Source organism: Erwinia artemisiae (assembly GCF_051400835.1).
Taxonomy (GTDB): domain Bacteria; phylum Pseudomonadota; class Gammaproteobacteria; order Enterobacterales; family Enterobacteriaceae; genus Erwinia; species Erwinia aeris.
Genome location: NZ_JBLFFM010000007.1, coordinates 148,402 through 204,213 on the forward strand (window position 1 = coordinate 148,402; position 55,812 = coordinate 204,213).

Consider the following 55,812-nt stretch of genomic DNA (forward strand, 5'->3'; position numbering starts at 1 on the left):
ACGAAAACCTTTCCTTTTTCATTTCTCCCTGCCTGTCACTAATCCATGCTGCTACATTAAGGGGTTTATTTCGTAACGAAAACCATTTTCTTTAATATCTTTTGCAGCCGGTTTTTTTTATATCCATGATGCTATATTACTGCGGGGAACTCGTTACGAAGAACTTTTCCTTTTTCATCCCTCCCTCCCTGTCACTAATCCATGCTGCTACATTAAGGGGTTTATTTCGTAACGAAAACCCCTTAGTGCTAATTTTTTTATTTAAGAACTCAGGAAAGTTTGAGGCATAAAAAATGCACTCCTGCCTGCCAATAAGGCAGACAACGGAGTGCATATAGAAGACATTCTCTTTGTGGTTCGCAATCGTTAAAGAACCATGTTGCTACTTTACGCGTATAAAATCGTTACGAAAAGCCCTGATCAATATTATTTTTGCTATGTATGCAAATTGCGTAACAACGTAGACTTGCCTTACGACATCTGGTCATAATTAAATTATTCTTTGCTTTTATATTTTTATATTCGTAACGAAGAAATTTTATATCCAGGCATCCATTTCCAGCTCCGCATCGCTCATAATTATACAGGCATCAATAAAGGTTTCAGCTATCATCAGCTGGTTCCTTACTTTGCCTTCCGAGCATTTCTTTTTCCGGGCAATGGCGGATTTGGAAATATTATAGAGGTAGTGCAGGATAATCAGCTCGACCTCGTCCGTACGCCCGACCTTGTGCAATTTGGCGATAGCCGCATCGACAATCAGCCCGTCGCTGTCGCTACAGGAGAGTCGGCTTCTCCGCTCATCCGGCAGCAGCCCTTTAAAGCCCGCCGCAACCGGCGACCAGTCAAGCTGCGTGCCCTCTGCCACAGCCCAACCGCCCCAACGTTCCAGTACTTTTTGTATATTACGCATCAACCGACCTCCTTTTCTTACCTGACTCTTTTGTGGCCTGCCCGATCGGGCAGGATGACTGTGGCGATGAATTATACTAAACTGCATTATCTGATGAAGCATAATCGCCTTAACAACACCTATTCTAATGCAAAAACGCATAATTGCAACGTTAGCGCGCAATAACAGGAAGATAAAATGATCTTTGATTTGGATGTATTCAACAGTAACATCAAGCACTTGATGGAAAGAGAGGGCATCGGCAGCGTGACGGAGCTTTCTAAAAAGGTCAGGCTACAGCAGTCCACCCTGCACCGGCTGCTGACAGGAGAAGTGAAAGACCCAAAGTACACCACGCTGAAGTCTCTGGCGGATTATTTTCACGTTTCGCCCATCGATCTGATCGAGCGCGACTTACAGGCATCGGCTGCACAACATGCGCCGGGCGTGACAGGCGAGCTTCACTCGCTGGTGCTGCATAAGGTGCCGGTGCTGGGCAATACTCAACTTGGCCACAGCGGCTACTGGAGCGATATGCAATATCCTGTTGGCAATGGTGACGGGTTTCTACGCTGGCCTTCCTGCGATCGCGACGTCTACGCGCTGAAATGCGTGGGGGATTCGATGATGCCAAGGATCAAAGAGGGTGAGTTTGTGATCGTGGAGCCGAATCAGAATTTTCATCCGGGCGATGAGGTGCTGGTGGTCACCAGCAGCGGCGAGGTGATGGTGAAAACCTTCCTGTTTAAACGCGACGGCTTTTACCATCTGCTGCCGGTTAATGAGGATCACGCACCGATCCGCCTGCCGGTTGAAGAGGTTACGCAGATGCAGTATGTCGCCGGCATTGCGAAATCTTCGCTCTGGCATCCCTGAGCAACAACGGCTGGCTAACGACCCGAAGACAGGCCGTGGGAAACGGTCGTTCAGTGTGGTAAATTACGCCCCTTCTTCCGTTAAGGGTATTCGCTGAACATGGCTTTACTGATCACTAAACGCTGCATCAATTGCGATATGTGCGAGCCGGAGTGCCCGAACCAGGCGATTTCCATGGGCGAAAGCATTTACGAGATCGATGTGAACCGCTGTACAGAGTGCGTGGGTCATTACGACACGCCAACCTGTCAGCAGGTTTGCCCTATTGATAATACGATTATCAGCGATCCGGAATGTGTGGAAAGCAGCGACAGGCTGTGGGAAAAGTTTGTGCTCCTGCATCACGTCGCCTCCTGAACGGGCGACCTCTGAGGCGCGCAGCGGTCGGACTGGCGATGCAACCAGCCCGACCGAATTAGCTTTCGATAATCACCGTAGCGCAGGCGTAGTGACGCTCGTCCGCCAGCGTGACATGAACGTGTGCGACGCCCAGCTTTTGCGCCACTTCCGCCGCCTGCTGAAAGAAACGCAGCCCCGGCTTGCCCAGCTCGTCGTTGTAAACCTCAAACTGGTTAAAAGCCAGGCCGCCGCGTATGCCGGTACCAAACGCCTTAGCCGCAGCCTCTTTTACCGCGAACCGTTTGGCAAGAAAGCGCACCGGCTGCTGATGCGCCTGATACTGCGCCCATTCGTTTTCGCTCAGCACGCGTTTCGCCAGCCTGTCGCCGGAGCGGGAAATCACGCCTTCGATACGGTCGATTTCCACGATATCCGTGCCCAGCCCCAGAATAGCCATTAGCGACGCGCTTCCCGCATCAGCGCCTTCATCTCGCTTACCGCATCGGCAAGCCCGCTCATCACCGCGCGGCCGATAATAGCGTGTCCGATATTCAGCTCATGCATCTGCGGCAGCGCGGCGATCGGCTGCACGTTATGATAGGTCAGCCCGTGGCCCGCATTCACCTTCAGGCCTTTGTCGTGCGCATAGGCCGCCGCATCTTTAATACGACGGAACTCCGCGTCGCGTACCGCGCCCTCTTCCGCTTCCGCATAGGCGCCGGTATGAATTTCGATATAGGGCGCGCCGGAGGCCATGGCGGCATCAATCTGCCGATGGTCGGGATCGATAAACAGCGAAACCTGAATGCCCGCCTCTTTCAGGCGCGAAACGGCAAAGGTGATTTTTTCCTGCTGGCCCGCCACGTCCAGGCCGCCTTCGGTGGTGACTTCTTCGCGCTTTTCCGGCACCAGACAGCAGAAATGGGGTTTGATCTCGCAGGCGATGTCGACCATTTCATCGGTCACGGCCATTTCGAGGTTCATGCGCGTCTGAATGGTCTGACGAAGAATTCTGACGTCACGATCGGTGATGTGGCGACGATCTTCGCGCAGATGGACGGTGATGCCGTCCGCGCCGGCCTGCTCGGAAACAAAAGCAGCCTGTACCGGATCGGGATAATGCGTGCCGCGAGCGTTGCGCACGGTGGCGATGTGGTCGATATTGACGCCTAACAGGAGTTCAGCCATAACAAACCTCAGAATAATGTACGAGGGCTACAGTGTACGTCCGCGCCGTTCCCCGGTACAGCCAGGCGACTTTACTCGGGCGCGTCCGCGCGTTTTTTCGGCACGAACTGTCGAAAAAGCTCCTGGCTCTTCAGGGGTTTTCCGCCCAGATAGGGCTTGAGCGCCATGCGGGTGAAACGCTTGGCGGCCCTGAGCGTCTCGCTATCCGGAAAGCTGCGTTCATAAAGCGCCCGCAGCTCGCGTCCGGTAAAGCTTTTATGGCTTTTCACCAGGCTGGCGATAAAGCCTTTTTCCTCGCGATAGATATAGGTCATATCATCCGTAACCTCTTCGCCGCTGCCCGCGCAGTGCAGGAAATCGACGCCGTAGCCAAGATGGCCCAGCATCGCCAGCTCGAAGCGGCGCAGCGCCGGTTCCGGCGAGCCGACGCCCGCAGCCAGCGCCTGAACACAGTGCAGATAGTCGAAAAAAAGCTCGGTAAAGGCGGTTTCCTGCTCCAGCACGCGAGCTATCAGCTCATTAACGTACAGGCCGCAGTAGAGGGAAATACCGGTCAGAGGAAGGGCAAGAGAGATGGGTTCGGCGCCGCGCAGGGTTTTCACCTCGCCGCGCCCACCCCAGCGTACCAGCAGCGGCGTAAAAGGCTGTAAGGCGCCTTTCAGGCTGGAACGCTTGCCGCGCGCGCCTTTGGCCAGGACGCGCACGCGGCCGTAGTTTTCCGAAAAGAGATCGAGCATCAGGCTGGTTTCGCTGTAGGGACGTCCGTGCAGGACAAATGCGCGTTGCCAGCCTTCCATCAATTACAGATCGTCTACGTAACCCAGGCTACGCAGCGCACGTTCGTCGTCTGCCCAACCGGATTTAACCTTCACCCACAGCTCCAGGTGGACTTTGGCTTCAAACATTTCTTCCATGTCTTTGCGCGCTTCAATACCGATGGTTTTGATCTTCGCGCCTTTGTTGCCGATGACCATTTTCTTCTGGCCTTCACGCTCGACCAGGATCAGGCCGTGGATATCATAGCCGCCGCGATCGTTGGTCACAAACTGCTCGATTTCAACCGTCACCGAATAAGGCAGCTCGGCGCCCAGGAAGCGCATCAGCTTTTCACGGATCATCTCGGAGGCCATAAAGCGCTGCGAGCGATCGGTGATGTACTCTTCCGGGAAGTGATGTTCCGCTTCCGGCAGGCGCTTGCGCACGATGCTGGCGATGGTATCAACGTTTTTACCGGTTTCGGCAGAGATCGGCACCACGTCCATAAAATTCATCTGCTGGCTCAGGAACTGCATATGCGGCAGCAGAATGGTTTTATCGGTAACGTTGTCGACCTTGTTGATCGCCAGCAGCACCGGCACCTTGTTCTCTTTCAGCTTGTTCAGCACCATTTCGTCATCGGCCGTCCAGCGCGTGCCTTCCACAACGAAGATCACCAGCTCGACGTCGCCGATTGAGCTGCTGGCCGCACGGTTCATCAGGCGGTTGATCGCCCGCTTCTCTTCCATATGCAGGCCCGGCGTATCGACGTAGATCGCCTGATAGCCGTCTTCCGTATGGATGCCCATAATGCGATGGCGCGTGGTTTGCGGTTTACGCGAGGTAATGGAAACCTTCTGCCCCAGTAACTGGTTCAGCAGCGTGGATTTTCCAACGTTCGGGCGGCCTACGATAGCAATAAAGCCGCAATGGGTGGTTTGTTCGCTCATTCAAGTCCCAGCTTAATCAGCGCCTGTTCGGCCGCTGCCTGCTCAGCTTTGCGACGACTGGAGCCGGTTCCCACAACCGGATCCGTCATGCCGCTTACCTGGCAGTGGATAGTAAATTCCTGGTCATGCGCTTCGCCACGCACCTGCACCACCAGATAGGAGGGCAGCGGCAGATGACGACCCTGCAGATACTCCTGCAGACGCGTTTTTGGATCTTTCTGTTTGTCGCCCGGGCTAATCTGATCGAGACGGCTGGCGTACCAGTCGAGGATCAGCTGTTCTACCGTCTGGATATTACTGTCCAGGAACACGCCGCCAATCAGCGCTTCTACGGTATCGGCCAGGATCGACTCGCGACGATAGCCGCCGCTTTTCAGTTCGCCTGGCCCCAGACGCAGGCATTCGCCTAAATCGAATTCCCGGGCCATCTCCGCCAGCGTATTGCCCCGCACCAGCGTGGCGCGCATCCGGCTCATATCGCCTTCGTCCACGCGTGGAAAACGGTGATAGAGCGCGTTGGCAATCACGTAACTGAGGATGGAGTCGCCCAGAAACTCCAGTCTTTCATTGTGTTTACTGCTGGCGCTGCGATGGGTCAACGCCTGCTGCAACAGTTCCTGATGGGTAAAAGTGTAGCCCAACTTCCGCTGGAGCCTGTTAATTACGATGGGATTCATGCGTTACCAATATCTTAATGCGAAAATTTTCCTGCACAGGGAACAGGGCTGGACACGCCAACACGAGACTGTTTCGTGTGCAGTGGCTCCCCAAGGGAAGCCACCCTTTTGCAGCGGCGCCTGCGCGCCGTCAGTGAATACCGCCAATACGGCTCAGGCGAACGCCGGTTGGCCATTGCCCTTCCTGCTTTTCAAAGCTCATCCAGATAGCGGTGGCTTTGCCGACCAGATTTCTTTCCGGCACGAAGCCCCAGTAGCGGCTGTCGGCGCTGTTGTCGCGGTTATCGCCCATCATGAAATACATGCCGGCGGGCACGACCCACGTGGACTGCGGCTGGCCCGGCTGCTGATAGTAAGAGCTTGCCTGGCTTTGCGCCTGGGTCACCAGCAGAATGCGGTGCGTGACGTCGCCCAGCGTTTCGTTACGCGTAGCGAGACGCAGACCGCCGCGGATGGTTTCACCCTGCGGCTTCTGCCAGAAACCGTTGCCGGTTTCGTTGCCGTCAAAGCCGCTGAAGGTCTGGATAAAATCGCTTGGCTCAACGTCGGAATAGGTGATCGGCAGCGCCGTATCGCAGGTTTTTTCTGGCGCGCAGGCCGGATTCACCGTCACGGTTTTGCTCTGCGGATCGTAGCTGACGCGGTCGCCAGGCAGCCCTACCACGCGTTTAATATAATCCATGCTTGGATCTTTCGGGTACTTAAACACCGCGATATCGCCGCGCTTAGGGTGCCCGGTTGGGATCAGCGTGGTCTGCGTGATCGGATCTTTAATCCCATAGGCAAATTTCTCTACCAGGATAAAGTCGCCAATCAGCAGCGTCGGCATCATCGACCCTGACGGGATCTGGAAAGGCTCATAGATAAAAGAGCGCACCACAAACACCAGCAGCAGTACCGGGAAAACGGACGCGGCCGTCTCTATCCAGCCCGGCTGCCCGGTTTTTTTCTCGCCCACATTGTCTGCTGAAGCCTCCGCAAGCGCCTGGCTGGCCCTGCGGGCCGGCGCCCACTTGTATCTGTCCACGCACCAGATAATACCGGTTACGAGCGTTGCTATCGCCAGTATCAGGGCGAACATATTAGCCATTCCAGTTCCCTCGTCGTCTTAGGCTTTACTTACTCTCTTTACCCACATGCAGAATGGCCAGGAAGGCTTCCTGAGGCAGTTCGACGTTGCCGACCTGCTTCATGCGCTTCTTACCGTCTTTCTGCTTCTGCAGCAGCTTCTTCTTACGGCTGACGTCGCCGCCGTAGCACTTCGCCAGCACGTTTTTACGCAGCTGTTTAACGGTAGAACGGGCAATAATGTGGTTGCCGATGGCCGCCTGGATCGCGATGTCAAACTGCTGACGCGGGATCAGATCTTTCATCTTCTCCACCAGCTCGCGGCCACGGTATGGCGCATTATCGTTGTGGGTGATCAGCGCCAGCGCGTCAACGCGCTCGGAGTTAATCAACACATCAACGCGTACCATGTTGGAAGCCTGGAAGCGTTTGAAGTTGTAATCCAGCGACGCGTAGCCACGGGAGGTGGATTTCAGACGGTCGAAGAAGTCCAGCACCACTTCCGCCATCGGGATGTCATAGGTCAGCGCCACCTGGTTACCGTGGTAAACCATGTTGGTCTGCACGCCGCGCTTCTCGATACACAGCGTGATGACGTTGCCCAGGTATTCCTGCGGCAGCAGCATATGACACTCGGCGATCGGCTCGCGCAGCTCTTCGATATTGTTCAGCGGCGGCAGTTTGCCCGGGCTGTCAACGTAGACGGTGTCGCCTGAGGTGGTCAGAACTTCATACACTACCGTCGGCGCCGTGGTGATCAGTTCGAGATCGTATTCACGCTCCAGACGCTCCTGAATGATCTCCATATGCAGCAGACCCAGGAAGCCGCAGCGGAAGCCGAAGCCCAGCGCGGTAGAGCTTTCCGGCTCGTAGAACAGCGAGGCGTCGTTAAGGCTCAGCTTGCCCAGCGCGTCGCGGAAAGCTTCATAGTCGTCAGAGCTGATTGGGAACAGGCCCGCATAGACCTGCGGCTTCACTTTCTTAAAGCCAGGCAGCGCTTTTTCCGCCGGGTTGCGCGCCAGCGTCAGCGTATCGCCTACCGGCGCGCCCAGGATGTCCTTGATGGCGCAAACCAGCCAGCCTACTTCGCCGCAATTCAGCGCATCGCGATCGACGCGCTTCGGGGTAAAGATACCCAGACGGTCAGCGTTATACGTCTGACCAGTACTCATTACCTTGATTTTTTCGCCCTTGCGCAGCGTGCCGTTTTTGATACGCACCAGCGAGACAACGCCCAGGTAGTTATCGAACCAGGAGTCGATAATCAGCGCCTGCAACGGGCCTTCCGGATCGCCTTCCGGCGGCGGGATATCGCGCACCAGACGTTCCAGCACGTCAGGCACGCCGACGCCGGTCTTGGCCGAACAGCGCACGGCGTCGGTAGCATCGATACCGACGATATCCTCGATTTCCTGCGAGACGCGATCGGGATCGGCGGCCGGCAGGTCAATCTTGTTCAGTACCGGTACCACTTCCAGATCCATTTCCATCGCGGTGTAGCAGTTGGCCAGCGTCTGCGCTTCCACACCCTGACCGGCGTCCACCACCAGCAGCGCGCCTTCACAGGCCGCCAGCGAGCGGGAAACCTCATAGGAGAAGTCAACGTGACCCGGCGTGTCGATAAAATTGAGCTGGTAAGTTTCACCGTCAGGAGCGTGGTAGTCGAGCGTTACGCTCTGTGCCTTGATGGTAATGCCGCGCTCGCGCTCCAGATCCATAGAATCCAGTACCTGAGCCGCCATTTCGCGTTCGGTGAGGCCACCGCAGATCTGAATCAAACGGTCAGAGAGCGTCGATTTGCCGTGGTCGATATGAGCGATGACAGAAAAGTTTCTTATATGCTTCATTTATATGAATTTTTTCGCTTAAACGTTCGGTTTAGTTCTTGCGGTGGACAGAGCCGTAGAGACCGACTGCAATGTACCCGCCATCAATGAGCACGCATCTTACACTGTTAGCCCGCGCCACGAAAGAATTCACATGCATAGCGTATGATTTCCCTGCGGGCCGCGCGTCTACTGCTGTAATCGTGACCGCAGCGCGACGGGACACGCGCCGGGACGCAGGATAGCGATAAGGGGTAAAAGTGCCGACGGCCTGCCGGATTAAGCGTTATTCGGTTTCAACGCGCAGCGCATCCGGCGGAAGCGCCACGCTCAGAATCACCGGATGAAAAGAGGCGGATTTCCCCAAATAGCCGGAAATGCCCTTAGCGATGATAAACCCGCCGATGCCGCCAAGCAGCGCGCCCGCAGCGGCAGCCAGATCGCTGTGAAACAGCATCTGAAACAGCCCGGCCACGATAAACAGGCCCAGCAGCGGCGTCATATAAACCAGCAGCGCCGAGCTGAGCAGGCTCTTCTCTTCAATGCCCAGTTCAATACGCTGCCCCGGCGCCAGCGGCTCCGCGCTGGCGATTTTCATCACGTGCGCGTTCTTTGGCCCAAGCTTGTTCAGCATGTGGCTACCGCAGCCTTTACGGGCGGAGCAGCTGCTGCAGGAGGTTTTCATTTCTGAATGCAGCGTCGCCACACCGTTGTGCCAGGAGACCACCGTGGCCCATTCTCTCATCATTTTGCGCTACCTATGCTGTCAGCGATACGCTTGGCGGTTGAAGGAGGAAGCTCGCCAACCACCGTGATCTCTTTATTATTGCGTATTTCCGTATGCACCGTACGTCGTCCCGTGCGCAATTGTTGCGACACGCTGTTTTTGTCCGCCGCACTGACGTTGATCGAGAAGCTGAACAACCCGTCAGAATAGAGGCGCGACTCAACCGGCTTGTTCAGCGAAGGGATCTGCCTGCGGCTCTGCGTAACCTCTTTCATGCCGTTCGGCAACCACGACGGCCGCCATGCGAAGGTAGCTTTATCGCTGGCCGGTACCGAAAGCGACGGCGGCAGGCTGGCTTTATCCAGCCCCTGCATCATTTTTCTGACGCCGTCATCCACCGCAAAGCTGACCACGCGATATTGCTCCAGCGTTTCGCCGTCCCGATCGAGCAGATCGACCCTTAACGGCAGCCGGGTATCGCTGTCCAGCCAGACAATATAGCTATAGCGGGTGCCGTCGCGCGCCACGATGCGGATCACTTCGCACAGCTGATCGGCGATACGCGTCCGCCCTACCGGTACAAAATCGTAATATTCGGAAAGCTTTTGGAAATCGGCGAACACCAGCGACGGCAGCGAATCAACAATATGTTTACCGGGCAGAGTAAAAGGCTCCAGACCTGGTTCAAAATAGCTGATCTCGTTACCGCGTTGAACGATCTCGCGGCGCGGCCCATCCATATGCAGCAGCTGTGCATAGGTTTTGCTGTCCAGAACGGCATGGCGAAAACGCAGCGACTCAATGCCCAGCCGCGAGACGTTGATATAGGCGAGTTCGTAACTGAGGGACTGGCTGGCCTGCTCCATCTGTTGCAACAGCGCCCCGGACGTGGTTTGCGCCGGGGCGAAGGAGGAATAAAACAGGCTGCCAGCCATAAGGCTGACGGCGCACCAAAGCTGCTTCATTACTGCTGCTGAATTCCTAACGACTGGTTACCCGGCACCTGAACAGCTGCCTGCTGGGCAGGCGTCTGCTCGAACTGCAGGCTTTCTGAATGCAGACGGCGCTGCAGTTCGTAATCCTGCAGCATCGCGTTAACGCGACGACGCTGATCCTGTACCTGCTGTGGCGCACTGCTGTTGGTTTCCGCCGGCACGCCCAGACTGACCGGCGACGCCTGGCCCATCATCGGCAACGTATTGAATACCGGCGACTCTGACTGCGACTGCCCTTCAGCAGGCTGGTTATAGTGCTGCACGCCCACGATCACCGCCAGCGACACGCACGCCGCCACGCCGATCTGGGTAAGCTGCGCGGCCCATGGACGCACTTTGTGCCAGAACGGCAGCTTGTCATAGCTCTGCGGTTCGGGCTGCGCCTCTGGTATCGCTCTCTTCAACGGCAGCGGTTCTTTTTCGATAGCCGCCGCGACTTTCGCCGCGATATCGAAATGCATTACCGGCGCAACGTCGCCACGCAGGGTATCGCGGATAAGATGATGGCTTTCCCACTGTTTTTGCAGCACAGCGTCTTCAGACAATGCGGACAAAACTTCATTATCTAAAGTTTCACCATCCATTAAAGCGGAAAGTTGTTCTTTCTGCATGCCTCAGTACCCTTCCTGTGTCCGCTATCGCTAGCGTTGGATAAGTGGTTGAATTTTATTGTCGATGGCTTCACGCGCCCGGAAAATACGGGAACGAACCGTGCCCACCGGACACGCCATGATGGCGGCTATCTCTTCATAGCTCAGCCCATCCAGTTCCCGAAGCGTGATCGCCATACGGAGATCTTCGGGCAGCGTCTCAATGGTACGGAAAACCATCTGCCTTAATTCTTCCGACAACATTAAGTTCTCAGGGTTCGATATTTCTTTCAGCGCGCCAGCGCTTTCAAAGTTTTCCGCATCAATAGCGTCTACATCGCTGGCGGGCGGCCGACGTCCCTGAGCAACCAGGTAATTTTTGGCCGTATTGACGGCTATCCGATAGAGCCAGGTATAAAAAGCGCTATCCCCGCGAAACGACTCCAGCGCGCGATAGGCTTTAATAAATGATTCCTGCACTACGTCAGGCACATCTCCAGAGGGCACGTAGCGGGAAACCAGGCTCGCCACTTTATGCTGATAGCGCACTACCAGTAAATTGAATGACCGCTGATCTCCCTTCTGCACTCGCTCTACGAGAGCCTGATCCGTTAACTGCTCGCTCATCCGAGGTAATGTCTCCCCAAATCTTTTTCCACGCGTATTTGAACTACCCGTAACTCATAATTTTCGAGCAAGCATCCGCTTAGAGTAATGGTCATGAGTAAAGTTCCGTTGCGCCGTTATATTTGTGGTGTCATGTGCATCATCGCCGCAGAGTACTCTAAGAAAGCCGCTTTTTCATCTTTAAATCTTGCAGGTTCATCATAATAAACCGGCCCGGCGGGATGTACAGGAAGGCCGCCATTTTTCAGGCCAGTCCGAACGGTCTGGGGCACTGTTTTTTGCGCTGTACAGAAAAAAACCTTTTTTGCTTCTGCGAACGGCGCTATGCTCAGCAAACAACCTGTTTAGTAAATTAAACACTATGACTCTGGCATCCGATTACAGTTGTGACGTGTTAATTATTGGCAGCGGTGCGGCAGGCCTGTCGCTGGCGCTGCGTCTGGCCGACCAGCAGCGGGTAACCGTATTGAGCAAGGGGCCGATCAACGAAGGTTCGACGCTGTATGCCCAGGGCGGGATAGCGGCCGTTTTCGATGAAACCGACAGCGTTGCCTCACATGTGGAAGATACGCTGGTTGCGGGCGACGGCCTCTGCGATCGGGAGGCAGTGTCCTTTATCGCCAGTAATGCCCGCCACTGTGTGCAGTGGCTAATCGATAACGGCATGATGTTTGATAAAGCGGACACGGACAGCAGCTATCATCTGACGCGTGAAGGCGGCCACAGCCATCGCCGTATCCTGCACAGCGCCGACGCCACCGGCCGCGCGGTAGAAACCACGCTGGTCAGCCAGGCACTCAGCCATCCCGGCATTACCATCCTTGAGCGCAGCAACGCGGTGGATTTGATCGTCTCAGATAAAATCGGCCTGCCGGGCGAGCGCCGCGTCGTGGGCGCCTGGATCTGGAACCGCAAACGCGAAAAGGTGGAAACCTGCCGCGCCCGGGCGGTAGTGCTGGCGACCGGCGGCGCCGCCAAAGTTTACCAGTACACCACCAATCCCGATGTGGCCTCTGGCGACGGCATCGCCATGGCCTGGCGCGCGGGCTGTCGCGTGGCTAACCTGGAGTTTAATCAGTTTCACCCGACCTGCCTGTACCATCCCGAGGCGAGAAACTTTTTGCTGACCGAAGCGTTACGGGGCGAAGGCGCGCTGCTGAAACGACCCGACGGCACGCGCTTTATGCCTGACTTCGACGAGCGCGCAGAGCTGGCGCCAAGGGATATCGTTGCCCGCGCCATCGATCATGAGATGAAACGGCTGGGCGCGGACTGCATGTATCTGGATATCAGCCATAAACCGCCGGAATTTGTCAGGGCGCACTTCCCGACCATTGCCGAAAAGCTGAAGACGCTGGGTTTCGATCTGACCAAGGAGCCGATCCCGATTGTCCCGGCGGCGCACTATACCTGCGGCGGCGTGATGGTGGATCACTATGGCCGCACCGATTTGAACGGCCTGTATGCCATAGGCGAAGTCAGCTATACCGGGCTGCACGGCGCCAATCGTCTTGCTTCTAACTCGTTGCTGGAATGCCTGGTTTACGGCTGGTCGGCGGCAGAGAATATCGCCACCTGGCTTCAGCGCGTTGGGCCGGTAGATAATTTGCCCGCGTGGGACGAAAGCCGCGTGGACGACTCGGACGAGCAGGTCATCCTTCAGCATAACTGGCATGAGCTGCGGCTTTTTATGTGGGACTACGTGGGGATAGTGCGCACCACCCGACGGCTGGAAAGAGCGCTGCGCCGGATCAACCTGCTTCAACAGGAAATTGATGAGTATTACGCCAACTTCCGTATTTCCAATAATCTGCTGGAGCTGCGTAACCTGGTGCAGGTGGCGGAACTGATGGTGCGCTGCGCCATGGCAAGAAAAGAGAGTCGCGGCCTGCACTATACGCTGGATTATCCCCAGCGGCTGGCGGAAGCCAGGCCGACCATCCTGACGCCCTGATTAACGGAAAAGATAAAAGTCGCGGGTCAGGCTGCAATGCGCTTCTGAATAACGCTGATCCGGCCCGCGTATCGTCATTCTGTCCTGAAAAAGCTCGCCCGATTCAGGCGACAGCGCCAACAGCACGCGGTTAGGCGGCCGGTTATCATTGTCGGCAACGTCGGTACGAAAACGCAGATGCCAGCCGCGCTGTAGCGCCAGTGCCACCAGCCGATCGCCTGCCGCTGTCGGCAGCACCACGCAAAAGAAACCGTCTTCGGTGATCAGCTCTTCGGCGCAGGCCAGCAGAACATCATGTGTCAGATCGGTAGTAGAGCGCGCCGAGGCACGTGCCGGCGTGGCGCATTCGCTGCCCGGTACAAAATAGGGCGGATTGCTGACAATCAGCGAGTAGCGGCGCTCGCACCGTTTTGTCCAGTGGCGAATATCGTCCTGATGGATGCGGATACGCCCGGCCCACGGAGATGCCGCCGCGTTTTCCTGCGCCTGTCGCGCGGCCTGCTCATCCAGCTCAACCGCTTCCACGCAGACGTTTTCACCGGTACGCTGCGCCAGCATCAGCGCAATCAGGCCGCTGCCCGTGCCAATATCCAGCACGGCGGTAGCTTCCGCCACCGGCGCCCAGGCACCCAGCAGCACGCCGTCGGTGCCGACCTTCATGGCGCAGCGATCGTGCGCGATAAAAAATTGTTTAAAGGTAAAGCCGTTAGGGCGTAATACCGCTTTTTGTTGTGACATTTAAGCGACCTGAAAGGGAAACGGCGCTAGCATAGGACAATTAAGATGCAAGGAAAAGTCATTCATTCCACACAAAGAGATGAAGATCGCGCGCAATCTGTCTATAATCAGCGCCCCAAACTGAGGTAGACCATGACTGTAACCACTTTTTCCGAACTCGAACTTGATGAAAGCCTGCTGGACGCCCTGCAGGAAAAGGGCTTCACGCGCCCCACGGCAATCCAGGCCGCTGCGATCCCGCCTGCACTGGAGGGTCGCGACGTTCTGGGTTCGGCACCAACAGGTACAGGCAAAACCGCGGCTTACCTGCTGCCTGCGCTCCAGCATCTGCTGGACTTCCCGCGCAAAAAATCCGGCCCGCCGCGTATTCTGATCCTGACACCGACTCGCGAACTGGCGATGCAGGTGGCCGATCAGGCTCGCGAGCTGGCGAAAAACACGCATCTGGATATCGCGACCATCACCGGCGGCGTGGCTTATATGAACCATGCGGAAGTGTTCAGCGAAAACCAGGACGTGGTAGTCGCTACCACCGGTCGTCTGCTGCAATACATCAAAGAAGAGAACTTTGACTGTCGCGCGGTAGAGACGCTGATCCTGGATGAAGCCGACCGTATGCTGGATATGGGCTTCGCGCAGGATATCGAAACTATCGCGGCGGAAACCCGCTGGCGTAAACAGACGCTGCTTTTTTCCGCCACGCTGGAAGGCGAAGCGATTAAAGATTTCTCCGAGCGCCTGCTTAACGAGCCGGTCGAGATTGAAGCCGATCCCGCCCGCCGCGAGCGTAAGAAGATCCTGCAATGGTATTACCGCGCCGATGACGTTAAGCATAAAACCGCCCTGCTGCTTCACCTGCTGAAACAGCCGGAAGTCACCCGTTCGGTGATCTTCGTGCGCAAGCGCGAGCGTGTGCATGAGCTGTGCGGCTGGCTGCGCGACGCCGGTATCAACTCCAGCTATCTGGAAGGTGAACTGGAGCAGTTCAAGCGTAACGAAGCGATTAAGCGTGTCGTCGATGGCCGTGTCAACGTGCTGGTGGCTACCGACGTCGCGGCGCGCGGCATCGATATTGACGATGTCAGTCACGTCTTTAACTTCGATCTGCCGCGCACGGCGGATACCTATCTGCACCGCATCGGTCGTACCGGCCGCGCGGGCAAAAAAGGCACTGCGATTTCGCTGGTGGAAGCGCATGACTTTTTACTGCTGGGTAAAATCAGCCGCTACGTCAACGAGCCCCTGAAGGCCCGCACCATCGATGAGCTGCGTCCAACCACGCGCGCGCCAAGCGAAAAGCTGAACGGCAAGCCGTCGAAGAAAGTGCTGGCGAAGCGTAAAGAGCAGAAAGAGAAGAAAGATAGCGAAGAGAAGCCGCGCGTGAAGAAACGCCATCGCGATGCCAAAAACGTTGGCAAGCGTCGCAAGCCGAGCTCTGCGCCAAAAACCGACAGCGCTGAATAAATACGCTGCCCAACAAAAAACCGCCCTCGTCAGGGCGGTTTTTTTACATCTTTTATTTTATTTATTACTGTTTAACCTGATTTTCTGCCTGAAATACTGATTTCTGCCATGCAGCTGCGCGGCCCTTTCCTTGTTTTTAAATTACATCTTATATTTCAATAAACTAAGATAATATTTCCCTGATGTTATTTTCAGCGCCCGCCTTATTATCCTCAGGCAGCCGTCTTTCTCTTACAGGCTTGCAGTAAAGGTACGAGCAATCACATCGCGCTGCTGTTCAGGCGTTAACGCGTTGAAACGCACGGCGTAGCCTGACACGCGGATCGTCAGCTGCGGATATTTTTCCGGATGTTTGACGGCATCTTCCAGCGTTTCACGGCGCAGCACGTTAACGTTCAGGTGCTGACCACCCTCTACGCGTACCTGCGGCTGGATATCCAGCGGTACGTCGCGGTATTCAAACTGGCCGAAATCGCTTACCGGTACAATTTGATCTTCTTTATAGCTGTCCTTGGCGCAGATGCAGCGAGCCTCTTCTTTTTCATTATCGAGTAGCCAGAAAGAGTTAACTAGCGCTGGATTAGTTGCTTTGGTGATTTGGATTCCGGAAATCATTGTTGCCTCCCAGGCGGTTGGTGGCTGATGAAATATCAGCAGAGAAAATTGATCTGTATCCGACCTATATAACAGCCTGGAAACCAGGCAGCTTTGACCGAAATCAAAAAGTGAGCGTCCTTTACTGTGCACATATCGTCAACTTTATGATTTATCTCAACTTTACCGCACCGCTCTTTCCTGGTTTTTTTGTATTTTTAAACTTTATTTTAAGTTTGTGTCGGTAGCGATCCGCGCTAAGCTACACCCTGATTACCCTAAAGGAGGCGGACATGGTCAATACGCTGACCTGGCACGATGTGCTGGCAGAGGAAAAAGAGAAACCTTACTTCATCGAGACGTTATCGATGGTGGCTAAAGAACGTGCGGCCGGAAAAACCGTTTATCCGCCGCAAAAGGACGTGTTCAATGCTTTTCGCCTGACGGAGCTGGGCGATGTCAAAGTGGTGATCCTCGGTCAGGATCCGTATCACGGCCCTAATCAGGCGCATGGCCTTGCCTTCTCGGTGCTGCCCGGCGTGGCCGTGCCGCCGTCGCTGGTGAATATGTATAAGGAGCTGGTCACCGATATTCCGGGCTTCCAGCGTCCCAATCATGGTTTTCTGGAAAGCTGGGCGCGTCAGGGCGTGCTGCTGTTGAATACGGTCTTAACCGTGGAGGCGGGACAGGCGCATTCACATGCCCGTTTCGGCTGGGAAACCTTTACCGACCGCGTGATTGCCGTCATTAACGAGCATCGCGAGAACGTGGTGTTTTTGCTATGGGGATCGCACGCGCAGAAAAAAGGCAGCATTATCGATCGCCAGCGCCATCATGTTTTACAGGCGCCCCACCCTTCTCCGCTTTCGGCCCATCGCGGCTTCTTTGGCTGCGGACACTTTTCCAAAACCAATGAATGGCTGGAACAGCACGGTGAGCAGCCGATAGACTGGAGGCCGGTTCTGCCAGACTAGCTTCTCTGGCTGCGGCTGCGGACACAAAAAAAGCACCCGAAGGTGCTTTTTTTCGTTATAGCTATCAGCCTTTGGCTTTCGCTACCGCAACCATTGCCGGGCGCAGCAGGCGACCGTTCAGCGTGTAGCCGCGCTGCATGACCATCAGCACGTGATTCGGCGCCACGTCTTCGGATTCAATCATCGACATCGCCTGATGGATTTCCGGGTTAAACGGCACGTTGACGTCGCCAACCACTTCCACGCCGAACTTACGCACGGCGCCAAGCAGGGATTTCAGCGTCAGATCGATACCCTCGATCATCGCGGTCAGCTCGCTGTTCTCTTTGTCGGCCAGTTCCAGCGCGCGCTCCAGGCTGTCGATAACCGGCAGCAGCTCGTTGGCGAATTTTTCCAGCGCAAATTTATGCGCTTTTTCCACATCCAGTTCGGTGCGGCGACGAATATTTTCGATTTCGGCCTGAGCACGCAGCTGCGCTTCACGAACGCCACCCTGCGCCTGTGCCAGCTGGGCTTCCAGCTCGGCAATGCGCTCATCACGCGGATCCACGCCTTCTGCTGTCTCCGCGTCCTGGGTTGCCTGTTCCATCTCGATATCGTCTGAGACTTGCTCGTTTGGTGTGTTCTGTTCTTTACTACTCATGAATTTCTCCGCGTTTGTGCACATTCATCTCGCTGGTTCGCTTATTATGGGGATCAGAATTGCGGTTTCAAGGGAACCCGTTACATTGTCTGAGGTAGTTTACCTCATGAGGAACACCAGCATCATGAACAACCATTTTAACTGCATCGGTATTGTGGGCCATCCGCGCCATCCTACCGCGCTGACCACTCACGAAATGCTCTGTCGCTGGCTTACGGCGAAGGGCTATCAGGTGATCATCGAAGAGCAGATAGCCCGCGAGCTGAATCTGGCCGACGTCGAAACCGGCTCGCTGTCAGAAATCGGGCAAAAGGCCGATCTGGCGGTGGTGGTAGGCGGCGATGGCAATATGCTGGGCGCGGCGCGGGTGCTGGCTCGCTACGATATCAAGGTCATCGGCATCAATCGCGGCAACCTGGGTTTCCTGACCGACCTCGATCCGGATAACGCGCAGCAGCAGCTGGCCGACGTGCTGGAAGGCAAGTACATTACGGAAAGCCGCTTTTTGCTGGAGGCGCGGGTTTGCCGCCAGGGCCGCGAGCCGCGCGTCGGTACGGCAATTAACGAAGTGGTGCTGCACCCCGGCAAGGTCGCGCATATGATTGAGTTTGAAGTGTATATCGATGAGACCTTCGCTTTTTCGCAGCGTTCCGACGGCCTGATTATCTCTACGCCGACCGGGTCGACCGCCTATTCGCTTTCCGCTGGCGGCCCTATCCTGACGCCCTCGCTGGATGCGATTGCTATTGTGCCTATGTTCCCGCATACGCTTTCGGCCAGGCCGCTGGTAATCAACAGCAACAGTACGATTCGGCTGCGCTTTTCCCATATGCGCAGCGACCTGGAAGTCAGCTGCGACAGTCAGATCGCGCTGCCTATCCAGGAAGGCGAAGACGTACTGATCCGCCGTAATGACGATCACCTGAATCTTATTCATCCGCAAAATTACAACTATTTCAATACGTTAAGCTCAAAACTTGGCTGGTCGAAAAAATTGTTTTAAAATCCGTTGCCAGCTACTTTACTGGTTATAGAACCAGTATATACTGTATGAAAAACCATATCTGTGTTTTCATACAGGAACGCTTTCTATGCTGGCACAACTGACCATCAGTAATTTTGCGATTGTTCGTGAACTTGAAATCGATTTTCAGCGTGGCATGACCGCAATCACCGGCGAAACCGGCGCGGGTAAATCTATTGCTATCGATGCGCTCGGCCTCTGCCTGGGCGGTCGCGCTGAAGCCGATATGGTGCGTCAGGGCGCAAATCGCGCCGACCTCTGTGCCCGCTTCTCCCTGAAAGATACCCCTTCTGCCCTCGCCTGGCTGGTGGAGAACCAGCTGGACGAAGGCAGCGAATGCCTGCTGCGCCGCGTAATCAGCAGCGACGGCCGCTCTCGCGGCTTTATCAACGGCACCTCCGTTCCGCTTTCCCAGCTGCGCGATCTGGGCCAGCTGCTGATTCAGATCCACGGTCAACACGCCCATCAGCTGCTGCTGAAGCCAGAACATCAGAAAACGCTGCTGGATGGCTACGCGGGCGAGAACGGCCTGATGCAGGAAGTGGCGCAGAGCTATCGCCAGTGGAACCAGAGCTGTCGCGTGCTGGCGCAGCATCAGCAGCTGTCGCAGGAGCGTGAAGCCCGTCGCGAGCTGTTGCAGTATCAGCTCAAAGAGCTGAACGAGTTTGCGCCGGTTGCAGGCGAATATGAAGCCATCGACGAAGAGTACAAGCGTCTGGCGAACAGCGGTCAGCTGCTGTCCACCAGCCAGCAGGCGTTAATGCTGCTGGCCGACGGTGAACATACTACGTTGCAGAACCAGCTTTATACCGCGCAGCAGCTGTTGAGCGAACTGGTGGCGATGGATGATAAACTCAACGGCGTTTGCGTCATGCTGGACGAGGCGGCCATTCAGATCAGCGAGGCCAGTGACGAACTGCGTCATTACTGCGAACGTTTAGATCTCGACCCTAACCGTCTTTACGAGCTGGAGCAGCGTCTGTCGCGCTATATCTCGCTGTCGCGCAAGCATCGCATCTCTGCGGACGAGCTGGCTGGCTATCATCAGCAGCTGCTGGAAGAGCAGGCCCAGCTCGATCAGCAGGAAAGCAATCAGGAAGAGCTGGCACTGGCCGTGGCAAAGCATCACAAAACCGCCGTGGAATGCGCCGAGCGTCTGCATGAGCGCCGTTTGCACTATGCGCAGGAGCTGAGCCAGCTGATTGGCGAAAGTATGCACGCGCTGTCAATGCCGCACGGCCGCCTGGCTATTGAAGTCCAGTTCAACCCGGACCATCTGACCGTAGAAGGCGCAGATCGTATCGAGTTCCGCGTGACCACGAACCCAGGGCAGCCGCTGCAGCCGCTGTCTAAAGTCGCCTCCGGCGGCGAGCTGTCGCGTATCGCGCTGGCGATTCAGGTGATTACCGCGCGTAAGATGGATACTCCAGCCTTGATTTTCGATGAGGTGGATGTGGGTATCAGCGGCCCAACCGCTGCGGTCGTCGGTAAAATGCTGCGCCAGCTGGGCGAATCCACTCAGGTCATGTGCGTAACCCACCTTCCGCAGGTGGCGGGCTGTGGTAATCACCATTTCTTTGTCAGCAAGGAAACGGACGGCGAGATGACCGAAACGCATATGCAGCCGCTGGACAAGCGCGCGCGTCTGCAGGAGCTGGCGCGTCTGCTGGGCGGCAGCGAGGTAACGCGCAACACCTTAGCTAACGCAAAAGAGCTTTTGGCGGCCTGAAACGGCACTTTTTTGGCATCCGGCGGTCATAACCTTGCTTCGTAGAGGTTTCCAACTGCGGAAAGGTTTATTATCATCGGCTTCTGACGCTGTGATCGAAGCGATAAACCGATACAGAATATAAAATAGCCTGATGCCCAAGGTGTTGGCCCGAAAAGGAATAAAGATACTTATGCGCTGTAAAACGCTGACTGCTGCGGCGGTGGTTCTGCTGATGACGACCGCTGGATGTTCCACTCTGGAGCGAGTGGTTTACCGGCCGGACATCAACCAGGGCAACTACCTGGTTGCGAATGACGTCTCTAAAATCCATACCGGCATGACCCAACAGCAGGTGGCTTACACCCTGGGCACGCCGATGATGCACGATCCTTTCGGCAGCAACGTCTGGTATTACGTTTTCCGTCAGGAGCCGGGCCATCAACCTGTGACCCAGCAGACGCTGACGCTGACCTTTGACAGCAACGGCGTATTGACCAATATCGATAACAAGCCTCAGCTGTCGTCCAATAAGCGCTAAGGCAGAGGCTGACCAACCTGTCGGCCCGACTGCGGTCGTGTAGATTGGGAAGGCGACGGGAAGAAAAACAGATAAGGCGCTGAAGAGCGCCTTATTTTTTTGCGGCTCGCTCTGCGCGCTGGCGGCGCAGCTCTTTGGGATCGGCCAGCAGCGGACGATAGATTTCAATCCTGTCGCCGCTGTGCACTTCATCGCTCAGCTTAACCGGACGGCTGAAAATGCCCACTTTGTTGCTGGCAAGATCGATATCGTTGCGCAGCTCCAGCAGTCCGGAAGCTTTAATCGCCTTTTCGACAGTGGCGCCCTCTTCCACGTTAACCGTATAAAGATACTGTTTTTCAGGAAGCGCATAGACCACTTCTACCGCGATATCAGGCACTGTAAACCTCTTTTGCGCGCTTGGTGAAAGCCTGCACCATGCTGCTGGCCAGCTCTTTAAAGATGCGGCCAAACGCCATCTCGACCAGCATGTTGGTGAATTCAAACTCCAGATTCAGTTCAACTTTACAGGCATCTTCGCTCAGTTCGGTAAACTGCCAGCCGCCGGTCAATTTGCGGAAAGGCCCGTCAACCAGCTGCATCTGGATGCTCTTGTTGTTGTTCAGCGTGTTGCGCGTGACGAAGGTTTTGCTGATCCCGGCTTTGGAAACATCTACCGACGCCGTCATCTGCTGCTCACTGAAATCCAGCACGCGACTGCCGGTACACCCTGGTAGAAACTCCGGATAGGCATCCACATCGTTTACCAACCGGAACATTTGCTCAGCACTGTAGGGCACCAGCGCAGAACGACTAATCTGGGACATAACGTTTCCTGTTAATCTTAAACTTTACAATAATAACATCGACGGCCTGTAAACAAAAATTCTCAGCCGCCAGCGTTCTGCTAAAATAGCGCTTTTCCCCGCGCTTGTTGTTACAGGGGATGCCATCATTCACCGCTTCATGTACACTAAGTTGCACTATGACAAAGAAAAAAGCACATAAACCCGGTTCTGCCACCATTGCCATGAACAAGCGGGCGCGCCACGAATACTTCATTGAGGAAGAGTTCGAAGCGGGTCTGTCGCTCCAGGGATGGGAGGTCAAATCTCTCCGTGCAGGTAAGGCCAACATCAGCGAAAGCTACATTATGCTGCGCGATGGTGAGGCGTTCCTGTTCGGCGCAACTTTTCAGGCGCTGACCGGCGCATCCTCTCACGTGGTTTGCGATCCTACGCGCACCCGTAAGCTTCTGTTGAAGGAGCGAGAGCTGGATACGCTGTTTGGCAAAGCCAATCGCGACGGTTACACCATCGTGCCGCTGTCGCTGTACTGGAAAAACGCCTGGGCCAAGCTGAAAATCGGCGTGGCGAGAGGTAAGAAAGAGCACGACAAGCGTGACGACATCAAAGAGCGTGAGTGGAAGACAGACAAAGCACGTATAATGAAGCACGCAAATCGCTAAGGTACTGGCATTGCGTGAGGTTTTTCTGTTATACTGCTAAACAGTACTTGGGGCTGATTCTGGATTCGACGGGATTTGCGAAGCCCTAGGAGCATGCCGAGGGGCGGTTTGCCTCGTTAAAAGCCGCAAAAAAATAGTCGCAAACGACGAAAACTACGCCCTAGCAGCTTAATAACCTGCTAAGAGCCCTCTCTCCCTAGCCTCCGCTCTTAGGACGGGGATCAAGAGAGGTCAAACCCAAAAGAGATCGCGTGGATGCCCTGCCTGGGGTTGAAGCGTTAAATCCAATCAGGCTAGTTTGTTAGTAGCGTGTCCGTTCGCAGCTAACCGGCGAATGTAAAGACTGGACTAAGCATGTAGTGCCGACGGTGTAGTAATTTCGGACGCGGGTTCAACTCCCGCCAGCTCCACCAAATTCTTGGTCGATGGCTACCAGAACCATTCGATGAAGTCCTGAAAGCCCGCAAAGCGAAAGTTTTGCGGGCTTTTTTGTGTCCTGGATTAGTCGCGCACCGATACAAGCGAGATGGCCGCAATTGCTGGCCAGAGAGGACAATACCACGGCGGCGACCATCTACACGCTGGAATCTTCGAGAGAACATGCAAGCATGGTTGGCTACTCGCTGATTATCCTGCCGGATCAGGAAAAATGGAGCGGTGACGGCGCGGGCATCAAGGCGATTACCGGCGGCGATGCCGTGGCGATTGACCCGAAATACCGCGACGCCTATTCAACTCACATCCCGGCGGTAATACTGGCGGTGAACAACAACCCGATGCGCTTCAGCGACCGCAGCGGCGGCGTGTCGCGTTGCCGGGTCATCCTGCCCTTCCCGGACGTGATACCGGCGAACGAACGTGATCCAAAACAGCTGGAAAAGATTGCCCGTGAGCTGGCGGTTATCGTGCGCCACCTGATGCAGCGCTTCACCCGACCTGATGATGCCCGCGAGCTGTTGCAGGCGCAGCAGTCGCCTGAGGAAGCGCTGGAAATCAAGCGCAGCGCCGACCCGCTGGTCGACTTCTGCGGCTACCTGACGCTGCTCAGAACGCCAACTGGCCTTTTTATCGGCAATGCCAATATCCGGCCGATGAATCCGAGACGATACCTGTATCATGCCTATCTGTCGTTTATGGAGGCCAGAGACCATTAGCATCCCATGATGCCTGACAGCATTCGGCCCGGCGGTGCTATTGCTGGTTTAATGTGTGGGCCTGACGCACCCGTATGCGTGCTATTAGGCGGATTTGTGGGCGGTGCTTTAGCGGCATGGGAAATGGGCAACTGGTGGAAATAGAGATGGAAGAAATTACGACACTATCGTTATCGGAAGTGAATCAGGCAACAGATACCACCCAGGCCCGGTCTGAAGTGCTGCTTGAAGACAACTCAACAGGAATTATTATTCCCGGCCAAGTGCTTGAGGCTGCGATAAAAGTCGATGCGCGTCGCTATCTTTTATTCGTGACGGATGACGTCATCTTTGAAGAAATGCTGACGATCCTACTGTTGGATCTTTCTCAAGGCGTAGTAGAAGAACTGACTATTGGAGGCGCTTATACTTCAGGTCGCTTTAAAGATTTAAAGGTTTCGCCCCGCTCCGCAAGCTTCCGCTTTATCGGTGATACCACATGGACAGTAAAAGTATCGCCTTCACCCACGTTAAAACTGCCCTTTTCCGATCCTCGCGGTGTAAGTCGTCCGACGAGATTGCGGAAATACATTGATATCTCCGCTAATCCTGCTCCGGCCAGGGCTGACGGTAGCCGTTAGTGCAGTCTCTGGGCGCTTTTCTTTATCACCAGAACAGGCGACAAAGCTGCGAGACGAAACGCTCTTGGCATACGCTCAGCTATACTCATCAAAATTGAATTTATAAAATCATATAAATAACATTGCCGAAAAAATTCAGATTCCGCCAGCCCAGAATCATCCGACAAAGATCTGAGAGCCCGTATGGCATAAGCCCTGCGGGCTTTTTTGTATCCTTCAGCGGCGGTGTGCCCAGACCTTTCCGCATTAACCGCTATACATCAGCAATTACCTCTGTAATCGCCCCACTTAAACCCGCTCAGCCATTCTCTCTACCGTAGTCCACGCCCTAAGCGCTTCCGGCAGCCTCAGTAGCGGGCGACCAATAGTGAAAACGACAGCGCTTCCAGTTTAACAATACCCCGGAGATAGCCTGAGCCAGCTTGCCGGCGTGATCAAAATCAGTAATTTGCTGCTGATGAACCAAACGATAGCTATCGGTAACGGCTAGCCAGCTAATCTGCACGTCGTTCAGTTTCAGCTAGGCCGCCTCGCCTTCCGCTGACTCTGCGGCAAACGCAAAGTCCATCACTGCTGATAATTCATTCATCAATCCGGCCACGTCGCCTGTATCCGGCTGGCAGATATCGTTAACCGCCAGGTAAACCCGGCTACGCCAGAACAAGGGGAAAATGCACTATATTGCCATGTTCGCAGCAGGCAGCAACGCTGGTGATGCGCCAGGCTAAACTGGCCTCCTCTCGCCTGTCGCCAGTCCGCCTCAATTCGTGCGCCAGGCGCCTGCTGGCATGCGGCACTCAGCAAGACGTCCAGCTAAGATGCGCTCATTATTGCTTAACGCGCGCGACCGGTCAGACGCAATACCAGACCAATAAAAAGTAGCGCAATGCCCGAGGCATAAATCGGGAACCAGCGCGCCCACCAGTTAGTAGAGAACAGCGGCGCGCTGTTGACATGACTGACGGCATAGCTGCCATAGAGGTTCACGGCCAAAGCTATTGCAAAGCTAACAAGGCCGATAAAAACCAGTAGATTCGAGACCTTATGCATTGTGCTTCTCCTGTTCAGGGCCGGATAGAAATTGTCGCCGGAAATCACTATTTCGGTATAAATTTCATTGATGTAATTATTTTCTGCGTCTGTACCCAACTGATTTTCATCGAGGAAAGTGCTTCCCGGAAAATCCTCCAGTCGACTATTCGCACCAGCAGAAGCAGCAGGGCAAGACAGTGTGCATTGCCCGCTGGCCATTATCTCTAGCGGCGAATGGTGTTCACCTTCGGATGAAGAATGGCAAAGAATTTCCGCCTAATTAATTACCATTTAACTTACTGATAATAAATCACGAAAATTAAAAAGTGAACAGGATGAATACTTTTCCCTAAGATTTTTTCTTAGAGTCTTCAAAGAATTAGTTTAACAATTACTCTTTCATATTAAGGAATCGCGTCACTAACTTTGATAGCTTTAACCTGCTATAGCGAAAGACAACCCGTGTAATGGTCTATGCCTGGATACTAACTATCGACCGGTTGAAAAACCGTAGACGAAACGGCATTGATATACCACTCAAAGTTGAATTCAAAAAAACCATTTAAAAACATAAAGAGCAGAAGATCCAAAATAAAGAGCCGAAGAACCAAAAAATTAGAAAATTGCCAAATGGCGTTTTGATAAATCAGACCTGAACGGTACGTCCTCAGCACGAGAGCTGTAAAAGATTACAGGCAGTAATAATTGAAGATTTACATCACTGCCAGTCACCGCGTATTATCCTCTGTTAACTCTACACCGGACAATGACACAAGGAATGTATCATGATGGCGGCTCTACAGTTTCCCTGTACTATATTCAAAACTCAAAATAGGATGGATGACTATAGCGCTGAGGATATGCGCTGTGGCGATCTGACTGAAGCACAACTGAAATCCCATTACCGGCTGGACTATATCTCTGACCGTGTTGATCCTTACATGCTGACCCGGCGTTCCTCAATGGATCGGCCTCAATCCATGTTCTGTTGCAATCGGCGCGGAGCCGGAGAGAAAATTAGTCGGCAGCAGTGCTGCCATGATGCTGTTTGATGAGTTCCGCTCGTTATCCCGTAATTTTTCCATTTATGGGCCGTACAGCCACCTGATCGAAAAGATGATCATCCATATGCAAAACGGCAACGGTACGCCTTTTCATGATATGTCACTGGACACAGCTTTAAAGGAGCATATTCTTAATGACAAATCAAAAAATAGCACTCACCTAAGACTGCATGAAGTTATTAAAAAAAATATTGATTGGCATAAAAAACATTACCCAGCAAAAGAAAAGGATAAATTAAAAGAAATAATCCTCGGCGGGAAACTCCCTAAATTTGACCGTTTCCAGGATGATTTTAATGGCATGGGTATCACTGTTCATGATACCTGGGCAACGCGTATCACCATAAAATCACTGCATATCTATAACGATCACTTTCGCGCAGTGGTGCATTACAAAGTTCAGGATCACTTTGGCCTCGACAGTGACGATATACTGAAGAAAAAATTCAGCCAGTTCCATTTTTTCCGTATCTGGTTCGTGCTCCAGCGATACAATCAGTTTGGCTTCAAGCCCTTTATGACCAACATGGAAGCCATCATAGAAATTAAGGGAGCTCACAAATGAGAGTGAAAAATAGGAGAACTATAGCTTCGCTCTTTCTGGCTGGCTTGGTGCTGCTTGTCTACTGGTTTTGGTTGTCTCTGCGTCCAGTAGAGATTGTCGCTATTCATCACAGAAGTAGTGGTTTCAGTGATGTGCTGGTCACTAGTTTTCCACCGACTGATAAAGGGAAAATTAAATGGTGGTTAAAAAACCAGAATATGTTAAAAGATAAATATGCCATTCCAAAACCTGATTCAAATGGCTATTTTTATGTCACCTTCTGGTTGTTTGGGAAAGGGTATAAGGAAGAAGGAAAATATGACAGACTCTGTTTTAATGATATAAAAACAAAAATAAACTGCATCGAAAAGGACGCTATCTTTTCTGTAGATAAAAGTAGAAATATGGGTTTAATGTTCACTGTGTATGATGGCGATAATTATCGCTTAGACCTTAATGGCGACATTATAAAAGTTACATCTGATTAGGTCTGCCTCTCTCGCGTAGAGGCAGCAATAAAATCATTCGCCCTGCCCGGCTTGCACCAGCAAAGCGGAAGTAGCAAATACTCAGGAGTCTATCCAGACGGAGAAAAGCGGCAATGCCTTGCCGCCGCCTCACTGATATTGCGCCTTTCCCCGACATGAACGCCCTGTTTTGATATGCGCCGGGTATGATTGCATTCTCTACCATGACGACAGCCTTGAGTGACCTGTTAAATCCAGCGACAGTAAAATCCGGCGGTTTCGCTCATTCGCCCCGCCATTAAAAAGCGCGCGAAAAGGGCTTTGCGCTTATCCATCAGCCAGCTTCGCTAAGGCCCGAATTACACCAGGCCTACTTTCAGCAGCGCGTTCTGGCAGGATCCACTCGCCGGTTACCTACTCCAGCTGGCTGGCAATCAGGCGCAGCTGTTCGGCAAGCTGCTTTAAATTTTGCTGCTTTTGATTGGCCGCACCGGTAGAGCTGCGCACCACCAGCTTCGCCGGCAGGATTGATGACGAGCGTTGCCGATCTAGATCGCTGGCCAACAGAATACGCGCTACCGCTTCTTTTCCCTGTAGGTCAAGATCCAACGAAACCGTGGTCAGAGCCGGATGGAAAAACGCGCTTTCATAAGTGTCATCGTAGCCAATAACGGAAATCTGTCCGGGTACCGCCACGCCGCGCTGATGAAGCGCGCTTAACACGCCGAGCGCCATCTGATCGTTGCCTACCAGCAGCGCGCTGAAGTCAGGCGCTTCACGCAGCAGCTGCAGGATGCCGTTATAGCCGCTCTGCGCGTCCCAGTTACCGTGGCGGATGCTGACCGGCTCCAGGCCATAGCTGGCCAGCGTCTCCAGCCAGCTTTTCAGACGCAGCCTGGCGGAAACCGACTGTTCAGGCCCGGCCAGCAACGCAAAATCACGGTGCCCCTGCTCATAAAGATATTTGATGCTGGCGCGGGTGCCGTCCGCCGGGTTAAACGAAACGTTAAACACCGACGTGTAGGGATCGACATCCAGAAACAGGCACAGGATATCTTCGTTCTCCAGCACGATCCGCTCGGCATCTTCGCTCTCCAGCGGCACGTTGATAATGACCTTATCCACCCGCTGCGACTTCAGCTCATTGATACAATCCTGCAAACTTTGATTGACGTTCTCATCAATCATGGCGATCAGCACCTGATAGTCAGCGGCATTGGCGTAGCGTTTTACCGCCGCGGCCACCTGTGAAGGCGCGTGCAGCGCCAGCGAGGTGGTCACCAGTCCCAGCGTCGTGCTTTGCTTACCGACCAGCTGCTGCGCCAGTCTGTTAGGCACGTAGCGCAGAGTTTCAATGGCGGCCTCCACCTTGCGCCGCGTTGCTTCCGAGACGTTTGCCGACTTATTCAAAACCCGCGAAACCGTCTGATACGACACGCCAGCATGGCGGGCAACGTCCTCTAAGGTGGCATTTTTTGATTTCATAACTCGCATCCCTGTTAACCAGTGGCGGAATAGTATCATAACGTAACTTCAGGTCAGGTTACCGTTATCACACTGCAATAAAACAACAAAAAAGTTATACCTTCACATACAGGATTAAGTGATCTGTTTCACCAATCGTTACAAAATGCGCCCTTTTATTTGCAGTATGTCACATATTATTGCGATTTGAATTGTCACCATCTGGGGGAAAGGCGTTTACTGCCGCCGTATGTGAACGTATTACAATTAAACTGAGGGTAACATGAATACAAGGCTTCGCACTGCTGCTGTGGCGCTCGCTGCAGTCCTGACCTCCCCTACACTTTATGCGGCGATCGACAACATTGATTTCCATGGCTACCTGCGCGGTGGCGTAGGCGTGTCTCAGGATGGCGGCATGGAAGAGTGGCAGAAAAACAAGATTGGCCGTCTGGGCAACGAAGCGGATACCTATGGCGAGGTTGAGCTGGGCAGCGAAGTCTATAAACAGGATGACGTCAGCTTCTACGTCGACACCATGGTCAGCATGTTTTCCGACGGCTCCAACGACAACGAAACCACTTTCGGCGACGATGCGCAGTTTGGCCTGCGTCAGCTTAATCTGCAGATCAAGGGGCTGATGCCTGGCGACAAAAATGCGGTGATCTGGGGCGGTAAACGCTATTACCAGCGCCACGATTTACATATCATCGATACCAAATACTGGAATATTTCCGGTTCCGGCGCCGGTATTGAAAACTATACGCTCGGCCCCGGCGCCATCTCCTTCGCCTGGATCCGTGGCGATGCCAATGACGTGGACTACCGCGTGGATGACGACAACGACGTAAATATTAACTACCTCGATCTTCGTTATGCCGGCTGGAAACCCTGGAGCGGCGCGTGGACCGAGTTTGGTATTGATTACGCCATTCCTAACACCACCAAAAAACAGGAAGAGTATGGCGGCCTGTACGACGCTGAAAACGGCGTGATGGTAACAGGCGAAATCAGTCAGGATCTCTGGGGCGGCTATCAGAAACTGGTGCTGCAATATGCGGATAAAGGGCTGGCGCAAAACATGATCTCCCAGGGCGGCGGCTGGTATGACATGTGGAACGACACCAGCAATGCCAAAGGCTACCGCGTGATCAACACCGGCCTGCTGCCGATCACCGATAAGTTTTCGCTGAATCAGGTCTTCACCTGGGGATCGGCCGATGACGTTACCGCCCTGACCAATAAAAGTACGCTGCTGTCGCTGGTGGGCCGTGGTCAGTACCAGTTTACGCAGTATGTGCGCGGCATCGGTGAAGTGGGCAGTTTCTGGCAGAAAGATGAGAATAAAGTCGGTGGCGACTACAAACAGGCCGGACAGAAATACACCCTGGCTTTAGCGCTGGCCGCCGGTTCGGAGTTTATGTCGCGCCCTGAACTGCGCGTGTTTGCCTCTTACCTGAATGACTCTGAAAACGGCCACAGCTTCCAGGACAACACCAGTAACGATACCTGGAACTTCGGCGTGCAGGTCGAAGCCTGGTGGTAAACGCGCACTATCCTCATTGTCATTATTATTAGCCTCTTATACAGAGGCTTATTTTGGATAACCGTCGCCGGTTATCCTTTTTTTTTATCCCGGCTGAAAGAAGCGCGCCTCCAGCAGCTGACGCAGACGATCGGACTGCGTACCGAAAATCGCATGAACTTCATGCCCAAGAATAACCACGCCAATCGCTCCCGCCTCCTGCAACCCCGCAGAATCTACCACCGCCAGTGATTTCACCGTTACGCGTAGCCGCGTTAAACAGGCGTCTACCTGCCGGATATTGTCGCGCCCGCCAAAGCAGTTCATCAGCCGATCCAGCAAAGCGCTGTCGGCCGGGGCGGCCTCAGTCGGCAATGCCTGTCGACTGAAGTAGTGTTTAAACGATTTCAGACTCACCATGCTGCTCTCCTTCAGAGAAAAAAAAGGCGGGCTGCTGCCCGCCGTCTTACTGACAACGCTTACCGCTCCATCAAGCCAGCGGCGCGCACAAAACGCGGCAGCCCCACGGCACCAGCGTCAGCGGCCCGGCCAGCGGCGTGCCGTCAATTAAATCCTCAAGCCCCGCCGGTAGCTGTAGATGATGCGTTTGGCCGCTAAAATTCTGCAGAAAGATAAAGGCACGTTCGCCATCGGTGCGCCGCTGGGCCGTGACGCCTGGCGGCAGATCGATCGCCAGCGCGCGCGGCAGCGCCAGCTGTTTAATCAGCGCGCCGTAGAAGTCACGATGGAACGCCAGATCGTTACGCGATGCGATATACCAGGCTTTGCCCTGGCCAACGCGGTTAACGGTGACAGCAGGCGTACCGGCGTAGAAGTCGCTCTCATAGCTGGCCAGCGCCGTAGCGCCTTCCAGATGGATATGCTCGCAAAGCTCGCGTGCCTGATAAGGCCCGCTCAGGCCAAGCTCGTTGCCGCGCACGCCGCGCACGCCGTTGAACTCTTCATCCGTCAGGCTATCGATCTCTTCCGCCCAGATACCCAGCAGCGGCCGCAGCGGGCCTGGAAATCCGCCGGGATAGCAGAGATCGCTTTCATTGACGATGCCGCTCCAGTAGCTGGCAACAAAGTGGCCGCCCTGCTCCAGATGCTGCTGCACACGCCCGGCAAAGCCGTCGCGCACCATATAGAGCATGGGCGCTATCACCAGCGCATAGCCGCTGAAATCGCTGTCGCCGTTAATCACATCCACCGCCACGCCCTGCTCCCAGAACGCGCGATAGTGTTCGTTGACGGTGCGCTCATAATGCAGGCCCAGATTGCGCGGCCCCTGGGCATTGTCCATTGCCCAACGGCTTTCCCAGTCAAAGACGATCGCCACTTTGGCTTCAGTCCGGCTGCCGACTACCGGCGTCATCGCCGCCAGCATCCGGCCCAGCTCGCTGACTTCACGCCCGGTGCGGGTATCGAGATGGCCGACGTGGTCGATCACTGCGCCATGGAATTTTTCAACCGAACCGCGGCTTTTGCGCCACTGAAAGTACTGCACCGAGTCCGCGCCATGCGCCACCGCCTGGAGCGAGGAAAGGATATGCATACCCGGCTTTTTAAGCTTGCTGGTTGGCTGCCAGTTGGTGGCGCTCGGCGTCGACTCCATCAGCACAAAGGGTTTGCCCTGCTTCAGAGTACGCATCAGGTCGTGATACATCGCGGTATAGCAGGCGAGCGCGGTTTCATCCTTGTCGTTGTGCCACATGGGATAGCTGTCCCATGAGATGAAATCAAGCGCCTGCGCCAGCTTCCAGTAGTCGTAATCGTAAAAGTACTCCATAAAGTTGGTGGTTGCCGGTAGCGCCGGGTTCGCCGCCTTCAGCGGTTTGATCTCTTCACGACAGAAGTCGGTGACCTGATCGGTCATAAACCGCCGCCAGTCGAGGTTCAGGCCATGGATCGAGACTTCGCCCTGCGGAGCCGGCGAGACAACCTGCGACCAGTCGCTGTAGGTGTGGCTCCAGAAATCGCTCCACCAGGCGTGATTAAGATTTTCCAGCGTTTCGTAACGGTGCTGCAGCCAGCCGCGAAAAGCTTCCTGGCAGCGATCGCAATGGCATTCGCCGCCGTACTCATTGGAAATGTGCCAGCCTATCACCGCCGGATGGTGCGCATAACGCGCGGCCAGCTGTTCATTCATCGCCCGCACTTTCTGGCGGTAAACCGGCGAGGTCATACAGTGATTATGTCGGCCGCCATGCAGCGCGGGCACGCGATCGCGTCCAACACGCAGCACCTGCGGGTATTTCTGCGACATCCAGGCCGGACGCGCGCCGCTGGGCGTGGCGAGGAACACCGAGATGTCCTGCTGGTGCAGCTTGTCCAGCACGTTGTCCAGCCAGGCGAAATCGTAGCGTCCCTCCTCCGGCTCCAGCTTCGCCCAGCTGAAAATGCCGACGGACATCACGTTACAGCGTGCCTGCTTCATCATCGCTACATCATCATCAATGATACCCGGCTGGTGAGCCCACTGTTCCGGGTTGTAGTCAGCGCCGTGCAGCAGCGCGTTGACCCTGGCGCTGAGCGGGGGAAATTTATTCATACCTGTTCCTTTGAGGTGTCAGAAATATCAGCGATAGCGCCAATGGATTAATGAAAAACCTGTAGCGAAGGCAGCGCCTTGCCGTGACAGTCAAACAACGCCTGATTTTCGCGGGCGTTACCCTGCTTCCACTCGTCGTGGATATACTTCATCCCGGCTGGCGTCGCCCAGGTATTGCCCGGCGCCGGGATCCAGGCCGGCTCCCAGTACACCACGCCTTTGCCGCGATGGTTCGGCACCGCCAGCACCGCTTTGATTAGATCGTGCAGCCAGGCCGCCTGACCGGCCACCGTGCCGGGATAGCCGCCCGCCTGTTCCTCTTTAGCCTGGAAGCTGTTTTCGGCGCTATCGCAGTTTTCCAGCGTGTAGCCATAGGCGGCCTCCACCACCATTACGTCTTTGTTATAGCGCTGGCTGATGTCGTCCATATTGACTTTCAGCGCGCTAATCGGGCCGTTCCAGTAGGTGTACATCGACAGGCCGATAATATCGAACGGCACCTGGCGCTTGACGATTTCATCAAACCACCAGCGGAACATGTCGTTTTTGGTGCCTTCGGCCAGATGCAGCATGATCTTCACCTGCTGCGGATCGCTGAGGTTTTCGCGCAGGCCGCTGATGCCCGCTTTCAGCAGGGCCGCCAGCCGATCGAACTCGCCGCCGTTCTGCCCCCAGCTTTTGCCCTCCGGCCAGAGCATGCCGCCGTTCAGCTCGTTGCCGATCTGCACGATATCCGGCATTACGCCTTCCGCCTTAAAGCGGGCGATGGCGTCGCGCGTATAGTCATGCACCGCAGTTTCCAGCTGCGGGAAAGGCAACGACTGCCAGGCTTTTGGCTTGAACTGCTTGCCGGGATCGGTCCAGAAATCGCTGTAATGAATGTCGAGCAGCAGCTTCAGGCCCGCGGCTTTTACGCGTTTCGACAGCGCCAATGTGGTCGGCAGATCGTTGCCGCCGCCGCCGTAGGTATGGCCGCTGCCGTCGCGGGGATCGACCCACAGCCGTAGACGAACGGTATTGATGCCGTTGGCTTTCAGGATGGCGATGGCATCCTGCTGCTGATTGGCCGCGTTATAGAATTTCGCGCCCTGTCGCTCCAGTTCCGCCAGTGAAGAGATATCCGCACCCTTCACAAAATCCGCTGGCCACGGCCCGGCGGAGGCGACAGGTGCCGGATCGGCGGCGAGCAGCGGTGTCGCCCAGGCCAGCGCCAGGGCGAGAAGTAAGGTTTTTGGTGTCATGATTTATCCTTTGGTGCCGCCTGAGGTCAGGCCAGAGACGAAGTATTTCTGCAGTGCCAGATAAAAGACGGCGACCGGCAGCGCAATCAGCACCGCGCCAGCCGCATAGGTGGTGTAGCTGGCGCCCATCTTTTGCGACACCAGGTTATAAAGGCCAATCGGCAGCGTAAATTGCTCGGGGGTACGCAGGATGGTGCTGGACAGAATAAAATCGCCCAGCGGCCCGGTGAAGGAGAACAGCGCCACCACCGCCAGGATCGGCTTCGACAGCGGCATAATAATCTCCACAAAGATACGGAAGTTGCCCGCGCCGTCCATGCGTGCCGATTCATCCAGATCTTTAGGGATAGAATCGAGATAGCCCTTCATCAGATAAGTGTTCATCGGGATCATGCCGCCCACGTATATCAGCACCAGCGCAATATGGCTGTTAATCAGCCCCAGCAGCTGCGACAGCACGAAAATAGCGATTAGCGCGGAAAATTGCGGGATCATCTGCAGCAGCAGAAACAGCATCAGCCCGTTTTGCCGTCCTTTGAAGCGAAAGCGCGAAAAGGCATAGGCCGTACAGCTGACGCTGAGCAGGGTCAACACCATGGTCAGGAAGCTGATTTTCATCGAGTTCCAGTACCAGGTCAGGTAAGGCACGGTGCCGTTGAACAGGTTGCGATAGTGCTGCAACGAGGCGTTTTCCGGGATAATCGAGCTGCTGAGCAGGCTATTGCCGGCGTTCAGCGACGCGCCTACCGTCCAGATCAGCGGATAAATAATAATGGTCGAGACCGCTAACACCACCAGCCAGGTCAACGACAGGCGCACCCATTTTTCGCGTTTAATACTCACGGACTTCGCCATAATTGCTTCCTTACGCCATCTCATCTTGTTTAAACGATCGGGTTGCGCGGAACTGCCACAGCGCAAGACCCACCACGAAAATCGACAGCAAAATAGTGATGGTGGCGGCGATAGCGTACTGCGACGACGACATGGTGAGCTTGTAGATCCATGACACCAGGATATCGGTCCCGCCGGCGTTCGATCCCGCTACCGCCGGCCCGCCGTTATTAAACAGGTAGATAATGTTGAAATTATTAAAATTGAAGGTGTACTGGGTGATGATGATCGGCGCAATAGCGTAGAGCACCAGCGGCAGCGTGATGGTTTTCAGCCGCGTCCACGCGCTGGCGCCGTCCATGATCGCCGCCTCGTAGAGATCGTCGGGGATCGCCTGCAATACGCCGGTGGTCATGGCGAAGACAAACGGAAAACCGAGCCAGGTCTGCATCAGGATCAGCGCGGTTTTACTCCAGAAGGGATCGGTCATCCACGCCTTCGGCGCAATCCCAAAGAAATGGAGAATGGCATTGTTGATCACGCCAAAGCTGTCGTTGAACATACCAGCAAACACCAAAATAGTGACAAAACCCGGCACCGCCCACGGCAGGATAAAAATAGTGCGGATAAGCGGCTTGAAGCGCAGGTCTTTCTGGTTGACCAGAATCGCCAGCATGACGCCGACGCTGCACTGTAGCGTGGTGGCCAGCAGCGTCCACACCACCGTCCACTGCAGCACGTCCAGGAAAGTGGAGCGCCAGATCGACAGGGTGAAAATATTAACGAAGTTTTTGAAGCCGACCCAGTCCACCAGCTTCGCCGGCGGCGTGTGATAGAGGTTATAGTTGGTGAAGGCGATGGCGAAACCAAACAGGATCGGAAACACCACCACAAACACCAGCAGGATAAAGCCGGGCGAAATCATCAGGTAGGGAAAGCCGTCACGCAGCAGCAGCTGATACTGCTGGCGCACGCTGTTCAGCGGCTGATGGTTATCGCGCTTTGCGCCGTTAAGCCAGGCATCGCGCACCGACAGCGCCCAAATCGCCACCCCAAAGGCAACGATAAGCACGCTGATAATGCCCTCCGCCAGCAGAAAGATCGAGTTATCGCGCGGCACCTCTTCGCCCAGCGTATAAAGCCCCCACAGCCCCTCGCGGAGAAAATCGTGGAAGACGCCGGTAAAGCTGCACAGCAAAACCAGAAAGCAGAGCCCTTTGGCCCACTGGCGGTGGTAAAACTGGCCGCAGCCAGGCAGCAGCGCCAGCAGCGCGCCGGTCGTCGCATGGCGACGCGGACGCTTAGGCATCGCCAGCTTTTCATCGGAAGAAATAGTCACACCCGGATCCTTATCCTGTGCGGGTTGCCCCGCGAACCTGCATTACTGGTTACTGGCCTGCATCGCTTCGATCTGCATTGAAATTTGCTTCACGGCGTTATCCAGCGCGGCCTTCGGTTCCTGCTTGCCGGAAACGCTCAGCTCCAGCGCGGCATTGGCCGGGCCCCAGACTTCCTGCATCTCCGGCACGCCCGGCATCGCGGAGGCGCGGGTCGCCTGCACCGCTACCGCATTCGCTTTCTCATCGTTTTTGATGATCGGATCGTTCATCAGCGCGGTCACCGGCGGGATCTCCTGCGTCTTCTGATAGCGTTCTTTCGCATACTGCGGCTGGTTGATAAAAGTGATGAACTTCTGCGCCAGCGCCCGATCTTTACTCCAGGTCGACACCACATAGCCTTTTACGCCCAGGAACGAGCTCATCGGCTTGCCGTTGGGCAGCAGCGGCAGCGGCGTTACGCCATAGTTGATGCCCGCCGCCTGATAGGGCTGGAAGGCCCACGGCCCGTTGATAACCGCCGCGGCTTTTTTCTCGGTAAACAGTGAGTCGATAGCATTCAGGCCGTTGTCGCCCATAATGCCGCTCGGCAACAGTCCTTCGCTGAAGAAGCGCTTGAGGTAAGTAACTGCTTCAACGCTGCCGGGCGTGTTTAACCCGACATCCTGGGTCGCGAGCGCGCCCTTGCCGTCTTTGCCAAAGATGTAAGCGCCCATTGGCGACATAACGCCCCAGCTGTAGTAAAGCTGGTCGAACTTCGCCAGCAGGCCGTATTGCTGCGCCGCGCGCTGCTTCTGAGAGAAAGCGCGATATTCATCCAGCGATTTCAGCGGTGACGGCAGCAGATCCTTGTTGTAAATCAGCACCAGCGTTTCCACCGCCTTCGGGATGCCGTAAACCACCTTATCGTGCACAAATGCCGCCATGGCCGATGGCGTGTAGGCCGCCTGCTCTGCCGCCGCGACGTTCAGCGGTGCCAGCAGCCCCTGCACTACCGCGCTGCCAAGCTGATCGTTAGGGATCACCAGCACGTCCGGGCCGATGCCGGCCGGGCCATCAAGCCGTAATTTTTCGATCTGCTGGGCGAACGGCATTTCCTGCACCTTCACCTCAACGTTAAATTGCTTTTGAAAATCGACGATCGCCGTTTTGATGCCGTCCGATTTTTTAATATCTTCCCAGACGGTGAGCTGTGGTGCGGCCCAGGCCGCCTGATTCAGCATCAGGGCTGACAGAAGAAGCGTAACGCCAGTTTTGATTCTCATTAAAGACCCCATGTGAAGGTATGACATTTCAAACTAAAAGATGCTGAAATCATGTGCGTAGTTCGCGGTTTTCCTCGGCTTTCACAATCTATAAAGCAGGAACGACGTATCGCATTGTGGGCTTAAGCTACGCGTAACTTCCGTCGTGCTCCAGCCCCTTCGCATCAATGTGTGATCGGTATTACAGAAATCAACAACAGCGATAGGGCGTGCATCAGGGCGGCGTTATAGTCAAAGCAGGCACCATCAGGGCTGACGTGAAGTGCTCGTAATTGTTATACGTACTACATACTTCCACAGCCAAACCTTTTCGCCATGAGGATCCGCATGTCCAGCATCAGACTGAGAAACGTCACCAAACGCTTTGGAAAAACAGAAACGCTGAAAAATATCGAGCTTGATATTGAGGCGGGCGAGTTTGCCGTTTTTGTCGGCCCTTCCGGCTGCGGTAAATCCACCCTGCTGCGGCTGATTGCCGGACTGGAGGAGATCAGCGACGGCGAGATTTTAATTGGCGATGAGGTGATGAATGACGTTGCGCCCGCTCATCGCGGCGTGGCGATGGTCTTTCAGTCCTATGCGCTCTATCCGCATATGACGGTGGCGGAGAATATCGGCTACGGCCTGAAGGTTAACGGCGTGCCGAAAGCGCAGGTTCAGCATCAGGTTGAGATGGTGTCGAAAACGCTGCAGCTTGCCCACCTTCTCGACCGTAAACCGAAGCAGCTCTCCGGCGGGCAGCGCCAGCGCGTCGCTATCGGTCGCGCTATCGTGCGCAACCCACGCGTGTTTATGTTCGATGAGCCGCTCTCGAACCTGGACGCGGAACTGCGCGTCGATATGCGGCTGCACATTGCCAAACTGCATCAGGAACTGAAAACCACCATGGTCTATGTCACCCACGACCAGATCGAGGCGATGACGCTGGCGGATAAGATCGTGGTAATGAACTACGGCAAGGTGGAACAGGTCGGATCGCCGATGGCGCTCTACTATAATCCGGTAAACCGCTTTGTGGCGGGCTTTATCGGCTCGCCGAAAATGAATTTTCTGCCGGCGCGCGTGCAGCAGTGCGGCACCGGCGGACTGATCGCCAGTATCAATGAGGGCGAGCATACGCTACAGCTGCCGCCGCCGGTGCGCCAGCTGCAGCCGGGCGACGCCATTACGCTGGGCATTCGTCCAGAGCAGCTGCAGATTGGCGGCGATGCGCCGCTGCATCTCAATTTCCATTGCGAAGTGGTTGAACGGCTTGGCAACAATACTTATCTGTTTGGCCAGGGCCACGGCCACGACGGCTTCAAGATGCTGCTGCCGGGCGACGTGCATTTCCGCCCTTATCAACATCTACAGCCCGGGTTTTACCCCCATCACTGCATGGTGTTTGATGCCGAGGGAACCCGCATCAGCGCCGATATCGCCATGCCGCAGGTACGTGCCGCCTGATCGATATGATACCGCCCTCTTTCCGTTCGGCCCTGCCGGACGGATACTTTTTTGTTCGTCAGTATCCGGCGCCGCTTTCTCGCTGCTGCAATCCTTCTGTTTATCCCTGCGTAAGCGCTTTTTAACCGCCATTCCACCGGTAAAGCAGCAAAATCGCCCGCTTCAGCTATGCTCAAATACAGGTTATTCCTAAGGCGGGACGTCATTTGCCGTGCCATGCTTAACTACACAACGGATCAATGTTTGGTGAGGAAATCATGAAAAAAACGATTATTGCACTTTCTGCCCTGCTGCTGGCTTCTCCTGTTTTTGCCGCCACACACGCAACGGACGACACCGTAGCCGCCGCTAACGAAGGCGCCAACACGGCAAAAGAGAAACTGCACCAGACCCAGAATGAAGGCAAAGAGCTGAAGCTGAAGTCTGAACACGCGGCGGAAGGCAAAAGCCACGACACCACCAGCAAAATCAGCGAAGGCACGCAGAAAACCTGGCATAAGACCAAAGAAGGTACCGAAAAAGGTTGGGATGCAACCAAAGAAGGCACTGAAAAAGGCTGGAATAAGACCAAAGAAGGCGCCAGCGATCTGAAAAAGAAAGTCACTGAGTAATCGCTTATCGTGATCGAGTTGAAGGCCGCTTATGCGGCCTTTTCTTTTATGGCTCTACAGGGTTTCACAGACCGATGGGGAGCGAACGCTAGCGGCTGATGCTGGCATTCAGCGCCTCAATTGACGTTTGCAGCCCGGCCTCAACGCTCATCGTCAAATCTTCCATTTCCAGCGCGACATAGTCGTTGTAGCCGGTCATCCGCAACACGGAGAAAAACTCCTTCCACCACAGTAAATCTTTCCCGCAGCCCACCGCTACATAGTTCCAGGTTCTGGATTTCGTTTCCGTTACCGGCTGCGTTTCCATCAGTCCATCAATATCCGCCAGACCGCGCTCAATGCGCGCATCTTTGCCGTGCACGTGGAATATCGCGCCTTCCAGCTTTCTGGCGGCGGCGATCGGATCGGCACCCATGGCGATCAGATGCGAAGGATCAAGGTTGATCCCTATCATCTCATCCACCGCACTACGTAGCTTAAGCAGCGTCGACGCGTTGTAAACCAGCTGGCTCGGAAAGGCTTCTATAGCAATTTTCTCAATGCCGTGCCGACGCGCATGCTGCACAAATTTTTTCCACCAGGGAATAGCCACCTCTTCCCACTGGTAAGCCAGCACGCCAGGCATATAGTCGGGCCAGGATACGGTCGAAGCGATCCAGTTTGGGATTTTATCTTCCGGGCCGCCGCCCGGCAGGCCGCTCATCATCACTATCTTTTTCACGCCCAGCCTGGCCGCCAGCTCAATGGTTTTGTAGCTGCTGTTGCTGTGCCTTTCCCCCAGCTCGCCAGGCGCCAGCGGATTGCCTGAACAGTTCAGCGCCACGATCTCCATATCGCGCCGTTCCAGTTCATGACGGAAAGCGGCCAGCTTTTCCGCAGAGGCCAGCAGCTCATCGGTTGGCACATGCGGACAGGGCGACCAGCCGCCTGCCGTCATCTCCACGCCGTAAATCCCGTAGCTTTTTACCCGATCCAGCATTTCGCCAAATGACAAATTTGCCAGGACGTCCGTACAAAGTGCAAGTTTCATGGGTGATCCTTAATTCATCAGGTCTGGATTGCGCTGTCGGCCTGTTTAAAATTCCGGCTTTACAAACAGCGTAATAAAATCGGTTTTGCTGGTTGCCTGCGCCAGCAGCGTGCTTTTCCATTCGTTGCTAAACAGGTCAGCGATATCGGCGATAACCTGGATATGCTCGTTTTGCTTCGCCGCTACCGCTACCACGATAAAGGCGATCTTGCCCTTCCCCCAGTTCACGCCCTGTGGAAACTGAAAAACCTGAAAGCCGGTTTTAATCACCAGATCGATGCGCTCTTTAGCGCAGTGTGGCAGAGCAATCCCCGCGCCCAGATAAGTCGATACGCTGCTTTCCCGCGCCAGCATGGCATCAAAAAAGCCATGCTTTACGTAGCCGCCCTGCTCCAGCGCTGCGGCTGCCTGACGGAGCGCCTCTGTTTTTGACGAGGCCTGGCAGTCGAGAAAAAGGTCGTCCTGCGAAAGTGCCAGCATAGTCGGTTCCTGTTAATGATTAGCGGTAGAGCGCCGGACGCGGCGGCACGGTGACTTCGTGTTTTAAGCCATCCTGCAATGAAGCGAGTCCCGCATCGCACACCAGCGCAACGACGTAACCGTCCCAGCAAGACGGCCCGCTCATCTCTCTGCCGCTGCTGATATTGTCGATAAAGTTCTGCACCTCCCGATCGTAGGCAGTGGCAAAACGTTCCATACAGGTTTTGGCGATAGGGTATCCGGCGCCGCTGACGGATCGCTTCACGGTTAGCGCCTGTTCTGTCAGGCTGGCGATAGCATTTTCCCCGATAACTTCACACTGGATGTCGTAACCGTAGTTGCAGTTAACAAACAGTTCGTCATCGATGCGCACGCCCGATTCCGTTTCAAAAATCACCATCAGCGGATCCTGCAAATGCGGCAGCGCGCGGCTGGTTTTTTTACGCGGTATATCGACGCGTACCGAAACAATGTTTTCGTTAAGCAGGTAGCGGATGATGTCGATTTCATGGGTTGCTGAATCGTTAATCGCCATTTCCAGCGTATAGCTCTCCGGTACGGAAGGATTGCGGTGCGCACAGTGCATCAGCAGGATATCGCCCAGCTCGCCGGCATCGATGCTCTTTTTCAGTTCGATATAGCCGGGATCGAAGCGACGCATAAAGCCCAGCTGTAGCAATCGTTTACCGTATGCCGTTTCCGCATCGATAATGGCTTTCGATTCTTCAGCGGTCGGCGTCAGCGGCTTTTCGCAAAATATTGGCTTGCCGACTTTGATGGCGGCCAGGATCTGTTCCTTGTGCACAGGGCCGACAGAACAAATAAAAATGGCGTCCACGCTTTCTGAATGAATCATCTCAATAGCGTCATAATAAGCGGTGGCCTGGTACTGCTTCGCCAGCGTATCCGCTACGCCGCTATTGATATCGCACACCGCCGTGACTCTGGCGTTATTAATTACTGTACTGAAGCGTTGCAGATGATCGCGGCCAATCATGCCCAGGCCAATGAGTCCGATATTTACTGGCATTGCGTTTACCTCACTTTTAAAAGCGGAATTTATTTTCAATCTGTTCTAAAGTCAGCCCGCGCGTTTCGGGCAGAAATTTAACCAGCAGGATCAGCATCACGACATTGGTCGCCGCGAAGAAGCCAAAGGTCATGCCGCCGCCATAGTGATGCAGCAGCAGCGGGAAGATGGACTGGATAATAAAGTCGAAGATCCACAGGCCGAACACGGCGATACCCATGCCAAGGCCGCGCATCCGCAGCGGATAGATTTCCGCCAGCATCAGCCAGAAAACCGGCGCTATCCAGCCCTGCATAAAGACCAGAAACAGCAGCATCAGACCCAGGATGATGTAGCTTGCGCTCGCAAAATCGGCATGCAGACTCTCCACGCCGTTTTGGATTTCGGTATGGAAGAAAAGCTTAAAGGAGAGTCCGATCAGCACCAGGCTCAGGGTGACGCCAGCCTGCCCGGTGAAAAAGATTTTTCTGCGCGAGTGTTTGCCAATCAGCACCATGCCCAGCAGCGTTGCGAGGATGGAGACCACGCCGTTGGCCACCGCGCCGGTGACCGCGGCCGCATCGCCCAGACCAGTAGCTTTCAGCACTGTCGGCGCGTAATACATGATGGTATTGACGCCCGTCACGCGTGTGGCCAGCACGATCATCAGGCCAATCAGAATCAGCTGGATAACCCAGGGTTTTTTCAGCTCGGCAAAGATATTCAGCCGTGCCGTATCAATCTGGAGAATGCGCTGTATCTCTTTGACCTCACGATCGACCTCTTGCGGCAGACGGATGGTTTTCAGCACCTTTATGGCTTTATCGGTTTCGCCGTGGCGCAGAAGAAAGCGCGGTGATTCCGGCATCATCAGCATCCCGATCCACAGCAGTGCGCCGGGAATAGCCGGGATCGCCAGCATGATGCGCCAGTTATGCGACATATCGGGATAAAAATTAACGATACCGGCGTTCATCGAGTAGGCGAGGAACTGGCCGGTAACGATCATCAGCTCATTGACCGTAACCAGTCGCTCGCGCCGGGCTGGCCGCGCCAGTTCAGTGATGTAAACAGGCACGGTTACCGAAGCGCAGCCGACGGCCAGGCCAAGGACAAAGCGGGCGACGATCATGGAAGGGACATTCCAGGCGAAAGCCGTGCCCAGCGCGCCAATAATAAATATCGCCGCGACCCACAGCAGGTTTTTCCGCCGCCCCTGCTTATCGGATAAATAACCGCCGAACAGCGATCCCAACGCCGCGCCGAACAGCAAAAAGGAAGTAATAAAACCTTCCTGCACCGGCGTTAAATTAAAATCATATTTCATAAAAATTAATGCGCCGGAAATTACGCCGGTATCATAGCCGAAACATAATCCGCCGATAGTAGAGACCAGCGTAATAAAGCGCATTCGGTCGGGATTTTGCAGGTGACTTTTATTATACATAGGGTTTTCCGTCTGGTTTTAAGGAACGCCTTGCATCATTTTTTATAAACCGTTAATGGCTGTTGCCGCCGTTTAAAAACAATCCCAGGCTACAGCGGACAGAGAAAAGGGTATACCGAAGTGAAAGAAAAAGGCCATATAGAAAGATAACGAAAAATTCATACCGTGGTGGAGATCAATATTCCGCTTAAATTTTCCCATAGCGGGTGACAGCAATCACAAACTGATTTTAACGCGTTGACTTAGCAAGAATGAAGAGATTATTTCTACGCTTCCTTTTATTAAAAATAACAAGGAAGATAATATCTTACGGCATTAATTACGCTGGTAACCGGGGCGGCAATCAGGCTTTTATTCTGCCGTTTTGATGATTTTCGTCCTGTCGGTCAACATTAAAAAGCCATAGCGAAAAAGGGGATTTACCTTTTTGCCGACGGGATGGCGGTTGAACCTTTTATTTCAAAATGTGCTCAAAAAAGACTCGGCCGGTGCAACGGCAGCCGTTTTTGCTGGTTGATTGCGGCGGCATAAAGCAAAAACAGAGATTTTCTGGCCGACTATTTTTCTATATCCATTATCAATCAGCAGTTTATAGAAAAATAAAAACTAATTTTGATGATTACAGCCAGCGACTATTGATGTAAGAATAGTGATGAACGCCACGGGAGAAATTATGCTGACATTTTGCCTGAACGACTGCTCCGCCACGGGCGGCTTTGCAAACGGCATGCGGCCGCGTTTGCTGTTTATGTGCCGGGCCGACGGCATTGGCGCCGCCACGCCGCGCGTGATGCACCGTCATCAAGAGCGGTTTGAGCTGATGTTTATTATGCAGGGCAGCGGCACTTATCATATCGACGGGCGTCAGTATCAGGCGAAACAGGGCGATCTGCTGCTGTTTAATGCAGGCGTGCTGCATGACGAATGCCCGCACGCTACGGACGACCTGATGTTATTCAGCTGCGGCGTAGAACAGCTCAGTATTCACGGGCTGCCGCTAAATCATTTAACGCCGCGCGGCCAGACGGCGATGATGCCGAGCGGCGTTTATTACGACGAAATCCGCCAGCTCTTTTTACAGATGTGGCAACATATCAACAGTAAAAAGCCCTACGCCAGCGAAACGGGCCACAGCTTATTGCAGGCGCTGCTGTTAATTTGTCGGACAATCTGGGCGGAGAAAAACGAAGTTAGCGATCCTGACGCACTGTCGCCAGGCCAGCGTATTAAAGATTTTATTGACGAACATTATAAAGACAATCTTGATTTCCGTTTAATTACGGCCGAACTGCAAATGAATCGTTTTTATCTGGCGCATCTGTTTAAAGCTTTTTCAGGTTATTCGCCTAAACAGTATCAGACCCGACGCAGGATCGGCGAAGCGCAGTCTTTATTACTCAGCACCGAACTGGGCGTAACGGAAGTGGCGAATGCGGTAGGCTATGACAACGTCAATAACTTTCATCGTATTTTTCATAATCTGGTAGGCATCCCGCCCGCTCGCTATAAAAAGTTCTGGTTAACTGGCGAGCTGAAAAATGTGCCGACGCCGGGCCAGCAGTCAGCAAGCGCATAGCGCGCCGGACGCGATTTCTTAAGGGCCTTAAGGTTTTCCTAACCTTTCACTGGCAGGCTGAGCCTCTCTTTTCTTGCTCCGGATTGCTGGTATGTCACTGATGCAGCTAAAAAGAGTGTCGCTGAGTCGACACCTTTTCCTGATCCTCTTTTCCGCCTACATTGCTTTGTTTCTGAATCTTGCCTTCTACCATCAGGTGCTGGCGGCCATGCCGCTTACCACGTTGCGCTGTACGCTGGTTTTCCTTTCTATGCCGCTGGTAGCGTTCAGCGTCATTAATATCGTGCTGACGCTGGCTTCGTTTCTGTGGCTGGACAGGCTGCTTATCGCCCTGTTTATCCTGGTTTCCGCTGCGGCACAGTATTTTATCTGGAACTACAATATCGTTCTCGACCGCTCGATGATCGTCAATATGCTGGATACCACCGCGTCGGAATCCTTTGCCCTGATGACGCCGCAGTTTGTTATCAGCCTGCTGCTTTCCGGCGTGCTGGCCGTCGTGCTGGCGTTCTGGATACGCTTCAAAACGCCGTCGGGCCTGTTAACCAGCGTGGTGCCGCGCGTGCTCAGCCTGGCCGCCTCCGCCGTTTTAATCCTGCTGATCGCCCTGCTCTTCTATAAAGATTACGCCTCGCTGTTTCGCAATCATAAAGAGCTGGTGAAGTCGCTTAGCCCTTCCAACAGTATTGCCGCAACGCTTTCCTGGTATAAGCACAACCAGCTAACGCACCTGCCGCTGGTCAGGCTGGGAGAAGATGCGCATCAAAGCCCGCAAATGCTTAACAGCACGAAAAAAAGCCTGACCATTATTGTGCTGGGCGAAACCTCGCGCGCGGCGGATTTTTCGCTTTCCGGCTATCCGCACCAGACCAATCCCCTGCTGGCGAAAGATAACGTTATCTATTTCCCGCAGACCATATCCTGCGGCACCTCTACGGCAGTGTCGGTGCCCTGCATGTTTTCCGGGATGCCGCGCGCGCACTATGATGATGTGCTTGCCAGCCATCGGGAAGGCCTGCTGGATATCGTGCAGCGCGCGGGCCTGAGCGTGCTGTGGAATGAGAACGACGGCGGCTGTAAAGGCGCCTGTGACAGGGTGCCGCATCAGGATATGACACGTCTGGATCTGCCTGGCGAGTGCATCGACGGCGAATGCTACGACGACGTGCTGTTTCACGGCCTGGATGACTATATCAACCAGCTGAAGGGCAACGGCATTATCGTACTGCATACTATCGGCAGCCACGGCCCAACCTATTATCATCGCTATCCGGCGCAGTTCCGCCGTTTTGTGCCGACCTGCGACACCAACCAGATCCAGGACTGTTCCAGGGAGCAGCTGGTCAACACCTACGACAATACCCTGCTCTATGTGGATTACATCGTCGATAAAGCCATTAACGTATTAAAATCACATCAGGATCGTTTTACCACCAGCCTGGTCTATCTTTCCGATCACGGGGAATCGTTGGGCGAAAACGGGGTCTATCTGCATGGTATGCCCTACGCGATAGCGCCGGAGGAGCAGAAGCATGTGCCGATGCTGATTTGGCTGTCGCCCGACTATCAGCAGCGCCACGCGGTGGCTATGGACTGTATGAACAAACTGACAAAGAATACGTGGTCGCAGGATAATCTGTTCTCTACGGTGCTGGGGCTGACCGGCACGGTGACGCGTGAGTATGTGCCTGGCGACGATATCCTGACGGCCTGTCGGAGCACAAATCGGTGAAAATTCTGGTGGTGGAAGACGATGCCCTGCTGCTACAGGGTTTGCTTATGGCGCTGGAAGGCGAAGGCTACGTTTGCGACGGCGTAAGCACCAGCCACGACGCACAGGCCGCGCTTGCCAGCGGCCTCTATAGCCTGCTGATCCTCGATTTGGGATTGCCGGACGAGGACGGCCTGCGCCTTTTGCTGCGCCTGCGCCGCCAGAAGAAAAAGTATCCTGTGCTGATCCTCACCGCGCGGGATACGGTCGGCGACCGCATCACCGGGCTGGACGCGGGCGCGGACGATTATCTGATCAAACCTTTTGCGCTGGAAGAGCTGCTGGCGCGCATCCGGGCGCTGATCCGCCGCGATGTTAACCAGGGTGACAGCAGGCTGACTTTCGGCCAGCTGGCGCTGGATATGACGCATCGCCAGATCCATCTTGCCGACAGGCTGCTGGAGCTGACGCCGAAAGAGTACGCTATTCTGTCGCGGCTGATGCTTAAGGCCGGGCAGCCGGTGCATCGCGAAATCCTCTACAACGATATTTACAACTGGGAAACCGAGCCGTCCACCAACACGCTGGAGGTGCATATCCACAACCTGCGCGAAAAAATCGGCCGGTCGGCGATCCGCACCGTGCGCGGCTTTGGCTATGCCCTGATCAAGGCCGATACGGATGAGTAAATTTTTCTTTCAACGTCAAGGCAACACGATGCGCTTTCGCCTGCTGATGGCGGTTGGCCTGATTTTGCTGTTCTGCCAGGTGATTAGCGTGGCGTGGCTGTGGCACGAAAGCAAAGAGCAGATCCAGCTGCTGGTGGACGCGGCGCTGCATAATCATGACCAGCACAAGCACGTGGAAAAAGAGATCCACGAGGCCGTCGCCAGCCTGGCCGTGCCGAGCCTGATTATGATTACGCTCGCCCTGCTGCTCTGTTTCCAGGTGGTGAAATGGATCACGCGGCCGCTGTCTGAACTGCAAAAGCAGCTGGAAAACCGCAGCGAGGACGATCTCGATCCCATCAGCTGTGCCCGTTCGGTGCGGGAAGTGGATGCCGTTACCCAGGCCGTTAATCAGCTGATTACGCGTCTGACCACCAGCCTGGAGCGCGAGCGCCTGTTTACCGCCGATGTCGCCCACGAGCTGCGCACGCCGCTGGCCGGACTACGGCTGCATCTGGAGCTGATAGAGAAAAAGCACGCCGTTAACGTGCGCCCTTTGCTCGAGCGTCTGGATCAGATGACCAACAGCGTCTCTCAGCTGCTCCAACTGGCGCGCGTCGGGCAATCCTTTACCGCCGGCAACTATCAGCAGGTTTCGCTGATGCGGGATGTGATCGCGCCGATGAGCCTGGAAATGCAGGCGATGCTGCAACAGCGTGGACAAACGCTGGAAGTGGCGGCAACGCAGGATGTCACGGTGCGCGGCGACGCCACGCTGCTGAGCGTCCTGCTGAGGAACCTGCTTGAGAATGCCCATCGTTACAGCCCAAAAGGCACCGTCGTGACCGTTCGCATTGAAAACGTTTCCGGCGCGGTGCTGGCGGTGGAGGATTGCGGGCCGGGCATTGACGAAAGCAAAAGCGGCGAGCTGAGCCGCGCTTTTGTACGGATGGACAGCCGTTACGGCGGCATTGGGCTGGGCCTGAGCATCGTCAGCCGTATTGCCCAGCTGCATAAGGCGCAGTTTTTCCTCGAAAATCGGCCGCAAACCGGCGGTTGTCGCGCCTCGGTAAAATTTTCCTGACGGCGGCTCAGGCGGCGAACCAAACCCGCAGAAAAGCCAGGATCACAAGGCCGCTGAAAATCACGGCGGTATATTCACTTAGCGGACGGCTGTGCGGCTGTTTCATAGTGTTCTCCTCAGGTTGGTGAGAAGAGTTTCCCGCAGGAATATTAAGGCAACATTAAGGGCGCGCTAAACGGCGGAAAAATGTTGCCGTCAAGCTGGCGGAACCCGCGGGAAAATGCCCGTTGCGGTTTGCCCTCTTATACCGAAATCCTTCTGGTGCTACGCTGCGTGTTTATCCGTCACGCTATTAAGGAAACCTCTATGTTTACCGGTCTCAGCGCGTTCCCTTTAACGCCAATGAATGAAACAGAAATTGATGAGCGCGCTTTTCGCGGTTTGATCCAGCGACTGGCGGCAGCCGGAGTGACGTCGCTTGGCGTATTGGGTTCGACGGGCAACTACGCTTATCTGACGCGTGAGGAGAGAAAGCGCGTGGTTTCGCTGGCCGTCGAGGAAGCGGGAAAGGTGCCGGTGATGGTGGGCATTGGCGCGCTGCGGACGCGCCAGGTGCTGGAACTGGCCGAAGATGCGCAGCAGGCCGGAGCCAAAGCGCTGCTGCTGGCACCGGTTTCCTACCAAAAGCTGCGGGAGGAAGAGGTGTTTCAGCTGTATCAAAGCGTCAACGACGCTATTTCCGTGCCGCTGTGCCTGTATGACAATCCCGGCACCACGCAATTTACCTTCAGCGACGAGCTGTATGGTCGACTCGCCGGGCTTTCCAGGCTCGCTGCTATTAAAATTCCCGGCGTGCCGGACGATGCCGCCCAGGCAAAAGCGCGGATAGACCGTCTGCGCCAGCTATTGCCGGACAAAATAGCCATTGGCGTCAGCGGCGACGCGCTGGCCGCGCGAGGCCTGAATGCGGGCGGCGAGCTGTGGTTTTCCGTGCTGGGCGGCCTGTTTCCGCAGGTTTGCCTGCGAATTATCCGGCTGAGCGCCGCGGGTCAGCAGCTGGAGGCGCAAAGCCTTTCCGATCGGCTGGCCCCGCTCTGGGCGCTGTTTGCAAAATATGGCAGTTTGCGGGTTGTCGCCGCGCTGGCCGCCAGGCTGGGCCTGACGGAAGCGGTTAATCTGCCGCAGCCGCTGGCGTCAATTGACCGTGAGGATGCCGGGCGGCTGGAGGCTGTTCTGCCCCTGCTGGAGTGAAAGGCTCCAGCAGCTATCTGCCCGCTGGAGTAAAAGGCCACAGCAGTAGCAATCATCTGCTGCTGCTGGATTGAAAGGCCAAAGCGGCGGTAATCATCTGCCGCTGTTGGATTGAAAGGCCAAAGCAGCGGTAATTATCCGCCGCTGGCGGACTGCCAAACCAGAGCAGTGGTAATTATCCGCCGCTGCCGGACTGCCAAACCAAAGCGGCGGTAATTATCCGCCGCCGGACTGCCAGCCAGGATGGCGTGAAACAGGGGCGGCCGTCACCTGCCGCCTTGCAACTTTGCGCTTGTTAAATGACTAAAAAATACGCAAAAACCCGCCATTTATATAAGATTATCTTATAACACAACCTCATAACATTTACCCCGCACGGCTTTCTTTTCCTTTGCATTCCCCCTTACTTCAACAAGCAAACGTTTACCTGGCGACAAACAGGCTTTTTCGGCGCAGACAAGCAACGGGCTGCTTAAGTTCCGTCCTTTGCGTGATCTGCATCACACTTTAATTAAAGTGAAATGAAACAGAGTTTGACAACTGTGAGCGATATCTATTTCCTTAAGCGCGGATGACGGCACACTTTTCCGGCATTTATACGGGCGCTTTCGGCACTGAAACCGCCTTCCTGTTCCGTTCCGGATAACGACAGATAAGACCATCGCGCGGGCTGCAGAAAATGGTCGATAAGCATGTGGTAATATAATGAAATATAAATCTCTGATGGCTGGCGCAGTGATGGCGCTTTCATACAGCACCGCTTCTTTTGCTGCCCCCGAGCAGCCGCAGTACGTTTCCGACTGGTGGCACCAGAGCGTTAACGTGGTAGGCAGCTATCACACCCGGTTCGGGCCGCAGTTTAACAACGACGTTTATCTGGAATATGAAGCCTTCGCCAAAAAAGACTGGTTTGATTTTTACGGCTACCTGGATCTGACCAACTTCTTCGGTGCCGGTAACTCCAACGCCAACGGCATTTTCGACCACGGCTCGCCGATGTTTATGGAGATCGAACCGCGCTTCTCCATCGACAAACTGACCAATACCGATCTGAGCATCGGGCCGGTGAAAGAGTGGTATTTCGCCAACAACTATATCTACGATATGGGCCGTAACAGCGACAACCGTCAGAACACCTGGTACATGGGCCTGGGCACCGATATCGATACCCACACGCCGGTCAACCTGTCGCTGAACGTGTACGCTAAATACCAGTGGGAGAACTACGGTGCCGCTAACGAAAACAGCTGGGACGGCTATCGCTTTAAGGTGAAATACTTTGTGCCGCTGACTTCGCTGTGGGGCGGTAACCTGAGCTATATCGGCTTTACCAACTTTGACTGGGGTTCCGATCTGCGCGACAAGAGCGATGCTTCACGCACCAGCAACTCCATCGCTTCCAGCCACGTGCTGTCGCTGGTTTACGATCACTGGCACTACTCTGTGGTGGCGCGTTACTTCCACAATGGCGGCCAGTGGGCAGATGGCCAGGAGCTGAACTTCGGCACGGGTAATTTTGAAGTGAAATCCACCGGCTGGGGCTACTATCTGGTGGCTGGCTACAACTTCTGATCCGCAACGCTTCCTCAACCGCCAGCCCTTTGCGCGCTGGCGGTGCTGTTTTCCCGCTTTTTCCCGCCTGCTGCACGCCCTATACTGCTTGCCCTGGTGCCTCAGTAACAAAGGATGATGTATGCCTGCTTTATCGGCCGAGCAATCGGTAAAATTACGTCCGCTGGAACGCGAAGATCTGCATTTTGTCCACCAGCTGGATAATAACGCCAGCGTGATGCGCTACTGGTTTGAAGAGCCTTATGAGGCGTTTGTCGAGCTGTCCGATCTCTATGACAAGCACATTCACGATCAGAGCGAACGGCGTTTCGTGGTGGAGTATGCGGAAGATAAAGTGGGCCTGGTGGAGCTGGTCGAAATCAACCATATTCACCGTCGCGCGGAGTTTCAGATTATTATCGCGCCCGGCCATCAGGGCAAAGGCCTTGCCAGCAAGGCAGCGCTGCTGGCCATGGAGTACGGTTTCTCCGTTCTCAATCTCTACAAGCTTTATTTAATCGTCGATAAAGAGAATAAAAAGGCTATCCACATCTACACCAAGCTGGGATTTGAAATTGAAGGCGAGCTGATCCACGAGTTTTTTATCAACGGCGAGTATCGCAATACCATCCGCATGTGCATCTTCCAGCATCAGTATCTGGCTAAGCACCGCCCGCCGCATACGATGGTTAAGCCCACCGCGCAGTAGCTCCGGCTATCCGGCCCGCCAGCAGCGCGGGCCACCACGTTTTCCGTCAGCCGCGCGCACCGACAGGATTCATAATGATCCGGGCTGGCGGTTCTTCGATGTGGTACATGCCGCCGTTAAATGGATCGACCAGCAGCCAGCCGGGGAAGCCGCCAAGCGGGATATTACCCAGCAGATACCAGAGGTTGGCCTTCTCGTTTAGCGGAATGGTTTGCGGCACGAAGCCCGGCTGCTCCAGCATCAGCAGAAATTTCTTTTTGCCGAAGTAGCTGCCGTCCGATTTTGCCAGCGTCACGGTCTTTGGCGTGTAGCCTTCCGCCACCGCCCGGCCGGTTTCATCCTGCACCACAAATTTTGCCCCTTGTGGCCAGCTCTGAATGCTCACATCCTGGGTTTTGTCGCCCACGATAGTGGCGCATCCGCCAAGCAGCCACGCTGCAAACAGCACCGGTAAAATACGTTTCATAAGCTTTCCTGCCAGGTTAAATAGTGAGAATAGTTGGGCGCAGCGAATAACGCCCGGCGGCTGCGGGCGTTATGGTGCAAAGCTCTGAAGGTATTATCGGCAGCGTTGGGCGATAGCTTTAATATCGGCGGGCGTGGTGCGGCAGCAGCCGCCAATCAGCCTGGCGCCGGCGGCCTGCCATTCGGCAAGGTTATCCGCCAGCGTGCAGGTCGAGGCGTCGCTGTGCCAGCTTTTACTGACGGCATCGTACTGCTCGCCGGAATTGGGATAGACCACCAGCGGCTTCGCGCTCAGCGCGGAGAAAACTTTCAGCGCGGCCGTCACCTTATCCAGCGCGATACAGTTGATCCCCAGCGCCACCGCCTGCGGCTGCGCATCCAAAAAGGCGATGACTTCAGCTAACGGCGTGCCGTCGCTGAGATGTTCGCTGTCGCGCAGCGTAAATGAAAACCAGGCCGGCGTGGCGGGAAACTCTGCCAGTAGCGCGATCAGCGCCTTGATCTCCGCGAAGGAAGGCAGCGTTTCGCAGGCCAGAATATCCGCCCCCGCCGCCACCAGCGCCCGCACGCGCGGCCGGTGGAAAGCCATCATCTCCGCCTGCGGCAGCGCATAGTCGCCGCGATACTCGGAACCGTCGGCCAGAAACGCGCCGTAAGGCCCTACGGAGCCGGCAACCAGCAGCGGCCCGGCCTGCGGCGCGGCGGCCAGATAGTCCTCGCGGGCCTTCACGGCCAGCGCCACGCTTCGGGCAATCAGCGCCAGCGCAGCCGTTTCATCCAGCCCGCGCTGCGCAAAACCCTGCGGCGTCGCCTGATAGCTGGCGGTGATCGCCACCTGCGCGCCCGCTTTAAAGTAGTCGTAATGCACCTGATAAATCAGTTCAGGATTTTCAATCAGCACTTTCGCAGACCAGAGCGCGTCGCTCAGGTCGCAGCCGCGCGCTTCCAGCTCGGTAGCCATCGCGCCATCCAGCACCAGTCCGGCGGCTACCTGCTGTTTTACGGCATCAATCGACAACATGTGGAGTCTCCTTTGCCTGCTCGCGTTTTTGCAGCAGCTGAGTAAGGTAGTAAGCGCCGTAACAGACGGCGATAAAAGGCAGCCCGCAGTAGAGCGCGATGCGCTGCTCGGGATCGAAAGCCAGCCCGACGCAGGCCAGCAGGCAGAGCACAAAACCTAAAATCGGCGTTAGCGGATACCACGGCGCGCGATATTTCAGTTCGGCAAGCGGTTTACCCGCGCGCAGATGCGCCCGGCGGAAGAAAAAGTGCGCGGCGCAGATGCTCAGCCACACGGCCACCACGGCAAAGCCAGAGATAGCGGAAAGCGCGACGAACACCGTATCCGGCGCGATCACGCTGGAGAACAGCGCCAGCAGGCCGCCCAGCATACTGACGGAAATCGCGGTCAGCGGAATGCCGCGACGGGTCAGGCGGGCAAAGCAGCGCGGCAGCGTGTTCTGATTGGAGAGCGACCAGAGCATCCGGCCAGAGGCGTACAGGCCGGAATTAGCGGCTGACAGAATCGCGGTCAGGATAACGAAGTTAAAGATATCGGCCGCGTAAGGGATACCAATTTTCTCAAACACCAGCACAAACGGGCTTTTCACAATGCCGGCCTGATCCATCGGGATCAGCGCGGCCAGGATCAGCACGGTGCCGATAAAGAAAATAATCAGCCGCGCTACCGTGGTGCGTATCGCCAGCGGCAGCACCTTGTGCGGATTTTCCGTCTCGCCAGCGGCAATGCCAATCAACTCGGTCCCGGAGAACGCGAAGTTTACCGCCACCATCGTCATCAAAATTGGCAGCACGCCGTGCGGCAGCCAGCCGTGCGCGGTCAGGTTGTGGAAGAACGGCGCGCTGCTGCCGTCTTTTAACGGAATAAAGCCGAACATCGCGCCTGCGCCAAGCACGATAAATGCCAGAATGGTGATGACCTTGATCAGCGAAAACCAGAACTCCCCTTCGGCGAAGAAGCGGGAAGAGATAACGTTAAGCAGGAAGATAAGCGCGCAGAACAGCAGGCACCAGAGCCAGACCGGCGACTGGGGGAACCAGTACTGCATACAGAAACCGGCGGCCGTCAGGCTCGATCCCAGCGCCACGGTCCAGGTCAGCCAGTAAAGCCACGCCACGGTATAGCCGGTCGCCGGGCTGAGGTAGCGCGCGGCATAAACGTGAAACGCGCCGGTTTCGGGCATCGCGACGGAAAGCTCGCCCAGGCTGAGCATCACCAGATAGACCACCAGCGCGCCAATCAGATAGGCCAGCAGCGTACCCGCCGCACCGGTAGTGGAAATAATATAGCCGGTATTAAAAAACAGGCCGGTGCCGATCACGCCGCCAAGCGAAAGCATTACCAGATGGCGTGCCTTCATGCTGCGTTTAAATTGTTGCGTATTGTCCTGCTGAGTCTGCTGCATCCTGTTATCCGTATAGACGTCTAAACTTCTACATAGGCCAGGTGTTATACCTGGTCTGTGCCGGTAATGCAACGTCAGGAAACGTAAAGCAGCGCTTTCAGCCCGTCAGGCGATCAGTCGAATACGGATTCGAGATAGCGTTCCAGCGCGGCGCGCGAGCTGAAGCCGTGCGGAATACCGTAGTGATCCCGGCTGTCGCCGACCAGGTACATGGGAAACTGCACGTAGTGCTCACAGGTTTTGATTTCGTTCGCGGGTTCCGCAAAGCTGTGGCTTTTTTCCTTCAGCGTGGGATGGATAACCAGCGCGGTGCGTCCCAGACGCGCTTCGCGATTTACGTACACATAGCTGTCGCCTCGGCGATAGCCGTAAGCTTTTGCGGTGACCGCGTCCATTTCAAATCCCGCTTTTTCCAGTACGCGAGCGACCTCATCAGGGCGTAGATACATGCTTAATCCTCTAATACTTGCCAACTCCGTCACCTTACCTTAGCGCCAGGGCGCAGGGCTTTCGGAATTGTCCAGAAACAGGGTGCGCGGCAGCCCGACGCACGAAATATCTCTCTGATAGTCTATAGTAAATAGTCCGTATCATTTCCAGGAGAGCGCTAAATGTTTAACCGGACGACAAAGAACGAAGATATTGATATCAACCAGGACGTCACTCTGCTGGCTGATACCCTTGATGGCCTGCTGAAATCCTACGGCAGCAA

55 protein-coding genes, 1 other RNA gene and 2 pseudogenes (1 of these 58 only partly in view) are annotated in these 55,812 nt (G+C 55.1%); 25 read left to right on the forward strand and 33 right to left on the reverse strand.

The genetic code is table 11. The annotated features are described in order from the left end of the window. Positions 1-538: 538 nt before the first annotated feature. Positions 539-913 carry an antiterminator Q family protein gene (locus ACMGEE_RS16180; RefSeq protein ID WP_253459207.1) on the reverse strand — a complete coding sequence of 125 codons (375 nt, stop codon included), beginning with the start codon at positions 911-913 and terminating at the stop codon, positions 539-541. A gap of 177 nt (positions 914-1,090) precedes the next feature. Between ACMGEE_RS16180 and ACMGEE_RS16185 the strand changes: the two genes are divergently transcribed. Both ACMGEE_RS16185 and ACMGEE_RS16190 read left to right on the forward strand, forming a co-directional pair. Next, positions 1,091-1,768: a S24 family peptidase gene (locus tag ACMGEE_RS16185; protein ID WP_253459205.1), complete on the forward strand. Its 678-nt coding sequence runs from the start codon at positions 1,091-1,093 to the stop codon at positions 1,766-1,768. Between the two features lie 99 nt (positions 1,769-1,867). Beyond that, complete coding sequence (locus ACMGEE_RS16190; RefSeq protein ID WP_253459201.1) at positions 1,868-2,125, forward strand: YfhL family 4Fe-4S dicluster ferredoxin; 258 nt, start codon at positions 1,868-1,870, stop codon at positions 2,123-2,125. 58 nt (positions 2,126-2,183) lie between these two features. Here ACMGEE_RS16190 and acpS read toward each other — a convergent pair whose 3' ends face one another. The 11 genes from acpS to rpoE form a co-directional block, all read right to left on the reverse strand. Beyond that, positions 2,184-2,564 carry a holo-ACP synthase gene (gene acpS, locus ACMGEE_RS16195; RefSeq protein WP_125289479.1) on the reverse strand — a complete coding sequence of 127 codons (381 nt, stop codon included), beginning with the start codon at positions 2,562-2,564 and terminating at the stop codon, positions 2,184-2,186. Then, a complete protein-coding gene (gene pdxJ, locus ACMGEE_RS16200; RefSeq protein ID WP_301730840.1) occupies positions 2,564-3,295 on the reverse strand; it encodes a pyridoxine 5'-phosphate synthase in 732 nt (243 codons plus the stop codon). Before pdxJ ends, acpS begins: the two co-directional genes overlap by 1 nt. A gap of 71 nt (positions 3,296-3,366) precedes the next feature. Continuing rightward, on the reverse strand, positions 3,367-4,092 hold the full coding sequence (recO, locus tag ACMGEE_RS16205) for a DNA repair protein RecO (RefSeq protein WP_253459192.1): 726 nt from the start codon (positions 4,090-4,092) through the stop codon (positions 3,367-3,369). A 3-nt stretch (positions 4,093-4,095) separates the two neighbouring features. Next, on the reverse strand, positions 4,096-5,001 hold the full coding sequence (era, locus tag ACMGEE_RS16210) for a GTPase Era (RefSeq protein ID WP_253459188.1): 906 nt from the start codon (positions 4,999-5,001) through the stop codon (positions 4,096-4,098). Continuing rightward, positions 4,998-5,678, reverse strand: coding sequence for a ribonuclease III (gene rnc, locus ACMGEE_RS16215; protein ID WP_125289475.1), 681 nt, complete (start codon positions 5,676-5,678; stop codon positions 4,998-5,000). The genes era and rnc overlap by 4 nt, the downstream gene beginning before the upstream one ends. 130 nt (positions 5,679-5,808) lie before the next feature. Next, positions 5,809-6,768, reverse strand: a complete 960-nt coding sequence (gene lepB / locus ACMGEE_RS16220) for a signal peptidase I (protein ID WP_436830344.1) — start codon at positions 6,766-6,768, stop codon at positions 5,809-5,811. Between the two features lie 25 nt (positions 6,769-6,793). Then, a complete protein-coding gene (lepA, locus tag ACMGEE_RS16225; RefSeq protein ID WP_253459182.1) occupies positions 6,794-8,593 on the reverse strand; it encodes a translation elongation factor 4 in 1,800 nt (599 codons plus the stop codon). Positions 8,594-8,858: 265 nt separating this feature from the next. Then, positions 8,859-9,320 carry a SoxR-reducing system protein RseC gene (gene rseC, locus ACMGEE_RS16230; protein WP_253459178.1) on the reverse strand — a complete coding sequence of 154 codons (462 nt, stop codon included), beginning with the start codon at positions 9,318-9,320 and terminating at the stop codon, positions 8,859-8,861. Beyond that, entirely contained in the window at positions 9,317-10,264 is a 948-nt protein-coding gene (gene rseB / locus ACMGEE_RS16235) for a sigma-E factor regulatory protein RseB (RefSeq protein ID WP_436830345.1), read from the reverse strand. The genes rseC and rseB overlap by 4 nt, the downstream gene beginning before the upstream one ends. Beyond that, positions 10,264-10,905 (reverse strand): anti-sigma-E factor RseA, encoded by a 642-nt coding sequence (rseA, locus tag ACMGEE_RS16240; RefSeq protein ID WP_253459170.1) that lies wholly within the window; start codon positions 10,903-10,905, stop codon positions 10,264-10,266. The genes rseB and rseA overlap by 1 nt, the downstream gene beginning before the upstream one ends. A 30-nt stretch (positions 10,906-10,935) precedes the next feature. After that, positions 10,936-11,511: an RNA polymerase sigma factor RpoE gene (gene rpoE, locus ACMGEE_RS16245; RefSeq protein ID WP_125289469.1), complete on the reverse strand. Its 576-nt coding sequence runs from the start codon at positions 11,509-11,511 to the stop codon at positions 10,936-10,938. Positions 11,512-11,872: 361 nt separating this feature from the next. Between rpoE and nadB the strand changes: the two genes are divergently transcribed. Next, positions 11,873-13,465 (forward strand): L-aspartate oxidase, encoded by a 1,593-nt coding sequence (gene nadB / locus ACMGEE_RS16250; protein WP_253459167.1) that lies wholly within the window; start codon positions 11,873-11,875, stop codon positions 13,463-13,465. Here the strand turns inward: nadB and trmN are convergent, their stop codons facing one another. Next, on the reverse strand, positions 13,466-14,203 hold the full coding sequence (trmN, locus tag ACMGEE_RS16255) for a tRNA(1)(Val) (adenine(37)-N(6))-methyltransferase TrmN (RefSeq protein WP_253459164.1): 738 nt from the start codon (positions 14,201-14,203) through the stop codon (positions 13,466-13,468). 132 nt (positions 14,204-14,335) lie between these two features. On the opposite strand from trmN, the gene srmB reads away from it, so the two are divergent. After that, positions 14,336-15,667, forward strand: a complete 1,332-nt coding sequence (gene srmB, locus ACMGEE_RS16260) for an ATP-dependent RNA helicase SrmB (protein WP_253459161.1) — start codon at positions 14,336-14,338, stop codon at positions 15,665-15,667. Between the two features lie 231 nt (positions 15,668-15,898). On the opposite strand, the gene grcA is transcribed toward srmB, so the two are convergent. Next, complete coding sequence (gene grcA, locus ACMGEE_RS16265) at positions 15,899-16,282, reverse strand: autonomous glycyl radical cofactor GrcA (protein WP_253459159.1); 384 nt, start codon at positions 16,280-16,282, stop codon at positions 15,899-15,901. A 272-nt stretch (positions 16,283-16,554) separates the two neighbouring features. Here grcA and ung point away from each other — a divergent pair, with 272 nt between their 5' ends. Further along, positions 16,555-17,235 (forward strand): uracil-DNA glycosylase, encoded by a 681-nt coding sequence (gene ung, locus ACMGEE_RS16270; RefSeq protein WP_436830346.1) that lies wholly within the window; start codon positions 16,555-16,557, stop codon positions 17,233-17,235. A gap of 64 nt (positions 17,236-17,299) precedes the next feature. Here ung and grpE read toward each other — a convergent pair whose 3' ends face one another. Then, positions 17,300-17,878, reverse strand: a complete 579-nt coding sequence (grpE, locus tag ACMGEE_RS16275) for a nucleotide exchange factor GrpE (RefSeq protein WP_125289463.1) — start codon at positions 17,876-17,878, stop codon at positions 17,300-17,302. A 124-nt stretch (positions 17,879-18,002) separates the two neighbouring features. Here grpE and nadK point away from each other — a divergent pair, with 124 nt between their 5' ends. The 3 genes from nadK to bamE all read left to right on the forward strand — a co-directional run bounded on the left by nadK (position 18,003) and on the right by bamE (position 21,151). After that, the gene (gene nadK, locus ACMGEE_RS16280) at positions 18,003-18,881 is read left to right on the forward strand and encodes an NAD(+) kinase (protein ID WP_125289462.1); all 879 of its coding nucleotides are present in this window, start codon (positions 18,003-18,005) and stop codon (positions 18,879-18,881) included. 88 nt (positions 18,882-18,969) lie between these two features. Continuing rightward, the gene (gene recN, locus ACMGEE_RS16285; RefSeq protein ID WP_436830347.1) at positions 18,970-20,631 is read left to right on the forward strand and encodes a DNA repair protein RecN; all 1,662 of its coding nucleotides are present in this window, start codon (positions 18,970-18,972) and stop codon (positions 20,629-20,631) included. Between the two features lie 172 nt (positions 20,632-20,803). Next, a complete protein-coding gene (gene bamE, locus ACMGEE_RS16290) occupies positions 20,804-21,151 on the forward strand; it encodes an outer membrane protein assembly factor BamE (protein ID WP_253459150.1) in 348 nt (115 codons plus the stop codon). 91 nt (positions 21,152-21,242) lie between these two features. On the opposite strand, the gene ACMGEE_RS16295 is transcribed toward bamE, so the two are convergent. Together ACMGEE_RS16295 and ACMGEE_RS16300 are read right to left on the reverse strand one after the other, a co-directional pair. Beyond that, the gene (locus ACMGEE_RS16295) at positions 21,243-21,530 is read right to left on the reverse strand and encodes an RnfH family protein (RefSeq protein ID WP_436830348.1); all 288 of its coding nucleotides are present in this window, start codon (positions 21,528-21,530) and stop codon (positions 21,243-21,245) included. Further along, positions 21,523-21,957, reverse strand: coding sequence for a type II toxin-antitoxin system RatA family toxin (locus ACMGEE_RS16300; RefSeq protein WP_436830349.1), 435 nt, complete (start codon positions 21,955-21,957; stop codon positions 21,523-21,525). Before ACMGEE_RS16300 ends, ACMGEE_RS16295 begins: the two co-directional genes overlap by 8 nt. A 158-nt stretch (positions 21,958-22,115) precedes the next feature. Between ACMGEE_RS16300 and smpB the strand changes: the two genes are divergently transcribed. The 4 genes and pseudogenes from smpB to ACMGEE_RS16320 all read left to right on the forward strand — a co-directional run bounded on the left by smpB (position 22,116) and on the right by ACMGEE_RS16320 (position 24,372). Continuing rightward, positions 22,116-22,598: an SsrA-binding protein SmpB gene (gene smpB, locus ACMGEE_RS16305; protein ID WP_125289457.1), complete on the forward strand. Its 483-nt coding sequence runs from the start codon at positions 22,116-22,118 to the stop codon at positions 22,596-22,598. Positions 22,599-22,647: 49 nt separating this feature from the next. After that, positions 22,648-23,011, forward strand: a transfer-messenger RNA (tmRNA) gene (ssrA, locus tag ACMGEE_RS16310). A 117-nt stretch (positions 23,012-23,128) separates the two neighbouring features. Beyond that, positions 23,129-23,749, forward strand: a pseudogene (locus tag ACMGEE_RS16315) (primase-like DNA-binding domain-containing protein); the annotation flags it as partial. A gap of 149 nt (positions 23,750-23,898) precedes the next feature. Further along, positions 23,899-24,372, forward strand: a complete 474-nt coding sequence (locus tag ACMGEE_RS16320) for a hypothetical protein (protein WP_253459148.1) — start codon at positions 23,899-23,901, stop codon at positions 24,370-24,372. A gap of 834 nt (positions 24,373-25,206) precedes the next feature. Here the strand turns inward: ACMGEE_RS16320 and ACMGEE_RS16325 are convergent. Then, the gene (locus ACMGEE_RS16325) at positions 25,207-25,623 is read right to left on the reverse strand and encodes a hypothetical protein (protein ID WP_436830350.1); all 417 of its coding nucleotides are present in this window, start codon (positions 25,621-25,623) and stop codon (positions 25,207-25,209) included. 569 nt (positions 25,624-26,192) lie between these two features. Between ACMGEE_RS16325 and ACMGEE_RS16330 the strand changes: the two are divergent. Both ACMGEE_RS16330 and ACMGEE_RS16335 read left to right on the forward strand, forming a co-directional pair. Further along, a pseudogene (locus ACMGEE_RS16330) lies at positions 26,193-27,046 on the forward strand (YPO3983 family protein). Further along, complete coding sequence (locus ACMGEE_RS16335) at positions 27,030-27,500, forward strand: DUF943 family protein (protein WP_301730857.1); 471 nt, start codon at positions 27,030-27,032, stop codon at positions 27,498-27,500. Before ACMGEE_RS16330 ends, ACMGEE_RS16335 begins: the two are co-directional and overlap by 17 nt. A 393-nt stretch (positions 27,501-27,893) precedes the next feature. On the opposite strand, the gene ACMGEE_RS16340 is transcribed toward ACMGEE_RS16335, so the two are convergent. Continuing rightward, the gene (locus ACMGEE_RS16340; RefSeq protein ID WP_369896944.1) at positions 27,894-28,964 is read right to left on the reverse strand and encodes a LacI family DNA-binding transcriptional regulator; all 1,071 of its coding nucleotides are present in this window, start codon (positions 28,962-28,964) and stop codon (positions 27,894-27,896) included. Positions 28,965-29,226: 262 nt separating this feature from the next. On the opposite strand from ACMGEE_RS16340, the gene ACMGEE_RS16345 reads away from it, so the two are divergent. Continuing rightward, positions 29,227-30,489 (forward strand): maltoporin, encoded by a 1,263-nt coding sequence (locus tag ACMGEE_RS16345; RefSeq protein WP_253459132.1) that lies wholly within the window; start codon positions 29,227-29,229, stop codon positions 30,487-30,489. 84 nt (positions 30,490-30,573) lie between these two features. On the opposite strand, the gene ACMGEE_RS16350 is transcribed toward ACMGEE_RS16345, so the two are convergent. The 6 genes from ACMGEE_RS16350 to ACMGEE_RS16375 all read right to left on the reverse strand — a co-directional run bounded on the left by ACMGEE_RS16350 (position 30,574) and on the right by ACMGEE_RS16375 (position 37,696). Further along, positions 30,574-30,888, reverse strand: a complete 315-nt coding sequence (locus ACMGEE_RS16350) for a PTS sugar transporter subunit IIB (protein WP_253459130.1) — start codon at positions 30,886-30,888, stop codon at positions 30,574-30,576. 70 nt (positions 30,889-30,958) lie between these two features. Continuing rightward, on the reverse strand, positions 30,959-33,019 hold the full coding sequence (locus tag ACMGEE_RS16355) for a beta-galactosidase (RefSeq protein WP_369896946.1): 2,061 nt from the start codon (positions 33,017-33,019) through the stop codon (positions 30,959-30,961). Positions 33,020-33,066: 47 nt separating this feature from the next. After that, a complete protein-coding gene (locus tag ACMGEE_RS16360) occupies positions 33,067-34,260 on the reverse strand; it encodes a glycoside hydrolase family 53 protein (RefSeq protein WP_436830351.1) in 1,194 nt (397 codons plus the stop codon). A 3-nt stretch (positions 34,261-34,263) separates the two neighbouring features. Next, positions 34,264-35,115 (reverse strand): sugar ABC transporter permease, encoded by an 852-nt coding sequence (locus ACMGEE_RS16365; protein ID WP_253459124.1) that lies wholly within the window; start codon positions 35,113-35,115, stop codon positions 34,264-34,266. Between the two features lie 10 nt (positions 35,116-35,125). Beyond that, positions 35,126-36,403 carry a carbohydrate ABC transporter permease gene (locus ACMGEE_RS16370; protein ID WP_301289828.1) on the reverse strand — a complete coding sequence of 426 codons (1,278 nt, stop codon included), beginning with the start codon at positions 36,401-36,403 and terminating at the stop codon, positions 35,126-35,128. A 72-nt stretch (positions 36,404-36,475) separates the two neighbouring features. Then, positions 36,476-37,696, reverse strand: coding sequence for an extracellular solute-binding protein (locus ACMGEE_RS16375; protein ID WP_253459121.1), 1,221 nt, complete (start codon positions 37,694-37,696; stop codon positions 36,476-36,478). A gap of 327 nt (positions 37,697-38,023) precedes the next feature. Here ACMGEE_RS16375 and ACMGEE_RS16380 point away from each other — a divergent pair, with 327 nt between their 5' ends. Continuing rightward, entirely contained in the window at positions 38,024-39,142 is a 1,119-nt protein-coding gene (locus ACMGEE_RS16380; protein ID WP_253459119.1) for an ABC transporter ATP-binding protein, read from the forward strand. 257 nt (positions 39,143-39,399) lie between these two features. Next, positions 39,400-39,753, forward strand: a complete 354-nt coding sequence (locus tag ACMGEE_RS16385; protein WP_253459116.1) for a KPN_00521 family repetitive protein — start codon at positions 39,400-39,402, stop codon at positions 39,751-39,753. Between the two features lie 88 nt (positions 39,754-39,841). On the opposite strand, the gene ACMGEE_RS16390 is transcribed toward ACMGEE_RS16385, so the two are convergent. The 4 genes from ACMGEE_RS16390 to ACMGEE_RS16405 are packed head-to-tail and all read right to left on the reverse strand — an operon-like array spanning position 39,842 to position 43,719. Beyond that, positions 39,842-40,783 carry a sugar phosphate isomerase/epimerase family protein gene (locus ACMGEE_RS16390; protein WP_436830352.1) on the reverse strand — a complete coding sequence of 314 codons (942 nt, stop codon included), beginning with the start codon at positions 40,781-40,783 and terminating at the stop codon, positions 39,842-39,844. 45 nt (positions 40,784-40,828) lie between these two features. Then, complete coding sequence (locus tag ACMGEE_RS16395) at positions 40,829-41,263, reverse strand: PTS mannitol transporter subunit IIA (RefSeq protein WP_369896954.1); 435 nt, start codon at positions 41,261-41,263, stop codon at positions 40,829-40,831. Positions 41,264-41,282: 19 nt separating this feature from the next. Then, positions 41,283-42,293, reverse strand: coding sequence for a Gfo/Idh/MocA family protein (locus tag ACMGEE_RS16400; protein WP_253459107.1), 1,011 nt, complete (start codon positions 42,291-42,293; stop codon positions 41,283-41,285). Between the two features lie 16 nt (positions 42,294-42,309). Further along, complete coding sequence (locus ACMGEE_RS16405) at positions 42,310-43,719, reverse strand: sugar porter family MFS transporter (protein WP_369896956.1); 1,410 nt, start codon at positions 43,717-43,719, stop codon at positions 42,310-42,312. Positions 43,720-44,392: 673 nt separating this feature from the next. Here ACMGEE_RS16405 and ACMGEE_RS16410 point away from each other — a divergent pair. From ACMGEE_RS16410 to speG, 7 genes are all read left to right on the forward strand, one after another. Further along, a complete protein-coding gene (locus ACMGEE_RS16410) occupies positions 44,393-45,295 on the forward strand; it encodes an AraC family transcriptional regulator (protein WP_253459101.1) in 903 nt (300 codons plus the stop codon). A 91-nt stretch (positions 45,296-45,386) separates the two neighbouring features. Then, positions 45,387-47,027: a phosphoethanolamine transferase EptA gene (eptA, locus tag ACMGEE_RS16415; protein ID WP_436830353.1), complete on the forward strand. Its 1,641-nt coding sequence runs from the start codon at positions 45,387-45,389 to the stop codon at positions 47,025-47,027. After that, a complete protein-coding gene (gene pmrA, locus ACMGEE_RS16420; RefSeq protein WP_253459096.1) occupies positions 47,024-47,695 on the forward strand; it encodes a two-component system response regulator PmrA in 672 nt (223 codons plus the stop codon). The genes eptA and pmrA overlap by 4 nt, the downstream gene beginning before the upstream one ends. Next, positions 47,688-48,758 (forward strand): two-component system sensor histidine kinase PmrB, encoded by a 1,071-nt coding sequence (gene pmrB / locus ACMGEE_RS16425; protein WP_253459093.1) that lies wholly within the window; start codon positions 47,688-47,690, stop codon positions 48,756-48,758. Before pmrA ends, pmrB begins: the two co-directional genes overlap by 8 nt. A gap of 306 nt (positions 48,759-49,064) precedes the next feature. Beyond that, on the forward strand, positions 49,065-49,949 hold the full coding sequence (locus ACMGEE_RS16430; protein WP_436830354.1) for a dihydrodipicolinate synthase family protein: 885 nt from the start codon (positions 49,065-49,067) through the stop codon (positions 49,947-49,949). Positions 49,950-50,654: 705 nt separating this feature from the next. Beyond that, a complete protein-coding gene (locus ACMGEE_RS16435) occupies positions 50,655-51,521 on the forward strand; it encodes a nucleoside-specific channel-forming protein Tsx (protein ID WP_253459086.1) in 867 nt (288 codons plus the stop codon). 121 nt (positions 51,522-51,642) lie between these two features. Continuing rightward, complete coding sequence (gene speG, locus ACMGEE_RS16440) at positions 51,643-52,209, forward strand: spermidine N1-acetyltransferase (RefSeq protein ID WP_253459083.1); 567 nt, start codon at positions 51,643-51,645, stop codon at positions 52,207-52,209. A gap of 46 nt (positions 52,210-52,255) precedes the next feature. On the opposite strand, the gene ACMGEE_RS16445 is transcribed toward speG, so the two are convergent. The 4 genes from ACMGEE_RS16445 to ACMGEE_RS16460 form a co-directional block, all read right to left on the reverse strand. Beyond that, entirely contained in the window at positions 52,256-52,675 is a 420-nt protein-coding gene (locus ACMGEE_RS16445; protein ID WP_125289397.1) for a hypothetical protein, read from the reverse strand. A gap of 93 nt (positions 52,676-52,768) precedes the next feature. After that, positions 52,769-53,695, reverse strand: coding sequence for a homocysteine S-methyltransferase (gene mmuM / locus ACMGEE_RS16450; RefSeq protein WP_253459080.1), 927 nt, complete (start codon positions 53,693-53,695; stop codon positions 52,769-52,771). Beyond that, the gene (mmuP, locus tag ACMGEE_RS16455; protein ID WP_253459077.1) at positions 53,682-55,100 is read right to left on the reverse strand and encodes an S-methylmethionine permease; all 1,419 of its coding nucleotides are present in this window, start codon (positions 55,098-55,100) and stop codon (positions 53,682-53,684) included. Before mmuP ends, mmuM begins: the two co-directional genes overlap by 14 nt. A gap of 113 nt (positions 55,101-55,213) precedes the next feature. Continuing rightward, positions 55,214-55,549 (reverse strand): DUF2002 family protein, encoded by a 336-nt coding sequence (locus ACMGEE_RS16460; RefSeq protein WP_125289393.1) that lies wholly within the window; start codon positions 55,547-55,549, stop codon positions 55,214-55,216. 162 nt (positions 55,550-55,711) lie between these two features. On the opposite strand from ACMGEE_RS16460, the gene ACMGEE_RS16465 reads away from it, so the two are divergent. Further along, positions 55,712-55,812: the 5' end (the start) of a DUF883 family protein gene (locus ACMGEE_RS16465; protein ID WP_125289392.1), read on the forward strand. 226 nt of this gene lie beyond the right edge of the window; 101 of the gene's 327 nt are visible here — the first part of the coding sequence; it begins with the start codon at positions 55,712-55,714; its stop codon lies beyond the right edge, outside the window.

Excerpts from the sequence above, each read along its gene's own strand:
- ACMGEE_RS16410 (WP_253459101.1), top strand. The coding sequence starts at position 44,393 with ATGCTGACATTTTGCCTGAACGACTGCTCCGCCACGGGCGGCTTTGCA.
- ACMGEE_RS16335 (WP_301730857.1), top strand. The coding sequence starts at position 27,030 with ATGAGAGTGAAAAATAGGAGAACTATAGCTTCGCTCTTTCTGGCTGGC.
- grcA (WP_253459159.1), bottom strand. The coding sequence starts at position 16,282 with ATGATTTCCGGAATCCAAATCACCAAAGCAACTAATCCAGCGCTAGTT.
- ACMGEE_RS16445 (WP_125289397.1), bottom strand. The coding sequence starts at position 52,675 with ATGAAACGTATTTTACCGGTGCTGTTTGCAGCGTGGCTGCTTGGCGGA.
- acpS (WP_125289479.1), bottom strand. The coding sequence starts at position 2,564 with ATGGCTATTCTGGGGCTGGGCACGGATATCGTGGAAATCGACCGTATC.
- mmuM (WP_253459080.1), bottom strand. The coding sequence starts at position 53,695 with ATGTTGTCGATTGATGCCGTAAAACAGCAGGTAGCCGCCGGACTGGTG.
- rpoE (WP_125289469.1), bottom strand. The coding sequence starts at position 11,511 with ATGAGCGAGCAGTTAACGGATCAGGCTCTCGTAGAGCGAGTGCAGAAG.
- ACMGEE_RS16190 (WP_253459201.1), top strand. The coding sequence starts at position 1,868 with ATGGCTTTACTGATCACTAAACGCTGCATCAATTGCGATATGTGCGAG.
- lepB (WP_436830344.1), bottom strand. The coding sequence starts at position 6,768 with ATGGCTAATATGTTCGCCCTGATACTGGCGATAGCAACGCTCGTAACC.
- rseA (WP_253459170.1), bottom strand. The coding sequence starts at position 10,905 with ATGCAGAAAGAACAACTTTCCGCTTTAATGGATGGTGAAACTTTAGAT.
- ACMGEE_RS16395 (WP_369896954.1), bottom strand. The coding sequence starts at position 41,263 with ATGCTGGCACTTTCGCAGGACGACCTTTTTCTCGACTGCCAGGCCTCG.
- ACMGEE_RS16400 (WP_253459107.1), bottom strand. The coding sequence starts at position 42,293 with ATGCCAGTAAATATCGGACTCATTGGCCTGGGCATGATTGGCCGCGAT.
- speG (WP_253459083.1), top strand. The coding sequence starts at position 51,643 with ATGCCTGCTTTATCGGCCGAGCAATCGGTAAAATTACGTCCGCTGGAA.
- ACMGEE_RS16360 (WP_436830351.1), bottom strand. The coding sequence starts at position 34,260 with ATGACACCAAAAACCTTACTTCTCGCCCTGGCGCTGGCCTGGGCGACA.
- ACMGEE_RS16370 (WP_301289828.1), bottom strand. The coding sequence starts at position 36,403 with ATGCCTAAGCGTCCGCGTCGCCATGCGACGACCGGCGCGCTGCTGGCG.
- nadB (WP_253459167.1), top strand. The coding sequence starts at position 11,873 with ATGACTCTGGCATCCGATTACAGTTGTGACGTGTTAATTATTGGCAGC.
- srmB (WP_253459161.1), top strand. The coding sequence starts at position 14,336 with ATGACTGTAACCACTTTTTCCGAACTCGAACTTGATGAAAGCCTGCTG.
- rnc (WP_125289475.1), bottom strand. The coding sequence starts at position 5,678 with ATGAATCCCATCGTAATTAACAGGCTCCAGCGGAAGTTGGGCTACACT.
- pmrB (WP_253459093.1), top strand. The coding sequence starts at position 47,688 with ATGAGTAAATTTTTCTTTCAACGTCAAGGCAACACGATGCGCTTTCGC.
- ACMGEE_RS16300 (WP_436830349.1), bottom strand. The coding sequence starts at position 21,957 with ATGTCCCAGATTAGTCGTTCTGCGCTGGTGCCCTACAGTGCTGAGCAA.
- bamE (WP_253459150.1), top strand. The coding sequence starts at position 20,804 with ATGCGCTGTAAAACGCTGACTGCTGCGGCGGTGGTTCTGCTGATGACG.
- ACMGEE_RS16340 (WP_369896944.1), bottom strand. The coding sequence starts at position 28,964 with ATGAAATCAAAAAATGCCACCTTAGAGGACGTTGCCCGCCATGCTGGC.
- mmuP (WP_253459077.1), bottom strand. The coding sequence starts at position 55,100 with ATGCAGCAGACTCAGCAGGACAATACGCAACAATTTAAACGCAGCATG.
- ACMGEE_RS16385 (WP_253459116.1), top strand. The coding sequence starts at position 39,400 with ATGAAAAAAACGATTATTGCACTTTCTGCCCTGCTGCTGGCTTCTCCT.
- pdxJ (WP_301730840.1), bottom strand. The coding sequence starts at position 3,295 with ATGGCTGAACTCCTGTTAGGCGTCAATATCGACCACATCGCCACCGTG.
- ACMGEE_RS16355 (WP_369896946.1), bottom strand. The coding sequence starts at position 33,019 with ATGAATAAATTTCCCCCGCTCAGCGCCAGGGTCAACGCGCTGCTGCAC.
- ACMGEE_RS16380 (WP_253459119.1), top strand. The coding sequence starts at position 38,024 with ATGTCCAGCATCAGACTGAGAAACGTCACCAAACGCTTTGGAAAAACA.
- rseC (WP_253459178.1), bottom strand. The coding sequence starts at position 9,320 with ATGATGAGAGAATGGGCCACGGTGGTCTCCTGGCACAACGGTGTGGCG.
- ACMGEE_RS16435 (WP_253459086.1), top strand. The coding sequence starts at position 50,655 with ATGAAATATAAATCTCTGATGGCTGGCGCAGTGATGGCGCTTTCATAC.
- ACMGEE_RS16320 (WP_253459148.1), top strand. The coding sequence starts at position 23,899 with ATGGAAGAAATTACGACACTATCGTTATCGGAAGTGAATCAGGCAACA.
- recO (WP_253459192.1), bottom strand. The coding sequence starts at position 4,092 with ATGGAAGGCTGGCAACGCGCATTTGTCCTGCACGGACGTCCCTACAGC.
- smpB (WP_125289457.1), top strand. The coding sequence starts at position 22,116 with ATGACAAAGAAAAAAGCACATAAACCCGGTTCTGCCACCATTGCCATG.
- ACMGEE_RS16350 (WP_253459130.1), bottom strand. The coding sequence starts at position 30,888 with ATGGTGAGTCTGAAATCGTTTAAACACTACTTCAGTCGACAGGCATTG.
- ACMGEE_RS16180 (WP_253459207.1), bottom strand. The coding sequence starts at position 913 with ATGCGTAATATACAAAAAGTACTGGAACGTTGGGGCGGTTGGGCTGTG.
- ACMGEE_RS16325 (WP_436830350.1), bottom strand. The coding sequence starts at position 25,623 with ATGGCCAGCGGGCAATGCACACTGTCTTGCCCTGCTGCTTCTGCTGGT.
- recN (WP_436830347.1), top strand. The coding sequence starts at position 18,970 with ATGCTGGCACAACTGACCATCAGTAATTTTGCGATTGTTCGTGAACTT.
- ACMGEE_RS16375 (WP_253459121.1), bottom strand. The coding sequence starts at position 37,696 with ATGAGAATCAAAACTGGCGTTACGCTTCTTCTGTCAGCCCTGATGCTG.
- eptA (WP_436830353.1), top strand. The coding sequence starts at position 45,387 with ATGTCACTGATGCAGCTAAAAAGAGTGTCGCTGAGTCGACACCTTTTC.
- ACMGEE_RS16390 (WP_436830352.1), bottom strand. The coding sequence starts at position 40,783 with ATGAAACTTGCACTTTGTACGGACGTCCTGGCAAATTTGTCATTTGGC.
- ACMGEE_RS16345 (WP_253459132.1), top strand. The coding sequence starts at position 29,227 with ATGAATACAAGGCTTCGCACTGCTGCTGTGGCGCTCGCTGCAGTCCTG.
- trmN (WP_253459164.1), bottom strand. The coding sequence starts at position 14,203 with ATGTCACAACAAAAAGCGGTATTACGCCCTAACGGCTTTACCTTTAAA.
- ACMGEE_RS16185 (WP_253459205.1), top strand. The coding sequence starts at position 1,091 with ATGATCTTTGATTTGGATGTATTCAACAGTAACATCAAGCACTTGATG.
- ACMGEE_RS16430 (WP_436830354.1), top strand. The coding sequence starts at position 49,065 with ATGTTTACCGGTCTCAGCGCGTTCCCTTTAACGCCAATGAATGAAACA.
- grpE (WP_125289463.1), bottom strand. The coding sequence starts at position 17,878 with ATGAGTAGTAAAGAACAGAACACACCAAACGAGCAAGTCTCAGACGAT.
- ung (WP_436830346.1), top strand. The coding sequence starts at position 16,555 with ATGGTCAATACGCTGACCTGGCACGATGTGCTGGCAGAGGAAAAAGAG.
- nadK (WP_125289462.1), top strand. The coding sequence starts at position 18,003 with ATGAACAACCATTTTAACTGCATCGGTATTGTGGGCCATCCGCGCCAT.
- ACMGEE_RS16365 (WP_253459124.1), bottom strand. The coding sequence starts at position 35,115 with ATGGCGAAGTCCGTGAGTATTAAACGCGAAAAATGGGTGCGCCTGTCG.
- era (WP_253459188.1), bottom strand. The coding sequence starts at position 5,001 with ATGAGCGAACAAACCACCCATTGCGGCTTTATTGCTATCGTAGGCCGC.
- ACMGEE_RS16460 (WP_125289393.1), bottom strand. The coding sequence starts at position 55,549 with ATGTATCTACGCCCTGATGAGGTCGCTCGCGTACTGGAAAAAGCGGGA.
- rseB (WP_436830345.1), bottom strand. The coding sequence starts at position 10,264 with ATGAAGCAGCTTTGGTGCGCCGTCAGCCTTATGGCTGGCAGCCTGTTT.
- lepA (WP_253459182.1), bottom strand. The coding sequence starts at position 8,593 with ATGAAGCATATAAGAAACTTTTCTGTCATCGCTCATATCGACCACGGC.
- ACMGEE_RS16405 (WP_369896956.1), bottom strand. The coding sequence starts at position 43,719 with ATGTATAATAAAAGTCACCTGCAAAATCCCGACCGAATGCGCTTTATT.